The organism is Lactiplantibacillus sp. YT640 (assembly GCF_049745435.1).
In the GTDB taxonomy this organism is placed as follows: domain Bacteria; phylum Bacillota; class Bacilli; order Lactobacillales; family Lactobacillaceae; genus Lactiplantibacillus; species Lactiplantibacillus plantarum.
In genome coordinates this window covers 173,015-230,685 of the sequence record NZ_JBMNVY010000002.1, presented here as the reverse complement: position 1 = coordinate 230,685, position 57,671 = coordinate 173,015, and the positions used below count along the sequence as shown (strand labels likewise).

The window sequence follows — 57,671 nt, the reverse complement described above, 5'->3', positions numbered from 1 at the left end:
TAATGTTTTGAACAACAACATTTCACTATTTGTTGCTGAAGAAGAACTTGGCGCAACCTCACAAGCCGCTCTAACGTCAACCGTTTCATTAATTGGGGGGATGCTATGCGGCTTGATTGTTGGCGTTATCGGCAAGCGGTTCAAATACTCATCCATCACAATCTCGTTTATCTTATACGGCCTGTCCTACCTGTTAATCGGTCTTGGACATTCGCTATGGTTAGCCTTTGTAGGTAGCTTCATCGTGGGTGCCGCAATGAGTATCGCCATGGGACAATTTCCATATTTGATCTCAATTTCAGTTGGCAAAAACAGTGTTTCGATGGCCCTAGGTGTGTACGTCGCGATTTACTCAATCGGGGGTGTGGTCAGTCCTTTCATCGTTAATCCATTGACTAAATTAGTTGCTGGTATGGGTATTAACGTCTTCGTAGTCAGCGGCTTTATTGCGCTGATCCTAGGTGTACTATGTATGGGATTTCAATTCCAGAAAAAATTAGTAACGGCGGCACAATAACCGACTTGACCGACAAAGTTAAAAAGCCGTGCTTCACAACGCAATCGTTATGAAGCACGGCTTTCAGTTCATTTTTAGCTTAATTAAAATTAATACTTCTTGCTTAACTTGCTAGCAGCCGCTTCGTCAATGATAACGGTAACGTCTGGATGGTTTTGCAAGATACTTGCTGGTAATTCAGGGGTGTCTGGGCCTTCAATCATACCCTTGACCGCATCAGCCTTGTTTTCGCCGAATGCTTCGAGCAATAAGTGCTTGCTCTTCATGATGGAAGCTAAGCCCATTGAGAAGGCTTGCTTAGGAACATCATTTTCGCTGGCGAAGAACCGCGCGTTAGCTTCAATGGTTGATTCAGTTAAATCAACCACGTGCGTCGTAATATCGCGAGGAGTACCTGGTTCGTTAAAACCAATGTGACCATTACGGCCAATCCCTAAGATTTGTAAGTCAATTGGGTGTTCGTCAATCACTTTGTCGTAACGCTTAACTTCAGCTTCTGGATCTGAAGCTAAACCGTTTGGCAAGAATGATTCCTTAAATGGCTTGTCATTGAATAAATGAGTTTGCATGAAGTATTTATAACTTTGGTCGTTGTCTGGTGCAATCCCAACGTATTCATCCAAGTTAACGGATGTGCAGTCACTGAAATCTAAGTCACTATTAACGATTTCTTTGTAAGTTGTAACGGGTGTCGAACCAGTTGCCAACCCAAATACTTTCGCACCATTGTCTAAAGCATTCTTAAATACTTTGAAACCTTCTTTTCCGCCGGCAGCTTGATCCTTTACTACGATAACTTTCATAATTAACTGACTCCCTCTTTGTTTGGTATAGTCCAATTGTATATTGGTCTAGACTAAAATTCAAGAGGTTTGTCTGAAATATTTCACTTTTATTTTTTGCAATCGTTATCATTGTTAAACTGTCAAGCCAAACTCCTTTAATAAATTAATTGTATTTTTCGATAATTTTGCCTATACTTAACATGTTCGTAACTCCGTGGAACGTGAGAAATTCCACGACTAGCCAAGGCTGCAAAGTCATTGGCTATTTTTTTGCGCTCATACCTCTACGCCAACCATTTATTTGTTCACATTTCAATCAAACTATCCAATATTTACATTGCAATTGGTAACGGCTAAAATTAGCTTTGTATGGAAGATATATATTACATAAAGGGAGGTGTTAACCGCGAATCATGTCAAGCAATACCGGTTAATGGCCGGATTCTCACAAAAAGAACTCGCCAGCAAGACTGGCATCACCCGTCAAACCCTGAGTTTGATTGAAAAGGGCACCTATAACCCATCACTGAAACTCTGCCTCAACCTCTGTCACGCACTCAACCAAACACTCGATACTGTCTTTTGGGTCGAACCCAGTTAGGAGATCCCTGCCATGAAAAAGATTCGTGACGAACGTTTAATTTTACAAAATTTCAAGAACATCCGTACCACGTTGTTAATTGAAAATAGTGCTATCTTACTGATTTTATTTTGGCAAGGCTGGCAAAAAAACAATCTTCAGAAAGCCTTTACGTACGACAATCCGTTGTATATTGTCCTGATGATTGCCGTTTTTACCATGATCATTTTGTCTGTTAATGTCAGCACCCCAATAGAAGACAAACCCAAACGGTTATGGCGCTACCTTGGCCTGTGGGCACTCATTGAACTAATCGGTTTCACCGCCCTATTCTACTTCCTGATTGCGATAAATCAGCCGTTCATTAGTCTGATCGCTGGTATCGCCCTGACCACCGTCACTAGCGGTATCATGCTGTATAGCAACCACCTGCGCGATCGTGATTAACATCAGATATCACCTAGACGGTACCATTCTAATCACATTTGCGGTAAACTATTCCCAGAAATTCAACGGACACGAGGTTTTTGCTATGGAACCAACTTTTAACAAAATGACTGCGACTGGTTACCATGCCATCGAACAGGAAATTGAAGACTTAAAGCAACAACGGCCCGAGCGAATCAGAATTCTGGCTGCGGCTGCGGCACTAGGTGACCGTTCTGAGAATGCCGAATATAGTAGTGCCAAACGGGACTTAGGTCGCTTAGAAAGCCGCCTGCGTTATCTCAACAAGCAGTTGCAATACGCCCAAATCGTTCAACCAGCTGACAACAATCAACTCGATATCGGTAAATTCGTGACCATCGAATTTCTGGATGATCATGACCAAATCACCTATCAATTAGTTGGAAAACAGGAAGCCAATCTCGAACAACAAAAAATCTCATTCACATCTCCCATCGGTCAAGCGCTCGCTAATCATACTGTTGACGATGTGGTCACTGTGAACGCACCGAACGGGGCTTATCAAGTTAAGGTAATCGCGGTTAAGCGCGCGTAATAAAATAGTTATGCCAATCGATTGGAAGCTTATCTTTATTTTTTTGAATCAAAAATACACTTTCTGAAGCGTATACGTGCTAAAATAAAGACAGTAAAAAAGCCGGTACGTTAATACCGACTTGAATCAAGGCCCGCTCTAAGAGCAGTTGGCTTTAAATTTAGATAATCAAAGAACAGTCACCCAATACCGGCCAAAGTTTTGGGGTGGCTATTTTTTGTTTCTGGAGTTCCATACCTGATACATCGCTAGTGCGATGCTCAAAATGATTTGCAAGAAAGCAAACCAAACAAGTAGAGTGACCACGGCTGAAAACCTTTCCTAGTGTGGGAAACGTATTTGTCATACTACCACGACCTTTCAAGATGAAAACAGCCAACCGCCCTTAAAACATACCTATAAACATATTTTACCAGATAGTGGCTCACAGCTACACAGTTAGCATTTTGTATGATTAAAAAAGCCAATCGCTACTGCACCATGCATTGCGATTACGCTGATATCACAAACCAATCATCAACAAGCAGTTGCCCATAAAAAGATAGCGACGAGTTATCATCACAACGTCGCTATCTTTTTATATCATTCAAATTAAAATTCTTGGTACACTGCTGGATCTTGATTATTCAAGCGACCATCCACTTGGCTCAAACCATTAATTGTTGCCATATCAGCTGCACTGATTTCAAAATCAAACACGTCCATATTACCTGCTTGACGGCTCGGCGTTGACGACTTTGGAATCAGCAAGGTCCCTAACTGTAGTTCCCACCGTAAAATCAACTGACCAACATTTTTATGGTAGTGCACTGCAATCTCTTTGAGCGTCTCATTTTGAAGCATCTCACTGGCCCGGCCAAGGGGACTCCAATCTTGCGTCAAAATACCGTGTGCTTGATCATAATCCCGTTGTGCCTGCTGGTTAAAGTACGGATGTAATTCGACCTGATTAATGACGGGTAAAACACCCGTTTCTTTGTTTAATCGTTCTAAATGTTCTGGTAAGAAATTCGAGACCCCAATCGAACGAATCAAGCCTAACTTCTGGGCATCAATCAGTGCCTGCCAAGCTTCAACATAATGATCTTCCTTAGGGTTAGGCCAATGAATTAGATATAAATCATAATAATCCAGGCCAGCTCGATATAATGATTCTTGAATCGTATTGATAGCTTCCGTGTAGGTGTGGTGGCGACCAGGAAGTTTTGATGAAATCAAGAGTTCCGAACGCGGTACTGACGAACGCCGAACCGCTTCACCAACAGCACCTTCATTTTCATAGTTAAAGGCCGTATCTAATAATCGGTAGCCGCGATCAATCGCTGAGTCGATCACTTGCACACCATGAGCACCATTCAGTTTATATGTTCCAAAGCCAATTTTAGGTACTGTTAAACCATCACGTAACGTATAAGTTTCCAACTTAAGCCACTTCTTTCTTTTAAATTAAACGATCAGCCAAGGCATCACGAATCGCTGCTTCAAATGTTGCCGGCCGTGTCGTTGGGGCATAGCGTTCGAGCACACGGCCATCACGACCAATCAGGAATTTTGTGAAATTCCACTTGATTCGGCCATGTCCCGCCGCCTGTTTGAGGTAAGTAAATAACGGATCAGCGTCATCACCATTAACCATCACCCGTTTGGTCATGGGAAACGTTACCCCGTAGTGCCGTTGACAATAGTCATGGGTCTCATCGTCATCCGCCTTTTCTTGATGAAATTGATTGGATGGCAATCCCAAGACCACTAGGCCCTCCTGCTGATACTTCTGATAAAGTTCTTCTAATCCTTTAAACTGTGGCGCCAGGCCACAGTTGCTAGCCGTATTCACGATTAGCAAGACCTGACCGCGATATTGTGACAAGTCAAGTGGCGCACCACTCATCTCAGTTTCTGTAAAATCATACACTGATTCTGCCATCGAGATCCCTCCTAAGAATATTAACCAAATACATTGCTTTATCCATAGTAAACCACAAAATTGTGACTTTTCATCATACTTTGCTTTAGTTTCCGGAAAATTGATTGCACTGAATGTCATTATCCGTTACACTAAACGTATCATTCATAGCAACTGGGGTGCCATCACGGCTGAGATAATACCCATTGAACCTGAATCTGGACAATGCCAGCGCAGGGAGCAATGCTTTTATTTGGGGAACCATCAATTCAGACTTAGCCGCCTGCCACCGATAATCGTGGTAGGCGTTTTTTGTCGCTTGGATGCGTGAATGACAAACTACTTTTGGGAGGATTTAACAATGAAATGGGTTAAATCATGGTACTTGAACGATATTATTTTACTGGCACTAATTGGTATTTTCTTTGGTGCCATCTTTATGGGGACTAATTTTGTTTATAACATTTTAAGTGCGGCCCTGACACCATTTGGTCTAAGCGGTCTGGCTAATGAACTACTACTTGGCTTATGGTGCATGCCCGGCATGTTAGCTGGCTACCTCATTCGACTAAAGGGTTCGGCAACGCTAGGTGAGCTCCTCGCAGCAACCGTCGAAATGTTTTTCGGTGGTCAATGGGGAATCACCACATTGATTTCTGGTGTCGTGCAAGGATTTGGGGCCGAACTAGGTTATATCGTCACTGGCTACAAACACTATGACTGGTTAGGCTTAACGGCTGCGGCCGCAACAACTACTGTGGTCACCTTTGGCTGGGACCTTGCCCGTAATGGTTACTATAAATTACAGCTATGGCTCTTGATTTTATACGTGGTCGTTCGCTTTATTTCGATGTTTGTTTTCGGGGGTCTGTTAACTAAAACCATCACGGACCTACTTGATCGCAGTCATGTTTTAAAATCAACGCATTAATACACTTTATAAAATGGAGGCTTTCTCGAATGGCTAGTATCGCGCTGAATAATTTAACTTACACCTATCCACAGGCGTCGACACCCATTCTGGATCGCGTTAACCTAACACTACCACGGCAAAGCTTCATCCTATTGACAGGGCCATCGGGAACAGGTAAGTCGACGCTCCTAAAGCTGATTGCAGGCTTACTACCCCTGACTCCAGATTACGGCACCATTACCTTTGATGGTCAGTCATTAACTGCTAGCACCGCTAATCGGCGCGCTCAGCACGTTGCCATGATGTTTCAGAATCCTAATCAGCAGTTTGCCATGGATACCGTTGAAAATGAACTAATTTTCGCACTTGAGAACTTACAAGTGCCCCGTGACCAAATACCGGCCCGCTTACTTAGTGCGCTTGACTTTGTTGGTATCCGAAATTTACAGTCACGACTATTAAATCATTTATCCGGTGGCGAGAAACAGAAAGTGGCCCTTGCAATCATTGTCGCTATGGATAGCGATGTCATCCTACTAGATGAGCCCTTTGCCAGTGTCGATCCGACCGCACGAGCCGTCTTGTTAGACCGACTCGTGGAACTACGCAATCAACATGGGAAGACAATCATCTTGGCGGATCATGACCTAACAGGTTACGAACAGCTCGTCGATCAAGTCGTCCAAATCAAGGACCAGCACTTACAGCTCATTGACCGTACCACCTGGTCTGAGTTATTTTCAGCCTTTACTGAGCAGCCACAACGGTCATGGTCAGCACCGCAACGCGTTGAACGCCCTTGTTTTCAACTTGATCACGTCACTTTACAGGCAGGTGATCGTCAACTATTAGTACCGACAACGCGTCAATTGTTAGCACAACACAATACGCTGATCACGGGTCCTAACGGTAGCGGTAAATCCACGTTATTTGAAGCCCTCGTCCGTCTGCACCCCTATACTGGCGAAATTCGTTACGAAGGGACACCTATCGACAAGCTAAAACGCAAACGCTATGCTCGCCACGTCGCCTTGCTTTTTCAGGACGCTGAGACCCAGTTTTTAAACATCACGGTCGCTGAAGAACTGGCTCAAAGTAAACGCTATGCGTATGGCGACTACTTTACCGCAGACCGTATTCAAACGGCCTTAGTGCAACTCAACTTATCCGGTCGTGATGAACAAGTCATCTATACTTTGAGTGAGGGACAGAAAAAGAAACTACAAATTCTGCTCATGTTAATCATGCAGTCACCAGTTCTACTCATGGATGAACCCTTAAAAGGGCTAGATTTGCATTCGATCAATGCCCTGGTCGCGTTATTACAGACCACCCAAGCGGCAACTAAGCAGACACTGATTATTATTAGTCACCAGTTAACCGGCCTGATGCCATTGATTGACTATCAGCTACACTTTGAAAATCACCATTTAGATTGGGTGGTGCGATCATGAATCCTAGCATGAAATTATTATTACTACTCATCATTGCGCTAGAAATTTCATTCACGACAATTGTAAGTTTGAACGTGGCACTGATTATTCTGGCACTGATTTACCTGCTCGGTCACCGAACTCGGCTTCGAACATTAGGGTGGTTGCTACTCATTCCGTTGCTACCAGCAATTGGACTTTGGAGTACCCAGTACATTAACGGTAGCGGTGACAAGACTTTGATGGCCTGGGTCCTGTTCACACGAATCTATGCGTTTGTTTTTACGGGCGCTACTTTTACGCTCACGACTGACGTCTTACAATTAACCGATTCGCTTGAGCAAAACTGGCATTTACCCGCCAAATTTGCATATGGCGTCCTCGCCGCGTATAACTTGGTACCACGGATTCGGCACGAAGTTCAAGTGATTCGGGCTGCTGGTCTGATGCGTGGGCAGGTCCTGTCCTTCTGGTCGCCACAGCTCTACTTTAAAGCAATTTTGGTCTCTATCAATTGGTCGCAGAACCTTGCCCAGGCCATGCGCTCCCATGGTTTTGTCGAAGATGCACCCCGCACTCACTATCGTCAGATTCCACTGACTAAGTTGGATTGGACCATTGTGATTAGTGGCGGCTTGCTTTTACAAGTCGGCGCCTTCGTCATTCCGTGGCGCTAGTGGTCTCATTCACTGAATAAACACTAAATTAAAACAGGTTTTCTCAATTATGAGAAAACCTGTTTTTGGGTAATATTCCCCACTTAGGTCGGGTCACAACAATAACAAGTTGACCTTAATTCATGCTTTCAGCCGATCAATTTGTTGCCGTAACGCCTGAATAGCAGCTGTAGAAGACGTCGGGTCTGCCATTAATTGATCATACTTGAACTGAAGTACTGCTAAGTCAGCTTCTACCGGTTGCGGCGCTTTAACAACTTTGTCAGGATCAACTAATTGGTGCGTCTCGAATTGCAATACCCGAGTAGCAACGGCCTGGCAAAACGGTTCATCATGTGAAACAAAAATTACGGTTCCAGGATAATTTTGTAAGTAATCGGCCAACGCATCCAGCGCGTCCACATCCAAATAATTGGTTGGTTCATCTAACATTAAAACGTTATATTGACCGACTAAAATACGAATTAGCTGTAATTTAACTAGTTCACCACCACTTAACGCCGATACCAGTTGCGGATAAAAGCGTGCTGGCAGGCCCAACGCGCCCATGACGTTACGGATCGTTTGATTCGGTAGCTGACTGACTTGCCGCACCGTTTGCCACACTGACTGTTTACCGTCGAGCACTGTCATATCTTGGTTGAATACTCCGACTCGTGCCGCCGGAGCCAATCGTAATCCTGACACCCGGCCACCTAAAATTGCACGCAGTAATGTGGTCTTACCGCTACCGTTGGGCCCCACGATAGCGACCCGATCATGTGGCCTGATTTGAAAGTCAGCGTGTGCTAACAACGTTTTTCCATATTCAGCCAATGTGACATTAAGACCAGTTACCACGGTCTTACCTGTAAACGTCGGAAAATCTGTCGCGACTAACTTAAAGCCTGAAGTCGTAAAGGGCTTAGCAACTTGCGGTTCCCGTTGTCCTCGGGCGACCATGCGTTTAGCCGTTCGTTCCATCTTGGCCGCGGTAGCTTCCCTAGTCGCTTTCGTCTTGGCACGCTCTACTTGCGACATTCGCCGATTGCCTTTTCGAATCCGCTGCGCTTTTTCATTACGTTGACGCTGCGCTGCTAGTAACTCACGCTGATGAGTGTTTTGGCGCTGATACGCGGCTTCCTGAGTTGCGATTTGCTGCGCTTTTACCGTCTGATAATATGCGTAATTGCCTGCATATGCGGTGAATTTTTGGTGTTCAACCGCCCAAGTCTGTGTCGTCACAGCATTTAATAATTGCCGATCATGTGAAATCAACAACAGCAACCCACGAAAACGTTGTAACTGATTAATAAGCCATTGCTGATGTGTTTCATCCAAATTAGATGACGGTTCATCTAGAATTAAAATTGTTGGCCGGGCGCTCAAAGCCTGCCGAATTCTGGTTAGCATAGCTTGACCACCACTTTGGTCAAAAGTCGGTGCGATTTGGGCAACATAGCTGACTGGCTCGTCCACCATAATTTGTCCCGTATAATCACGATCAGTACCCGTCAGTAAATGGGCCAGTGTTGATTTACCAGCACCGTTCCGCCCAACCACGCCGATTTTATCCCCGGCATTGGCGACTAATCGGTCAATTGTAAATAGTGGCCGTCCCGCCATATCTTTTTGAATATTTTTTAAATTAATCATTGTCATTAATAAGCATCCCCTTAGTTGCAGGGACTAATTTATGGCACAAAAAAACGTCCTCAAAATGAGAACGCTGGCAATTGATTCCACCAGCACCCTAATTAATCCCAAAACGGACAGTCCACCCCTATCGCTAGGCATGGCTCTGTTCAGTTACTAGAATTAATTAGTTGCGCATTGGCTGAATACCTCGTGTTTTATAAGTTACTTTGTAGATTAGCATGTTTAATTTCAATTTGCAAGAACCATTGTTTTTTAAAAGTTTTTTCAGTAAACTAAAATTACTTTCAGAAAGCAGGTGTCAGCTTGAAAAAGATCATTGCAATTACCGGCTTCGCAATGCTAGGTGGTGGTCTCCGGGAGGGGCTTAGTTTGCTCGTCACTTGGCCACAGCATTTCTGGATAACGTGTCTGATTAATATTGTGGGAGCATTTGTTCTTAGCCTGATTACTAACTTGTTACCAGCGCGGTTACCCGTCTCTGAAGATATTGTTATCGGTATGAGTGTCGGGTTCGTTGGTAGCTTTACTACTTTTTCCACCTTCACTTTTGAAACGCTACAATCGTTTCAAAGTGGTCATAGCGTTTTAGCTTTAAGTTATGTCGCTGCTAGCTTAGGGTTGGGTTTGCTAGCGGGGCTAGCTGGAAACTTCCTTAGCACCTATTGGCTACCAAAGGAGGAATTTTAATGTTAGTCCTAGTCGGATTGGCCGGTGCCGGCGCAGCTGTAGGGGCCTTAAGTCGTTACGGCATCATGCGCTTAGCACTACCTCTCAATCGATGGCCGTTACCAATTGCCACGTTATTTATCAATCTAACCGGCGCTTTATTGCTCGGTTGGATTTTAACCAGCTCATTACCGCCCAACTGGCAGATTTTTCTAGGAACTGGGATTATGGGTGGCTATACGACTTTTTCAACAATGATCAACGAACTCGTGTTGCTCGGCCGTAACCACCATCAACGGGTCGCCTGGGAATACTTTGGCTTGAGTCTCGTCGGTGGCCTAGTCATGGTTTATCTCGGAACTTTAATCTAACTCAAAAAACAGGAAGTCTCACAAAACTAACTGAGATTTCCTGTTTTTGTTCAATGACTATTTAGTTCCAACAAGCCGCCTTTACGGCTAGCGTGCCGATGACACTAGTTTTAACAACGCTCATCTTTATCTTTCAAATTACGTGGTGGCATTTCCGAATAATGCAACGCCGGCAATCGCCACGACGATCAGGCCTAACCATAATGCGATTTTAAATAAAAACAACCCAATCACAATCATGAACACCCAACCGATAATTTTAAAACCAATTTTAAAGATAACTTTGAGCAACCATAAACCAATTACTAAAGCAATCAATAAACCGATCATCTATGCGCTCTGCGAAGAGAGCTTCCCTCCTTACAAGTCCCATCATGGGTACCTTGCCAGTTAGTATAGCACGCGCTATACAGCGGCAGACTGATTGCAGTCGTAAATTAAGAGAAGCTTAATTTTGCAACGCCGCAACTTGTCGCACCATCGCTAATTCTTCGTTAGTTGGGATCAACATCACTTTAATCTTGGAATCTGCGCCACTGATGAGTCCTTCTTGACCCGCTTCATTTAATTTCGGATCCAGGGTCACACCAAAGATGCTCAGTTCATCAATAATTTGCTGGCGCAAGGTCGCATTATGCTCGCCAATGCCGCCCGCAAAAATCAGCGCATCCGCCCGTTTTAATTCTGTCAAATAGCTACCGGCATACTTAACAATCCGATTGACAAAAATTTCAACAGCTAGTTGGGCTTGGGGATTCGTGGCTTCTTGCGCACGGATTTCACGCATATCTGGTGAAATTCCTGAGATTCCTAACAACCCAGACTGATTGTTAAGCATCATCATGATTTCATTCGGATCATCGATCTTTAAAGCTTTCATGAGGAATGGCAATACGGCCGGATCAACGTCACCCGCGCGCGTTCCCATTGTGACACCCGTTAATGGCGTAAAGCCCATCGATGTGTCGAAGGCCCGGCCATTTTTTACGGCAGCTAATGACGCGCCACTACCTAAGTGTAACGTCACCAGGTTGAGGTCATCTTTCGGCTTAGCCAGCAGTTCTGCAGCCCGACCGGTTAAGTAACCATGCGAGATACCATGTTCACCGTAACGGCGAATATGGTATTTTTGGGTCAATTCATATGGCAAACTGTAAATTGCATTCATTTCTGGTAAATCGGTAAAGAATTGACTATCAAATACCGCGTACTGTTTAACGGTCGGTAAAGCCTGAGCCATCGTCTCAATACCACGTGCCTCCATCGGATTATGCAATGGTGCAAAGTCACTAAGCCCCTTAATGGCCTCTAGTACCGCTGGCGTCACTTCAACTGCTTGCTTGAACGTTTCGCCACCCGCAACGACTCGGTGAGCAACTGCCGTAATTTCCGTTAATGAGTCAATAATTGCTAATCGCTGTAATTCAGCCAATAACATCTGCGCCGCATGATTTTGATCTAAATTATCGACTGTCGTTTCAAACTTTTGATGGTCACCATACTTGATGGTGAAAATTGAACCGGGCATACTAATCCGTTCAACGAGACCACTAGCAACCACCGTTTCAGCAGGCATAGCAAATAATTGCCATTTCAATGATGAACTACCTGCGTTAATAATTAATGTTTTTTGCATTTCTCAATCAACTCCCATGTAATAGAATACCGAACTTTTCTGAAAATTGCTCAACTTTTTTCAATCGTGTCATTTGACATCTTAATTCATTCGCTAGTCCCAATCTTCCACTGTTAACTAACCAGAACATGTTATTATTAAGACGTTAACTTTTACAGATTAGAGGAACCCATTAATGACGACCACAACCGATGTCGACCTAGTCCAAACTGGATTAGCGCACTTAATTCACCACACGCGTAAACAAATCGAATCATTAACTAAAGCATTAGACCACCTGCCTGATGTCAGTGATTTGCAACTCAAGGGCACGTTATTGAAGACGTATGCTAGCCAGATCGAAGGGCACCATCATTTCGTCGAATTGCCCGACTATCAAGGCCACCAACTCAGTATTAAACTCGATATTAAAAAATCAATTATTGAAAATGCCGAGGATTATTTTCATCATTATCACAAAAGCAAACGCGGTCAAGCGACCGTTCAACAAAATTTGGCGACGGCCAAGACCGAACTATACCAGCAATTAGCAACTCAAGCAGCTTTCGACCCTAATGATCCACAAGCGGTCGCCGCGCTTAAGCAAACACTGATTGCTGCGGGCGCGATTCATACCCACGTTTTACACTCGTCTAAGGCCCCAACACCCGCCCATCCCCGCCGCTTTTACACGCACGACCACGTGCTGGTTGAAGTTGGTAAAAATAGTCGTCAAAACGACCACCTAACATTGACGGCCCGTAAAGATTACTACTGGATGCACGCGGGTGGTGAAATTCCCGGTTCACACGTGGTTATTCACAGTAATCATCCGAGTGAACAAACCTTGCAGGAAGCGGCCGTACTGACGGCCTATTACAGTAAGGGTCGTCAGATGAACCGCGTACCTGTTGATGTGCTCACCGTTGGCCAGATGCGTAAACCCAAGGGTGCTAAGGCTGGGCTTGTCACCTTTAGTGGTCCTGCACGCACGATCACCGTTGTCCCTGATGCTACTTTAGCCGCTGAATTACGTGACCAAGAGGATATTCACCATGACGCCGATTGAGGCCTATATTGCTAACACACCACAAGCCTATCAATCGCAATTAATAGCCTTACAGCAAACCATTGCAACGGTCTTACCAGAGGCGCAAGAGCAGTTAAAGTACCAGATGCCGACCTTATATTGGCACGAAAACGTCATCCATTTTGCTTTATTCAAACATCACTTTGGCTTGTACCCAACGCCAAGTGCAATTGAGACTTTTCATGATCAATTAATCACCTATAAAACAAGCAAAGGGGCCATCCAGTTTCCGCTGGATCAGCCCCTACCACTTGAATTGATTACTGCTATTACCGAATTCCGTCGTCACGAAATCATAGCGAAATACGACCTTTAGGATTACCGCTGCCACCAAGACTGTTTAAGAAAATCAATGGCGGTTACGTCACTCAACGCAATCGGCTTAACGACTCCCGCTTGTTGATTCAAAAAAAGCTGCTGGTCGTCCACAGCCGCAATTAAGCCACTCGGCTGATGACCATCACTTAAAGTTAACCGAACCACGCAGTTTAACTCATAAGCTTGCAATAACGACGCTTCAATTGGTTTCAGCTGTTCCATTAGATCACCTCATCGAAATAGTAGCTCCATCATAGCACATTTTTAGAACGTACGTTCGATAAAAACTATTACATTTTGATGACGTTGATAAACCGGTCACTTGTACCAATCAGTAATTTCACCAGCTAACTAATTATGCCGTTAACTACCGAGGTTACCGAACATTCGCCCAAATTATTTTAAAATTGCCCGGATTCGGTCAGTTGAAGTTAGCGCACGGCTATGGCTCAGTTCAAAACATGACCGTCATTAAATTCAAAAGCCGCCAGCTTAGAATAAGTCTCGTATTTGAGACTGGGCGGGTTCGGGCTCAAATCGATGTCGGTTTACGTTCCAGCAATTGTCGCTCCGCCCCGGAGGTCGGAAATAGGGCGATTATTGCTGAAGAACAGGAGTCTACCTAACGAGCCTAAGAGTGAGCTATTTTTGACCTTAATAAACAGGACGCGCTAATAAAAAGGCCACTCCCCGGCATATTGGGGGAGTGGCCTTTAATGCAATTTACTTTAGAATCGCGGTAATAGCTTTTACTTCATCATCACTAAAGGTTAAATTGTGCGTTGCTTCAAGATTAGCGTGCAAGTGGTCGACATTGGTCGTACCAATGATGACGCTCGTGACGACCTGTGACCGTAGTAGCCAAGCCAAAGCCATTTGGGCCAAGGTTTGTCCCCGTTGCTCAGCGATTCTGTTCAGGGCATTCAACTGATTGACAACGGCTGCAGTCCCCTGATCAAATAAATATTTATTCGTTCGATGAATCGGAAAATCGGCTGGAATTCCTTGTAAGTAGCGCTGCGTCAATAATCCTTCAGCTAATGGACCATATGCCACCAAGCCCGCATTATGCTGGCCGAGATAGTCAATCAGGCCCGTTGTTTGAGCCTGTTGATTCAACATGTTATATGAGTACTGATTAACCGTAAACGGCGTGTGCATCTCATTAAAATACTTAACCATCGTTGCCGTTTGGTCGCGGTCATAATTTGAAATTCCGACATACAACGCCTTCCCCTGACGAACCAACTGGTCAAGGGCCGCGGCAGTTTCATACAAATCGATGTTAGGGTCTGGACGATGTGAGTAGAAAATGTCGACGTAATCTAAATGCATTTGCTTAAGACTACGATCCAATGAACTGATCAATGTTTTGCGTGAGCCGAAAGCCCCATACGGCCCTGACCAGGCCGGATATCCGGCTTTAGTCGTGATGACGAGCTCATCACGATACGGCTTTAAATCTCGTTGCATAATTTGTCCGAACGTCCGCTCTGCCGATCCCTTCGATGGTCCATAATTATTTGCTAAATCAAAGCTAAAAACGCCATGATCAAAGGCATCTAGAACCACTTTTCGTGAATTGGCAAACGGCGCTTCATCCCCAAAATTTCGCCATAGCCCTAACGAGACAACGGGTAACTGTAGCCCCGTCTTACCCACGCGTCGAATCGGTAATTCGTCATAGCGCGTTGATGCTGCTGAATATGTCATCATTACTCACCTCATCTAATTTTTGAATACTATTTATATTATACCGCGCCTGTAATATTGGTACTGATCAAACGCTTAAGCGGATACAAAAGGGCGATCCTCGCCAAATGCTAGGACCACCTCACTTAGGAGTTTATATGTGATGTCTGCTGTTGCTGCCTAATTAGACTTTGATTTGAAATAAGGTTCAACAGTGCGTGGCTATTTCAAACCACCATCTATTGTAGCCCGGAATCGCCCGTTCGTTAAGTCATTGCGCGTCAGAATTGAGGTAGGCGGTTATAATATGCTAAATATTGGCGACCATGGACAGCATCCACCATTACTTTAGTGACGCTCGTATTAGCTGGCTCCGGTAAGCTCATCGGATCGGTCGGCTTTAGTATCGCTAAGGCCATGGCTTTGACGGTAAAACCATGGGTCACGACAATGATCTGCTCGTCTGGATGGGCTTGTGCTGTTGTCTTCAAAAATGCTGCTACCCGTTGTTGCACGTGCACAAAAGTCTCGCCATCCGTCGCAACCTCCACGTAGCTTGGCAAAACGTCCTGTAAAAGTGGATCAAAGTACTGCGGATAGGCCGCTAGCAACTGATCATTATCCTGTCCATCCCACTGGCCGTATGAAATTTCCAATAACCGCTCGTCCTGGCTAACAGGTAGTTGCCGGCCTTGATTCAAAATCGCCGCCGTGGCCTGGGTCCGGTCAAGCGGGCTACAAATCAACCGATCCGCGAAGCTAATGTCAAACGTATCGTGCAACGTTTGCGCTTGCTGCTTGCCAACCGAATTCAAATGCGTGACGGCTGTATTAATCGTGCCTTGTTTTAAATTTTGGGCGTTGGCCACTGTTTGTCCATGTCGTACCACGTAAAAGGTTGTCATCGTGCGCCTCCAAGATTAAATTATTATTAATAATACTAATTGTGCCACAGTCTTTTCTCATTATCTAGCTTGACAAATAGTTACGTGCTTGCTAAATTAATACCAACGCAATTAACTGACTGGTGCCAACACCAGTTTAACGAAGGAGTGTCCAACTGATGGTTCTAACTAATCCTATCAATCATCATATCAGTTCCTCCTGGTCTACACACCCATCTGTGTCGGCCTAATTTTGCGTACGCAAATCAGCCTGAGCACGGATGCTAAGACATTCGCTACCAGGTGGAATTGCTTAATCTCGTTATTATCCGTCCTGGTAGTCGAAACCGACTGCGAGGACTTTTTTATTACCTTGATTAAACTACTGAAAGCGAGGGTTTTTCATGCCAATTTATAATTTTTCTGCTGGGCCAGCCGTTCTACCACAACCAGTCATCACTCAAATTCAAGCGGAGCTACCATCATTTCGAGACTCCGGCATGAGCATTTTAGAGATCTCGCATCGCTCCGATTTATTTGCGCAAGTCCTTCAAGATGCCGAACAAGATCTTCGCGATTTAATGGCCATTCCTGACAACTATCACGTGCTCTTCTTTCAAGGCGGGGGCACGCTACAGTTCACTGCTGCGCCACTAAATCTGGCGCCTCATCATCGTATCGGGTTGCTTGACAGCGGTCACTGGGCACAACGCGCCGCCGATGAAGCTAAACGGGTCGGTACTAAAGTCACGATACTGGGGAGTAGCGCTGCCAACCATTTTAACCAACTGCCAACGGTCGTCCAGCCCATCGATCAATCCCTCGATTATATTCATCTTACAACTAATAATACTATTGAAGGAACCATGATGACGCGCCTGCCAGTTACGGGTCAAGTACCACTGGTAGCCGACATGTCATCAAACTTTTTAGGTGAACCTTACCAAGTCAGCGATTTTGGGCTCATCTTTGCTGGTGCTCAGAAGAATCTGGGTCCCGCTGGTTTGACAATCGTCATTGTCCGTGATGATTTAATTGGTCAAGTCGCCAACCTGCCAAGCATGCTGGATTACCAGCTATTCGCGGCTAAAGATTCGATGTTCAACACGCCGCCTGTTTTTGCTATTTACGCCGCGGGTCTCGTACTCAAGTGGCTAAAGGCCCAAGGCGGGCTCAGCACAATGACTGCTCGCAATCACGCTAAAGCCGCCTTACTCTATGATTTCTTAGACCAGTCACAACTATTTACTAATCCAGTCAAGACCAGCGACCGTTCGACCATGAACGTTCCATTCGTCACAGGTCAGGCCGACCTCGATGCCGCAGTCATTCAAGGCGCCCGTGAGCACGGGTTATTAAACCTAAAGGGTCACCGCTTAGTTGGCGGTATGCGTGCCAGCCTCTATAACGCCATGCCGTTAGCCGGTGTTCAGGCATTAGTTGACTATCTAGCCGCTTTTGAAGCACACCATCGTTAATCAAGGAGGATATTTATGTATCAAGTTAAAACCTATAACGCCATCGCCCCAGCCGGCCTCAACACGTTTACTGCTGATTACACGCTCAATCAATCTGAGCATCCGGATGCTTACTTAATTCGCTCGGTCAACCTACATACCGAGACATTACCGTCATCGTTGAAAGTCATTGTGCGCGCTGGTGCCGGCGTTAACAACATTCCTATCGATCAGGCAACCGCCAACGGGACTGCAGTTTTCAACACCCCGGGAAGTAACGCTAATGCCGTTAAGGAACTCATCATCGGCCTGCTCATTATGGCATCCCGTAATCTAATAGCTGCAACGACCTATTCGGCCCAGCATACCGAAGCTGATATTTCTCAACGCACAGAACACGACAAGACGCAATTTAATGGTATTGAATTAACGGGTAAGACCTTGGCCGTCATCGGACTCGGCCATGTTGGCGCTCTCGTTGCCAATGCAGCATTGAGTCTAGGCATGAATGTAATTGGTTACGACCCCTATCTATCTGCAGATGCCGCTTGGAACATTGCCAAACAAGTCCAGCGAGCGGCCACGCTGCCAGATGCAGTCAAACAAGCTGATTTTGTCACCGTCCACGTTCCTAAAAATGCCGACACACTTCATCTGATTAATAAAGATGCGTTAGCCGCCATGCCAACAGGCGTTCAATTATTTAATTATTCACGGCTGGGCATCGTTGACAATACTGCCGTCATGAATGCGTTAGCCATGGGACAAGTTGCCCACTACTACACCGATTTTGGCGAACCCCAGCTTGCCAACCAATCCGCGGTTACCGTGACACCCCATATCGGCGGCTCGACTATCGAGGCTGAAATCAACGGTGCCACACAAGCTGCGCGCACTATCATGACTTATTTGGAAACCGGTAACGTTCATGCGGCCATCAATCTGCCAGACTTAAACGTCCCGTTCAACGCGGCTTACCGCTTTACAGTCATTCACGAAAATGTGCCTAATATGGTGAGTCAAATCACGGCCAAACTAGCAGCGGCCAACCTCAACATCACTACCATGGCTAACGCCGCTAAGCACCAGATTGCTTACACCATCATTGACGTCGACGACCTACAGCAGCCACAACAAGCCGACCTAATAGCTGAACTGTCTAAAATTCCGGCAGTGAGTCGCGTTCGACTATTAAAACGGGGTAGCGTCGAATGAAGATTGAACACTTACAACACCCGACAACTCACCAACTCGATCAGTTAATGACAATCTGGTTAAGTGGTAATTTAACGGCCCATGACTTTGTCAGTGCCGACTACTGGCGTCAACAAGCCCCCTTAGTACGTGAAGCATTACAATCAGCCGAACTCATCATCGGACTGACCGACGGACCTGAAGCTTATATTCTGGGCTTTATAGGCTTACAAAACGATTACATTGCCGGAATTTTCATTTGCAATGATGCTCAACATCAAGGTCTGGGGACGGCGCTATTGGCGACTGCCCAAGCTGACCATCATCAATTACAATTAAACGTCTATGTTGCTAATCGCCCAGCCATTGCCTTTTATCACTATCACGGTTTCCGTGTCATTGATCAGGCTAGTGACCAAGCAACCCAGCAACCAGAATATACGATGCAATGGCAACGTTAGTTTTCTTAATTAAGCCAGTACGATTCTTAACGAGTCGTACTGGCTTTATTTGCTTAATAATATTAATGATTAAAAAAATAATATTGTATTTAATCTAATTTTAATGTATTCTCATCTACATATCATAATCATTTGAAGCAGGGGGTACATATATGCAATGGAAATTATTTGCCACAGTTGCCACGTTAACGGCAACGACCGGCGTTTTACTCGTCGGCTGTGGTCAGTCCTCATCCAGTTCAAGCAATGCCGGCAACACAACGGCCAAAATGGCCAAGACTCAAGTCCTCAATTGGTCGGAAAACGGCCAGGATTTGACCACCCTTGACCCGTCCTTAGCCACTGATGTTATCAGTGGGACGATGATCAGTAATTAGCAAGAAGGTTTGTATCGATTAGGTAAAAACAGTAAGGTCACACCAGGTATTGCCACTAAAACGACCGTGTCCAAAGATAAAAAGACTTATACTTTTACCCTGCGTAAGAATGCCAAATGGAGTAATGGCGATCAAGTGACCGCACAAGACTTTGTGTATGGCTGGCGTCGTACAGTTAATCCGAAGACGGCTTCCCAATACGCCTACTTATATTCCGGTATCAAAAATGCTGACAAAATCGTCAGCGGCAAGGCCAAGACTAGTACCTTGGGCATCAAGGCCGATGGTAAGTATAAGCTGACCGTCAAACTTGAAAAGCCCATGCAGTATTTCAAATTATTGATGGGTTTCGTGGTCTTCTTCCCGCAAAACCAGCACGCGGTGGAAAAATACGGAAAGGACTACGGGACCAGTTCCAGCAAGATGGTTTACAACGGGCCATTCAAGATGACTGGTTGGAAAGGGACCAACTCGACCTGGACACTTAAGCGCAATCCTAATTACTGGGATAAAAAACACGTTTACTTAACTAAGATCAAAGACCAAGTCGTGAAGTTGACGACGACAGCCTTTAACCTCTTCCAGAGTAATAAGCTCGACATGGCAACGTTATCTGGACAACAAGTCAAGAACGAAAAGAATAATAACAAACTGGTCATCCGTAAGTCTTCACGTCTAAATTACTTGGAATTCAATCAAAAGAAGGTGAAGTTACTCGCCAATAAGAAGATTCGTCAAGCAATGTCACTGACTTTGAATCGTAAGCAGTTGGTCAACGATGTCCTCGGCGATGGTTCCGTCACTCCAAAGGGCTTTGTTACGACCGGACTTGCTACTGATCCAACGACTGGTAAGGACTTCGCCACCGAAAATACGGTTAAATCAGCTGTTACTCAGGACACCACCAAAGCTAAAAAGCTCTGGAAACAAGGACTAAAAGAAACCGGCAAGAAGTCGGTTACCTTAACGTTAACTCATGACGATACAGATCAGATGAAGGCCCTCGCTGAATACGTTCAGGGACAATTAGAAAAGGAATTACCGGGACTTAAAGTGCAAAGTGTCACCGTTCCTTATAAGACAAGAATTTCCCGAGAAATTGCGGGTAATTTCCAGCTGGTTATCTCCGCATGGCAAGCTGACTTTGCTGATCCAGTTTCAGACCTCGGTATCATGACATCAACTAACGATTACAACTTTGGTAAGTGGACCAACAAGACTTTCGATAGTGCTATCAACACAGCAAATAGTACAACCAGTACAACGAAGCGTTGGCAAGCTCTCGCAACCGCTGAAAAGACGATGGCGACGGATCAAGGGGTCGCACCGCTCTCACAAAACGTCATCGCACAAATGGTCAACCCTAAGCTGAAAGGCCTAGTCTACAACACGGCGGGCATTAACTATAACTTCAAGAGTGCCTATATGGCCAAATAAGGTGACCTAACTAGCATCGCCTCACGTCAAACTACCCTTAAATCGCACAATAAAAGGTATCGTAGCAACAAACTACGGTACTTTTTTTGTGTTTCTTGACACATTTTGCGGCTGTTAATTACTTTAATTATTAGAATCAAAGCATTGATTTTAATCTTTCTTTAATGTATTCTCGTGACCATTCAAGTTGGGGGGAAGTTTTACTATGAAATGGAAAGTAATGTTGACAACTGCTACTGCGGCCGCATCGACCGGCCTTTTGTTAGCTGCCTGTAGTCAAGGTCAGTCCAAGTCAGATAATGCGGGGAACTTACGCGCGGGAATGGCACAAAAGCAAGTCTTGAACTGGTCAGAAAATGGCTCCGAACTAACGACTTTGGATACTTCGCTAGTCACCGATTCGATCAGTGCCAATATGATCAATAACACGATGGAGGGCCTCTACCGTATTGGCAATAATAATAAAATCACACCGGGCATTGCGACCCATACTGTCATTTCCAAAGATAAAAAAACTTATACGTTCACATTGCGCAAAGACGCCAAGTGGAGCAACGGCGATCCCGTAACCGCTCAAGATTTCGTTTATAGTTGGCGGCGAACCATCGATCCCAAGACCGCTTCGCAATATGCTTATCTTTATTCTGGTATCAAGAATGCCGACCAAATCACCAATGGTAAAGCTAAAGCCAATAGTTTAGGAATTAAAGCTGACGGTAAATACAAGCTAACCGTGACACTTGATAAACCCATGGCTTATTTTAAACTCCTAATGGGCTTTGCCATCTTCTTCCCGCAGAACCAACACGCCGTACAGAAATACGGCAAGGACTATGGGACAACGGCCACCAAGATGGTCTACGATGGGCCGTTTACCATGAAGGGCTGGAAAGGCACTAATACGACATGGTCCCTGAACCGCAATCCTAAATATTGGGATAAAAAACACGTTTACTTAGAAAAGATCAATGACCAAGTCGTTAAGTCAACCACGACCGGATTCAACTTATTCCAGAGCAACAAACTCGACATGGCCACCCTGAGCGGCGAACAAGTCAAAAACGAAAAGAATAATCCCAAGTTAGTGCTCCGTAAGACATCCCGTCTGAACTACCTCGAGTTTAATCAGAAAAAGGTGCCCGCGCTAGCTAATGCCAAGCTCCGGCAAGCGATGTCCTTAACTATTGACCGGCACCAACTTGTCACGGACGTACTAGCGGATGGCTCAGCAGTTCCAAAGGGCTTTGTCACCACCGGGCTCGCAACCGATCCAACGACTGGTGAAGATTTCGCTACTGAAAATGCAGTTAGTGCGGCGACAACTCAAGACACCGCTAAGGCCAAGAAACTGTGGGCAGAAGGATTAAAAGAAACCGGCAAAAAGTCATTAACCTTAACGCTTACGCACGATAATATTGACCAAACCAAAGAGACGGCCGAATATGTTCAGGGACAGCTAGAAAAGGAACTACCCGGTTTGAAGATTACCGATATTACCTTGCCATTCAAAAACCGACTTGCACGTGAAATATCGGGTGATTTCCAACTCGCTATTTCTGGCTGGCAAGCTGACTTCGCCGACCCCATCTCTGACCTAGGCATTCTCACTTCCACGAATGATTACAACTTTGGTAAGTGGAAAAATGCTGATTATGACGCTGCTGTCAAGCAGGCCGAGCAAGCAACTGATCCGACAGTACGCTGGACTGCTCTAGGCAAAGCTGAAAAAATTATTGGGACGGATGAAGGCGTTGCACCATTAACTCAAACAACGCTGGCACAGATGGTCAACCCTAAGTTAAAGGGCCTGATTTATAACACTTCTGGTACCAACTATAACTTCAAAGACGCCTATATGGCAAAATAAACCATCAGATAACTCACAGACGCTCACTAGCAAAGACTAGCGAGCGTTTTTTATATAGTCAAGATATATTTTTAGAATATGCAAGATTATGTTTAAATATTGACAAAATTATATAAAAAGTTTTTAATTAGGGTAAATGAAAGCTGTTTCAATTATGACTTAAATATGTAAAGGAAGCGTTGATGGTATGAACATTGAGCTTTTCATCGCCCGCCGCAAAGCCCTAGGACTTTCACAAAAAGCCCTAGCAGATGGTATTTGTACTCAGGCGACACTAAGTAAGTTCGAGAACAATGGCAAAGCACCTGCCATACGAATCGTTGCCCAACTTTGTCAGCGACTCAACCTACAATTGGAAGATGTCTTTCCAACCGAACGCGTCGCTGATGCCGCTGTTTTGAAGATTTTGGAACAGGTCGAGTTCGACCTCATTACAACTGAATATCAAGATGCCGAAGTACAACTTGAAAAGGCTGCGGATATGCCGCGACATGACCGCGAAACCAAATTACAATATTGTTATCTAAAAGGCTATGTTGCTGCCCTTAACCACCACCCGATCAGTGATGTCATCTTTAATTTTGACCAAATCATCACCGATTTGGACGAGGCTCACATCACAATCTATACACAGCTGGCCTACTGTGGTATCGGGATTGCTTATCAGCAGAACCAGGATAACGATAAAGCCCAGTACTATTTTGAAAAAGTACGCCACGCCCTACCGAACCTACCGCTAGAAACGACCGCTAGTGTTTGGCGCGTGATTAACTTAGCTTATTACACGGGGGCTTTTTACGCTAACATTAATGATACACCGCGGAGTTTGCAGTTATTAAACTACGGGATTGAGATTTGTGCGCGATTCCACGTTACCTATTACGCAGCGCGGATCAAATTCTTACAGGCTCAATTATCCGATGAACCGGATCAAATTCATGAATATTTAAATGATGCGGCCGCCCTTGCCAGAATGAACAATAACCGGCAATTACTTAAGAATATTTCAAGTTATTCAGATTCTCACTAATTTACGGTTAAATAATTGATTTTTGTTAATAAGTCGCCTAAACTGCAAGTATTAAAAGACGAGTTTTTACAACTATTGAGGAGGTCTTGCCCATGTTATTAGCAGGTTTATTGGCCGCAGCCGGACTAGCTGCCGTTGCCGGCGTCGTGGCTGGCGCCCGTGTTCCCGCTGCCCAACCAGTCAGAATTAAGCATGACCAACGCACATCTCAAAATCGTCGATAATGTGGCGACACTTATCTATGATATAAATAAAGGCTACTGGAAGCGAAATTCCAGTAGCCTTTTTGTTTAATTAAATCGCCGTTGACGACTAACAACTGTTAGCCCTAGCAAGAACCAGCCCAAAATCATTAGCCAATCCATTGATTGTTCACTAGTCTGTGGCAATTGTTGCGCCGACTTGCGATTAGTTGCTTTTGTAACTTTAACAACTGGTTTAGAAGTTGCTACTAATTTTATTGGCTGTCCTAACAATTTCGTTGGCCGAGTCGTGGTTACTAAATTAGTTTGCTTGACTAACTTAGCTGTCTCAGTCTTCGTTGTGACAACCTGATCTGAATCACTATCCTCGTCAGCGTGTCCTGGTAGCACCGGTTCACTCGGTTCACTCGGCTCACTTGGTTCACTCGGTTCACTTGGTTCGCCCGGTTCGCTTGGTTCACTCGGTTCGCTTGGTTCACTCGGTTTGCTTGGTTCACTCGGCTCACTTGGTTCACTCGGTTCACTCGGTTCACTCGGTTCACTCGGTTCACTCGGTTCACTCGGTTCACTCGGTTCACTCGGTTCACTCGGTTCGCTTGGTTCGCTCGGTTCACTTGGTTCGACCTCATCGGCAAAAACTAATTGGCCTTGATAAGCGCTTTGCTCATTCAACACAAGCACTTGCGCCTGTGTATTGATCAAGTAACCGTCCGGTGCTTGAATTTCGCTAACCGTATAAGCACCTTGCGTTAGACCTGTAAGCTGTGCTTGACCAGTCGCATCCGTTGTCAACTGAGCAACCAGCGTTCCGGCAGCATTTTTCACGGCAAAAACCGCCCCGGCCAAGCGATTGGCGCCACTCGAATCCGTCTTAACCACCGTCAATTTCCCGGTTTGATACGTATTCGTTAATGTCACCGTCTCACCACTAGTTGTTTGACTACTGATATAGCCAGCAATGGCCGTTTCAATCACCGTATAAGTGTACGCATTGCCATAAACATCCGTCACATCCAAATCACTGAAAGTGCCCGTATAGCCATTTGCTGACGTTAATTGCAAGGTCTGATAAGCTTGACCATTGCGTTGCAACGTCACTTCAACGGTCGGCGTTTGCACTCCAGCTGGCACGTCAGCCCAAACTTTGTTAACAGTCAGCGCCGTCTTAGCCATTCGTTTGTCAACCACACTACCTGTGACCACGTTAGCCGTTGCTTGCACTGCGGATACCGTGAAGACGTGCTTGGCCGTGTCGATCTGGTAGCCACTCGGAGCCGCCGTCTCAACTAGCATGTACGTCCCAGCCGACAAGTTACCGATGCGTAACTGTCCAACTGAATCAGTCACCAAATCGGTCCGAAGTACCGTACCCGTACTATCCTCTAACTGATAAGTGGCACCAGCAACTGACTGGCCGTCACCATCAGTTTTATTAATGACCAAACTGTAACTCTGAATGTCATCACTAGCAGTTCCGGAACCACCAAATCTAACGGCCACGTTCGATTGTTCACTTTTTGGTTCGCCTGTCGAACTGCCCTCATTTGGATCAGTCGCATCTCCAATGACAGGTGCATACGTTACACCCGCATTATTGGTGTACGTATGTCCTACTGTCAGACCAACTTCATAAAATATATTGACCGCTACATCTAATTGGTCAATATTAATTGTCATCTGCTGACCCACAACCGTCACGGTTACTTGTGGTGTTGATACCCCATCAGCGTAGGTAAACTGCTGCGTTGCAAAATCATAAGTGCCCAGTGCCGCGTCTTTAACAAAGGCACCGTCAGTATAATGACCAGTTTCCATCGTCATGGTACCTTCGTGCGTTTGATAAAGGCCTAGCTGATCAACAATCGCAACTTGCTGCCACTTTTCACTATTAATGTTTGCGACAACTTGCCAGATCATTTTGGTGGGATTACCATCAGCATCTAAACTATTACTATCGGCCCAGCCAACCTTATTAATCCCAGTCGTACTACTGCCAGTGGTTGCGCTAGTCCCAGTAACATAAAACGTTAAGTCTCCTTGACGATTATAACGATCACTAGTCGCATAATAATCATTAAAAGTTAGTGTTCCGGTTTGACTACCGGTCTCGGCCGTAAAAGTCCCGACGACCGTTCCATCTGATTTTTGGACATCAATATGCTGCGTACCATTGGTAAAGACAACATTCTCTGGTAAGGTCACCGTTGCTGTACTGCCAGCAGTTACGCTAACATCATCGGCTATTGACCAATGATACTTCGCGATATAGTTCGCATACAGACTCAATACATCCGTAGCGCTATACGTAACACCATCATCGTCAGTCACCGTTGCGTCAGTAGCATCGAGCCCCTGAACCGCAACCGTTGCCCGTTGTGCTAAACTGCGAAGACTGGCCCGGCTCATTCTGGACAGTGTCGCGACAGACGCAGTTGCTTGATCCGTCGTAGTTGCCGTTCTCGCCGAGTCTTTTTGACTGGTAACGACACCACTGTACATATTAGTCGTTTGTTGCTGATTCTGGGTCGTTGCTTGCTCGTTGTTCGCCTTCGCACTAGCCGCTCGTTGATCCGCTTTGGCATTAGCCGTCGCCCGGGACGTCGCTGTCGTATCAGTACTGTCCGTTGTTGCTTGAGCGGCTGTCACACCTGAAGTCGTTTGGCTAGTAGCCGTTGTGCTAGATGATTGGGTTGATGACTCAGACGCGGTGACCGCTTTGCTAGTCGCCGTTTCGGTCGCAGCACCAGTTGCCGATGCTTTCGTGCTACTGCTACTGCTACTGCTACTGCTACTGCTACTGCTACTGCTACTGCTACTGCTACTGCTACTGCTCGTAGTTTGTCGCAACACCACTTGATTAGCAAGTGTACTCGAGCCAGAAGTCTGCGTCGTTTCAGTGGCAGTGGTAGCCGTGTCCGCCGCACTCACTGTTTGATTTGTCACAATCAATGTCAACATGGCGGCCGTTCCCATTATCCAAGTTTTGAAATCGATTAATCGCATGATATCCCCCCCTTTCTTATATAAGTTAAAGCTTTTAAACCGATTACACGCCTTAATTATAAACCACATTCCGCAAATTTGAAGACACTTTTTGTCAAAATTCGTCGCTCACAGATAGCAGTTACATACCAGCAATATTTGTTCAAAAGGCTCATTACGTCTATATAATTTTTATTTATGTACACTTAATTAATTTACCGATATATCAACATTTTAAAGACATTAATCATAATTAGTATTATAATATTTTATACAAAAGTTGTATGCCATCAATTTTGACGAGTTCGTGACAGTTGTTAGCTAATTAAAATAATTTATGCTGATTAATATAGATTTAACTAATTGCAATCAGTAAAAATGATGTCATTCGTTTCATTTATAATTTAAACCCATTAACTGCTTTAGTTGCTTGTCAACTAATTACGTCGAAAAACGGGGCAGACTGGCGCTACCGATGGCACGTAGACCAATTATTGATTTATCGAGCGATATATAACAGCACCTTAACTGATAAGTATTTTTTATAGCTTTATTACTAATAGTTTGCCATTAACTTGTATGCTTCTTAATCTGCATAATGTTTACTTATCGCTTTAACACTTTAACCTTTATTTCTAACGACTCCCACTTAAGCAATGCAACTTTTTTTCCGGTGATTAATCAGACTAACCGACACGTCATGATAATCAAAACGATGCGGCAGCCCTTTAACTGATAAAATTATATAATGACTCAAAACTTAATTTACCAGCAACACTACATCTGTACCAATCAGCACTAACATTCTTATTAATAATCATTATAGTTTAAGTGCGTTAACTATTTTGTAAATTAATTTTCACTAATTATCCTGACACTATTCGTTATAACAATGGTATGATTAACATGACGTATAATAACCAGCTTTAATCAATCAGTCGGAGCCTGCTTACCTGCGACTATTAATTGCGCAACCAACATTAATATTTTATGGAGGCTACATTTTTCATGAACATTAAAGACTTGTATTACTTCCAACGCTTAATCAGCACTCAGAGTTATACGCAAACGGCTGCTGATTTTCACGTTAGCCAACCCACAATCTCCCAAGCAATTAAACGACTAGAACGTCATTTCCAAGTGACACTGTTCTTTCGCCAAGCAAAGACCAAGGCGCTGGTGTTAACACCTAGTGGCCAGCAACTATTGCTCGCAGCCAACGACATTATCAACAACTGGCAGCATGTCAATGAATCAATCAGTCATTTGCGTCAACATACACTGCGGTTTGGTATCGAACCATCCGTCAGTGAACATTATTTACCGGCATTAACAAAACCAATCATCGAGCAAGATTTGCTTAGTAGCGTCCACACTGTTGAAATGGGGGCTAATCAACTTGTCAAACAGGTTTTAGCCGGCCAACTCGACTTAGCCATCAGTGGTAACTTGGATCAAACATTGGATGAACGGCTTGCAGTAACGCCATTACGGCCCTTTAAATTTCGCATTCTCGCTAATGCTGCACACCCCTTAGCAAAGGCTGAGCATCCGACTTTTGCAGAAGCGCTAAAATCGCCTTTTGTACTGCTTAATGCAACTTACTTAAATAAACTAGTCTTCCGGCAACTTGCTGAACAACTTTCGATTGAACCCCAAGTTCTCTTCGAATCTGATAGCAGCACCTTGATCAAGGGATTAGTTAAAGAGAACCTGGCACTAGGCTTCATTTCCGACATCACGACCCCCAACGATGGTCTCGTTGAGATTCCGTTCGACGACGTTCAGGTTCCTAGCGTGCATATCAACTTGATTCGTCGGGCCCACCAATTTCCAATTGGCTTAGTCAAACAGGTTATCGACATTATTGAAAAAACATTTGCGGCTGACAATGCCGAACAAAAATCTTAACCACAAACTTGATCATAATCACACATGCGCTCCAATAAAAATACCCAACTTATCTAGAATGATAGGTTGGGCGTTCTTATTGGGGCGCATTTTTGGTTAAGTCATCACGATTAAATTTACACGACCAACTCGTGCTCGTAATCACACAACCGCCGTTAAAAATCACATTCACGACTCCAGCAGCGAAGCTAATTGTGACCTAAAACTGGTAAACTTTTGCTTCGTACGCTCGTAATACGTCTTGATGATCTTCATCGTAGTTACTGATCAACAGATGCGCATCAGCGGGTAATTCTGCAAAGTGTCGCGTCTGGGTTGCCGCAGTAAAGTTACAAATTACTAGCAGGTGCTGCGACCCCATATGCCGCATATAGGCATAAACGGCCGCATCATCAGGTGATAATAGGTGATAAGTTCCCGTCGTTATGACTGGTAAATGGTGCCGGAGCTTAATCAACCGCTGATAATAGCTCAGAACTGAACCGGGCGTTCGTTGCGCGAGTTGCGCGTTGATCCGCGGATAATTGGTATTAACCGCTAGCCACGGTGTTGCCGTTGAAAACCCAGCATTCTGACTATCATCCCACTGCATCGGTGTACGCGCATTATCCCGCGACATATGGGCGAGATAACCTAACATCTGTTCAGGTTGAACGACCTGTTCGTCATCAACAAAGTGATGATACGCATTCAGTGATTCCAAGTCTTGATAGTCGGTTAACTTGGTAAAATGGGCATTCGTCATGCCTAGCTCCTCACCTTCGTAGATGTAGGGTGTCCCTTGAAGAAAGTGCAATAGGGTCGCTAGCATTTTGGCTGAACGTTCCCGATAAGCTGGCCGTTCATCCCCGAATCGTGACACAATTCGCGGTTGGTCATGATTATTCCAATAGAGACTATTCCAGGCTGTCCCTTGTAAGCCCATTTGCCACTTAGACAAGCTCTGCTTTAGGTCAACCAGTCGGACGGGCTGGTCATTCCACTTACCTAGCGCCGGATCTGGATTACCATCCAGGCCCATGTGTTCAAATTCAAACACCATGTTTAATTCCTGACCTTGGCTGCTTGCCAGTTGCTTAGCATCAGCAACCGTAGCCCCAGGCGTTTCGCCGACCGTCATCAGTTGATGGCCTGCAAACACTTGCTGATTCATTTCTTGTAAGTATTCATGGAGATGCGGACCATTGGCAATAATTCCGCCGATTGCCGCGTATGGTTCCCCAGCTTCTGGCTGCCCATCTGCAAAGCTATCAGGCTTGGAAATCAAGTTAATGACATCCAAGCGGAAACCGTCCACGCCCTTATTGACCCAGAAATTCATCATGTCATAGACTGCTTGCCGTAGTTGCGGATTATCCCAGTTCAAATCTGGCTGTTCAACCGCAAATGAATGTAAGTAATACTGATCACGGCTGGCAACATATTTCCAAGCAGAGCCACCGAAAAAGCCACCCCAGTTGTTTGGTTCATGCCCATCAACAGGATCACGCCAAATATAATAGTCCGCGTACGGATTATCCTTACTTTGCGCACTCGTCGTAAACCACTTATTTTGATCAGATGAATGGTTGACAACAATGTCCATCATGATTTTTAACCCTTTCGCATGGGCCGTTGTTAATAATTGATCAAAATCAGCCATCGTCCCGAATTCTGGATTAATATCGTAATAATCACTAATATCATAGCCATTATCGACACCGGGTGAACGGTAAATTGGGTTGAGCCAAATCACATCCGCGCCGAGCTGTTTAATATAATCTAACCGTTGTGTAATTCCTGGCAAATCACCGATTCCATCACCATTTGAATCCTGAAACGACCGTGGATAAACCTGATAAACAACCGCTGATTGCCACCATTGATTAGCCATATATGATTATCCCCCTAAAAAAGTTTGCTTTAAAAAACTTGTCACGGTCAACCATAAAAGGCACCGCTTACAACACTAACCATTCTACCATTGTCGGTCATTTGAGCGTACCCACTTATCGCTATTTATTTGTTAGCCTAACACGTTTCTAGCCATATCTTAGTTGACGAATCAAAAACGCCATGCTATTATCGCTTATATTCAAATAACGAACGATAATCTTACTTTCAAGTAGCGAATTAACTGTGCGTCAGGAAGTCGGTGGGTGCTGCGAACCGATCAGGTTAATCTCGATGAAATACGGTAGGAGAGGTCCGGGTACGCCCGGCGGATAACAACTAGAGCCGTTAACTGCTAGTGAGTGGAGTCATATTGTGGCTCAAGCTGGGTGGTACCACGGTCTAATCAATCGTCCCTGTTGCATTATTATGCAACAGGGACGATTTTTTATATTCACCCACTATTATCGGCGTACAACCGCTGTTGAAGCAGTCCGTGTCGGGCTATTCACTGCTGGTTTAACGACCTCAAAGGAGTTAATTATTATGCCTAATTCAAAGAAATGGCGTTCAGTTCAGTTACCAGAAGCCCTACTCGTTTTACTCATTATGCTTGCAATTATGGGACTTGGCGTTATTAAGTTCGGCCTGTCACCACAGACCCCCGTTATTCTCGTTATCGCCCTCATCATTTTATGGGCCCGAATTCGCGGTGCCCACTGGGATGACATTCACGGTGGCATCATCGATGGTATTAAAACTGGGATTATCCCAATTTTTATTTTTCTACTCATCGGGGCACTCATCAGCGTTTGGATTGCAGCTGGCATCATTCCTTCAATGATGGTCTTTGGGTTTCATCTGATCTCTGCGCAGTGGTTCGTTCCATCCGTTTTTCTCGTTTGTGCAATTATTGGAACTTCCATCGGGAGTGCCTTCACGATTATCTCAACGATTGGGATTGCCCTCTTTGGAATCGGGACAACGATGGGCATCAACCCAGCTTTGATTGCCGGAGCTATCATCTCAGGAGCCATTTTTGGAGATAAGACTTCACCGTTGTCAGATTCGACCAACCTGGCCGCAGCCATTGCCGAAGCAGATTTATTCGACCACATTCGTAATCTGATGTGGTCTACGATTCCTGCTTTTGTCGTATCACTAGTACTCTACGCCGTTTTAGGTGCCGGAGCCGCAACACAAAGCCATTTGGGCAAGATTCAAACGACGTTGACCGTCCTCAATAATAACTTTACCATCAGCTGGTGGGCGGCCTTGCCACTCGTCGTCATGTTTGCCTGTGCCCTACTTAAAATTCCAGCCATTGCAACCTTGTTGATGAATATCGGTCTTGCCATCGTCATGATTTTTATCGAGCAACCTCATATTGCCTTAACTAAGATCGCCACGATGATCGAAACCGGCTTTGTAGCCAAAACTGGCAACGCCGGGGTGGACGCCTTACTCTCACGTGGCGGTATCAGTGCCATGATGAGCACGGTCTCCTTAATCCTATTAACCCTGTCGTTAGGCGGTTTACTAATGAAATTCAACCTCATTCAGACAGCAATGGTGCCGCTAACTAAGCGATTGAAAGGTGCCGGGGCAACTGTTACGGCTGCGATTTTAGCGGGAATCGGTGTCAACATCTTTGTCGGTGAACAGTACCTTTCCGTTATCTTGCCTGGTAAAGCGTTCAAAACGACCTTCAATCAGCGAGGATTGGCTAACTTAGCCCTCAGTCGAGTCCTTGAAGACGGTGGAACTGTCATCAATTACCTGATTCCGTGGGGCGTTGCCGGGGCCTTTGCCGCTAACACGCTCGGGGTATCAACCTTAGCTTACCTGCCATTTTGTTTCTTCAGCTTACTATCACCGGTATTCTCAATTATCAGTGGTTTCACTGGCTGGGGCCTGAAGCATCAGCCAGCCAACGAAGCCGGTTAATTTAAAACTAGGTTGTTTAATTTAATCGGTGACCGAACCAATCCCGGAATATAATTGTTACTGCTTGTGATTCGCCCCCACTGCTGGCTACAATTAGACAAGAGCATGTTTTGGATCAATCTAACAATTCGTCAATTGATACTGCATGATTTATTTACTAATAAGTCACATCCCGGCACCACGTCAACTAACGAACTTAGATATGAGGAGGGGGATTACAATGCTTGCATACGGGTATCAAAAATTTGGGGGACCTACCGTATTTGAAGAACTACCACAATCACAGCTGATTCCAACAGATAATCAATTATTAATCAAAACTTTAGCCGTTAACCTAACCGAGGGAGACCGCTTAGAACGGCTAGGTACTATCCAAAGCGTCGCACTACCGCATATTCCTGGGCATGATGTCATTGGGAAAATCATTCAAGTTGGCGCCGCTGTCACTGACTTGGACGTTGGGACAGTGGTGGCTGCCCGCACGAACCATACTTACGCGGACCAGGTTTGTTTAGATAGTGATCTAGCGGTGACCATGCCAACTAATCTTGATCCGGTCACCGCCGTCAGCTTAGTCACTCCAGGGATTGTCGCTTACAAAACGGTGCGCTACTTTGCGGACATCCAGGCCGACCAAACGGTGATTGTCAAAGGCGCTGGCAGCCCAGTCGGCTTGTTAATTATTCAGTTAGCCAAACGATTAGGTGCCCACGTTATCGCGATTGCTAGTGACCGTTATGCTAAATTGATTGCGACACTGGGAGTCGACCAATTCGTCGACTATCAGCATCAAAATCCAGTTCACGTGTTAGCCGACCGCGGTGACGTCGTAATCAATGTCGCTATCGATGGCGTTGGTGGCAAAGATGACTTAGCAATGGCCAAATTTGATGCGACCATCGCTTCATTTGCCCGTCACTTGCCAGCCACCAGTAAATCAATTCGTTTCCAAGCAATCCAACCGACCGAAGTGATTTCTGATCAGGCCGCCTTACAATTGCTATTCAAGTTGCTAGATACTGGTCAATTGACCACGACGATCAATGAACAACTACCGTTTAACCTCACGGGCTTCATTCAAGGTCACCAACGACTAGATGAGCCTCACGTGGGTCAAGTGGTCGTCGCGCGCTAAAAAAACTGCTTTCAAAAGGATAACTTTTGAAAGCAGTTTTTTAGTCAGGTGGTCGCTTATTAAGACCATCGCAGAATTTTGAGCAACCCAATTCACACTAATCGTAACGATTGGGTATATTTCAAAGACCGCCTCAATTAGCCAAGTCCCGGATACCTATGCGAGTCGGTAGACCCAAGCCTCATAAGGCCGTAATTTATTTGGCTGCTGCTCGCCATAATTACTAATCAAGCATTTGGCCGTGGGCGTCAGATATTGATCCAGTGGTCGGGACAGTGTCTCGGCTGTGAAATTGCAACAAACTAGCCAGGTCCGCCCTTCCCATTGCCGTTCATATAAGAATACCTGCGGATCATCGGCCCACAAGAGCTCAAACGAACCTAACGTCACTAAGGGGTATTGATGTCGTAATTGAATCAAGTGCTGGTAATAGTACCACACTGAATCCAGATCAGCCAAAGCTGCGGCAGCATTGATTTGACGATAGTTGGGATTGACCGTGAGCCATGGCGCCGCGTCACTAAAACCCGCGTTAACCTCCGTGTCCCATTGCATCGGCGTTCGCGAGTTGTCCCGAGAACGCGCCGCTAATCGGGCCATCATATCTGCCGGTGATAGTAGTTGGCGCTCAGTCACTAAATCACGATAGGCATTGAGCGATTCAATATCTCGGTAACTGGTTAATTCAGTAAAATGAGCGTCAGTCATCCCCAGTTCTTCACCTTGATAAATATACGGGGTTCCCTGCAAGAGGTGTAAACACGTTGCGAGCATTTCAGCCGAACGTACCCGATATGCTGGTCGGTCATCACCAAAACGTGAGACCGCTCGTGGCGTATCATGATTGTTCCAAAACAGGCTGTTCCAAGCCCGCCCTTCAAGTCCGACTTGCCAGTCACTAATGACTTTCTTTAGCGCCACTAACGGTGTCTTACGCGTACTCCACTTACCAAGACCATGCTGACTATTATCAAGTCGCAGATGTTGAAATTCAAAGACCATATCTAATTCGTGCCGATCAGCGCCCGCATACTTCAGCGCATCCGCTGGTGTCACCCCGTGGGTCTCACCAACCGTCATGATATCAAACTGTGACAACACTTCTTGGTTCATTTCTTGCAAGAATTCATGAACTCGCGGTCCGTTCGTTACTCGAGCATCGCCAAACTGACTGTGCGGTTTCAGTGGACCATTTGGTAACCCGGGTAACTTAGAGATTTGGTTAATGACGTCCATTCGAAAACCGTCAACACCCTTGTTCAGCCACCAGGTCATCATCGTATAAACTGACTCTCGTAAGGTCGGATTCTCCCAGTTTAAATCAGGTTGTTTTGTTGAAAACGTGTGTAAATAATACTGCTGGGTCTGCTCATCATATTGCCATGCTGAACCACCAAAAGCCGCATCCCAATTATTGGGCGCCTTTTTGCCGTTACCTGAGCGCCAAAAGTAGAAATCACGATATTGATTGGTGCGGTCCTGGCGACTGCGTTTGAACCATGGATGCTCATCAGAGGTATGGTTAACAACCAAGTCCATGATGATCTTTAAGCCCCGGTCATGGGCGGCTTGCAATAATTCATCAAAATCAGCCATAGTGCCAAAGTCGGCCGCAATTTGTTGATAATCACTAATATCATAACCATTATCATCGTTGGGTGAACGATAAATGGGATTGAGCCAAATGACGTCGATTCCTAATTGCTTTAAGTAGTCTAGGTGGGCCGTGATCCCCTTTAAGTCACCAATACCATCATGATTGGTATCTTGAAAACTCCGTGGATAGACCTGATAGACAACGGCTTGTTGCCACCACTTGATTGTTGCTGCCATAATTACGATTAACTCCTTAGTTACGCGGTAAGGCCCTTGATGAGCTTAACTGGTAACGTATATTTTGATTCCAGTGTACAATTCGCATCCTCAATCCGCTGCAATAGTAGAGAAACCAGTAACGTGCTAATATCCGCTAACGGTTGTTCTACTGTTGTTAATTCAGAATGATAATCACGTATGAGCGCCGTGCCATCATAACCAACAACGCGTAATTGCTCAGGAACCGTTAATGACAGTTGTCGCGCGACGTTGAGCACTAGTAAAGCGGTCAAATCATCACTACAAAAAATACCATCATACTGATGTTGTGTCATAATCGTCTTAATTTCCATCATCTTCAGCGCGGGGGTCAATTCAAACGGTAATTCGTGGACATGGGGTGTTAGCTGTTGGGCAGTCAAGTAGGCTTCATATCCTTCACGGCGACCATTCGTTGGCGAACCAGCGTGTGACTTACCAGTAAAAATAGCCACGTTAGTCGCCCCCGCCTGATGCAATGTCTGAGTTGCTAGCCAGCCCCCCTGGTAATTATCCGAACTAACGATGGGAATATTGTCGGATAAGTACCGGTCAAATGAAATAATCGGAAGGCCGTATTGTTGATATTCTTCAATACCTAAATTGTGGGCACCAGCAATAATCCCATCGACCTGATTAGCCATCAACATTTGTAAGTAGTCGCGTTCTTTTTGCGGATCATCCGCACTATTACATAAAATCACCTTATAATTTTTAGCAAATAAGATTTTTTCAATCCGGGACACCAGTTCACCAAAGAACGGATTACTAATATCTGAAAAGATGACGCCAATTAAGCGCGTATTCTTTCCTTGCAGTGAGCGTGCCATATTATTCGGCTGATAATGCAGTTCTCGCATCGCCGCGAAAACTTTTTCTTTAGTCTGACTACTCAGGTAGCCATGGTTATTAATAACCCGAGAAACGGTTGTCGCTGAGACCCCCGCTAGCTTCGCAACATCATTTAATTTTGGTTTCATTGTTATCGACTCCAGTATGCTCTGATTGGCGCCATTCCCAGACTTTACCGGTGACTGCCGTAGTGTCACCTTGAACGTTAAGGCGACTCGGGGTAGCGTTTAAGAAGAAACGGCCGGTCATTACGGAATAGCCATTATCAATATAGCATTCAAAGACTGACACATCTATGATTAGCCGGATTTTTATCGTCTTATGGGCCGTTAACTCAACTTGACGAGTCTGACCATAATCTTCAGCAAACGAATTCCCCGTATGCCGCCGATCAATCATAACCTGACCATGGTTGGCATCAACAGTCACCTGCAGCTGGCCACTTTCCTGCTGATCAGCAATGTTAACCGTGACCGTTTTATCAGCGGGAACCGTCAGTAAGAGTTCAAAGCTGCCATTCAAAGCGGCCACCGTCGCCCGTTGTTGCTCAAAGACTAGGTCATGCGCCGTCATCCGCAAATCATCCACCGCTGCCACTGGATTTTGATAGAGGTGCCCATCTTTAAGCGTTAGTTCCTTAACTAAGCTCAAACAATGGGCCCAATTTTCACGATCAGTTGGATAGGCAATTTCAGGTAACCCAATCCAGCTGACGGCTAACGCGCGGCCATCCGGCGCATTGATTGCCTGCGTGGCATACACGTCAAAGCCATCATCTAATTGCGTCAGGGCGTGGGGTTCAGTGAATTGTGCCTGAGCCAGATCCAATTGATCGGCAACTAGGTACATGTTCGGATAAATATTCTGATACGGGGTCGTTGTTTGTGATAACCCTTGGGGACAGAACAATAAGACGGGCTGTTGATCGATCCAGACCAGATTTGGACACTCAATCATATAACCCCGCGCATTTGCGGGAACGTTCAACTCGCCTTGACACGTCCAGGTGGTCAGATCCTTTGAGAAATAAACCAAGATAGCACCGATCTCAGTAGTCGTCTGCGCACCGATCAGCGCGTAGTAGCCGTGGTCAGTCCGGATCAAGTCCGGATCACGAAACGAACTCGTGTACCCAGCCGGAGCATGCGCAATTAGTGGCCGGGACAGCTTTTTAATGTGATTATCCGTGTCCATCCAGGCACCTAATTGATACGATTCACGTTGCCAGTCGGCAGTACGGACATTACCCGTATACATAATAAATAACTGATCATCAATTGGTAGTGCTGTACCCGTGTACGCGCCGTGTGAGTCGTACGGCGTATCTGGTCGAATCGCTAAGCCCTCATCATGCCAATCCACCAAGTTCTTAGAGGTCACGTGTTGCCATGACTTCAGTCCGTGTACCGGACCGAACGGAAAGACTTGGTAGAACAGGTGCCACTGACCATCAAAGTATGAAAAGCCATTGGGGTCATTTAACAAACCTGATGTAGGCTGAATATGATGTTGCATCCGCCACTTAGACTGGCGTGCCTGGGCAACGAGCTGTGGTAGCTTAGTTGCTGGCCACTGTTCATAAGGGGTATAACGGGTTTTACGATTCCATATCATGACGATGAGCTCCTTTTTAACGTTCGACTTAATTGTCACTATTATAAAACCGCTTACACCGATATGTCAATCGTTTGACATTTTTATATTATATTTTCATGTCAGCGTTTCAAATTCGGCTTTTTAACAAGATTATCAAGCAATTCAATTTTGTATCAAACGCTTGACATATTTTCCAAACTTGTTATTATTGGGTCTGTAAAGCGCTTGCATTATTAAATTAAAAATAATTTTAGACTCAGGGAGTGAATTATTATGAATCATCAAGAAGTTGCCGACCGCGTACTTAATGCAATTGGTAAAAACAACATTCAAGCCGCCGCCCACTGTGCGACACGCCTTCGTTTGGTCATCAAGGATGAATCCAAGATTGATCAACAAGCCTTAGATGACGACGCGGACGTTAAGGGGACCTTCGAAACTAACGGCCAATATCAAATCATTATTGGCCCTGGCGATGTCGATAAAGTCTATGACGCCTTAATCGCCAAAACAGGTCTTAAAGAAGCGACCCCCGATGACATCAAGGCAGTTGCCGCTGCGGGTCAAAAGAAAAATCCATTAATGGACTTCCTCAAAGTCTTATCTGATATTTTTATTCCAATCGTCCCTGCACTAGTTGCTGGGGGTCTATTAATGGCACTAAACAACGTTTTGACTGCCGAGCATCTTTTTATGGCGAAGTCAGTTGTTGAAGTTTACCCCGGTCTCAAAGGTATCGCCGAAATGATTAACGCGATGGCTAGTGCCCCGTTCACTTTCTTGCCAATTCTCTTAGGATTTTCAGCAACGAAGCGCTTCGGCGGCAACCCCTATCTGGGTGCTACGATGGGCATGATCATGGTCTTACCATCACTTGTTAACGGCTATAGCGTTGCAACGACCATGGCCGCCGGCAAGATGGTTTACTGGAACGTCTTTGGTTTACACGTTGCACAAGCAGGCTATCAAGGCCAAGTGCTCCCTGTTTTGGCCGTTGCTTATATTTTGGCTACTCTGGAGAAGTTCTTCCACAAACATATCAAGGGTGCATTTGACTTTACGTTCACGCCAATGTTTGCAATTGTCATCACTGGCTTCCTAACTTTCACAATCGTCGGTCCTGTCTTACGAACGGTGAGCGACGCATTAACTAACGGTTTAGTAGGCTTATATAACACGACTGGTTGGATTGGCATGGGCATCTTTGGCCTTCTCTACTCGGCCATTGTCATTACTGGGCTCCACCAAACCTTCCCGGCTATTGAAACCCAGTTATTGGCTAACGTCGCCAAAACGGGAGGTTCTTTTATCTTCCCAGTCGCCTCGATGGCCAACATTGGGCAAGGTGCCGCCACTTTAGCTATTTTCTTTGCCACTAAGAGCCAAAAGCAAAAAGCCCTGACTTCTTCAGCCGGGGTCTCAGCGTTACTCGGAATTACGGAACCTGCTATTTTTGGGGTCAACCTCAAGATGAAATTTCCATTTGTCTTTGCAGCGATTGCCTCAGGAATTGCTTCAGCTTTCTTAGGACTATTCCACGTTCTGTCTGTGGCGATGGGTCCCGCATCAGTCATCGGGTTCATTTCGATTGCTTCAAAGTCGATTCCAGCATTCATGCTCAGTGCTGTCATCTCGTTCGTCGTCGCATTTATTCCAACTTTTATCTATGCCAAACGAACACTCGGTGACGATCGTGATCAAGTAAAATCACCAGCACCAACGAGTACCGTCATCAATGTTAATGATGAGATTATCAGTGCACCAGTAACGGGGACTAGCGAAAGTCTCAAACAAGTTAACGACCAAGTTTTCTCAGCCGAAATCATGGGTAAAGGCGCCGCAATCGTGCCAAGCGCTGATCAGGTCGTCGCACCAGCTGACGGGGTCATCACTGTCACTTATGATAGCCATCATGCTTATGGCATCAAAACAACTGCTGGTGCCGAAATTCTGATTCACTTAGGATTAGATACGGTCAATTTAAATGGTGAACACTTCACTACTAACGTTCAGAAGGGCGATACCGTTCATCAAGGTGATCTACTCGGAACGTTTGACGTCGCTGCCTTAAAAGCCGCTAACTATGATCCAACCGTCATGCTAGTCGTCACAAATACGGCCAATTACGCTAATGTTGAACGACTCAAAGTCACGAATGTCCAAGCTAGTGAACAGCTCGTTGCGCTGACTGAACCGGCAGCTAGCTCAGTTGCTGCTACAACTGTCTAAACTTTATTAGGAGGACGTCATGCCTGTTGAATATGACCCCAAAACCGGCTTAATCAATCTTCATAATGACCAAATTAGCTATGTTATTCAAATTTTAGCCCATCGTTACCCAGTGCATCGATATTTTGGACGTTACTTTTCAAAACAACCGTACTTTGAGCCGATGCCATCCGGTAGCCATGCTTTTGCTAATGACCCAACAGAACGCTTTCCATATTCCGTGACTTCACTGCCACTCGAATATTCCACTATTGGCAGTGGTGACTATCGCCAGCCAGCTTACGTTATTAAGGATGCTAACAATCAATTACTGCCAATTTTAGAATATACCGGTTTTTCTGTGAATGATCAGCCAATCAACTCGCGCCAATTGCCACCCACCGTTAGCAAACACACGCCTGTAACAACCCTAGTCATTCATTTGGCCGATTCAGTGACCAAGTTACAGATGGATCTTAACTACACTATTTTTGAAAATCAGCCGCTTATCTTGCGAAGCACAACTCTGCGCCATCACGGCACTACTAATTTGCAAGTAACAGCCCTATCCAGCGCTCAACTAGATCTACCAACTGACCAATATACTGCGCTGACATTAAGCGGTACCCATGCACATGAAGCTAATCCATCGTTTAACCGTTTACACCCAGGGTTACAAACGGTTCGCAGTCTGCGCGGCACTAGTGGACCACAACACCAACCGTTCATGGCTCTAGCAGAACCTAACACGACAGAATTAGCTGGGACTGTTATTGGTTGTGCACTAGCATGGAGTGGTAACTTCGACAGTACTGTCGAAGTTGACCAATATCAACATAGCCGCCTAACAATCGGTCTTGAACCAGATACATTCGAATGGCAGCTCAAACCAAATAGCAGTTTTCAGACTCCTGAAGCCGTGCTAACTTGGACAAATACTGGTTTTAACGGCATGTCACAAGTATTTCACGACTTTAGCCATCAGCTGATGCCCTCCCAGACTAACATTCCAAGTGTGCTTAACACTTGGGAAACACTGACATTTGCCGTTTCAGAGTCTAAAGTTCAACACTTAATCGAACACGCCCACCAGTTAGGCTTACAAATGCTTGTCTTAGACGACGGCTGGTTTGTCAACCGTAACGGTGAAAATGGGCAATTAGGTGACTGGTATGTTGACCCCATTAAGTTTCCTAATGGTCTGAAACCCCTTGCCCAACAAGCCCATCATCATCGAATGAAATTCGGTCTCTGGGTGGAACCAGAAATGATCACCACTAACAGCCAGCTTTACCAACAACATCCTGACTGGGTATTACAATATGTTGATCGGACACCCATCACAGCTCGCCACCAGCTAGTCTTAGATCTTTCGCAGGCTGCTGTCCGTGACCACTTAGTCACTACTCTGACGAACTTGGTTCAAAATAACCAACTCGATTATTTTAAATGGGATATGAATCGCCATCTTACACAGGTTGGCAGCACACGCTTACCGGCTGCACAACAGGGGGAACTGTATTATCGCTACGTCTGTGGAATCTATGATATTCTCACACGCTTGAAGCGCGCCTGCCCCAAGCTGATTATCGAAAATTGTTCAGCTGGTGGTGGCCGGTTTGATTTTGGTATGCTACCATACACCAATCAGACGTGGATAAGCGATTTGACTGATCCAGTCGACCGAGCAACCATCGAGAACGGATTTAGTTATCTATTTCCACCACGGATATTCAGCAACCATATAACCGCATCACCCAATGCGCAAAATGGCCGAATAACACCATTTGAAACTCGATTACAATTAGCCTGCATCGGGCAACTAGGATTGGAACTTAATCCTAAACAACTTGCTCCTAGTGAACAGCAACTTCTTCGAGGAGCCTTGATTAAATATCAGCAACTGAAATCTACTTTTATCAAGGCCCACTTTTATCGTCTACCGACAACAAGACACGTTGTTGCGTGGTTGTTAGTAACGGCAGATAAAAAGCAGGCAATTTGCTGTTACTTAAATGGGCTTAATTCTGCTGTCAAAACTCAGCACCCATTACCATTACACTATCTCGATGCTGAATTAACTTATAGCGATTCATCAGGTAATAGCTATACGGGGCATCAGTTAAACACGATGGGAATTCCACTTAAACCCACCAACGCTGATTTCACTAGTCAGCTAATTTATTTACGTCAAAGTTAATGTAATCGTTAACAAAATTTCTGATTAAGAGTATACTATTAATAAATAGGACTACATTTTTAACTACAGGAGGCACACTATGCTTTTAGGTGCAATTGAAGCTGGTGGTACAAAATTTGTTTGTGCCACGGGCGCTGAAAACGGGCAAATTAGCGACCGAATTTCGATCCCCACGACAACCCCCGCTGAAACCATGACTGCGGTAGACGACTATTTTACGACTCATCCCGTTGACGCGATTGGTATCGGTTCATTTGGCCCCATCGGCGTTAATCCCGATGATCCGAAATATGGTTACATTACCACGACTCCCAAACCCGGCTGGGGTGACTTCGATTTTTTAGGCCATCTTAAAAGTCGCTTCAACATCCCACTCTACTGGACCACTGATGTTAACGAAGCCGCTTATGGCGAATCAATGATTGGAATCGCTAAGGACGTCCCTAACAGCATCTACATGACGATTGGTACCGGTGTTGGCGCTGGCGTCATTAGTCAGAACCACATTTTTAATGGTCGCACTCATACTGAGCTTGGTCACATGCGACTCAACCGGTTACCTGGGGACGATTTCAAGTCCAACTGCCCCTACCATGACATCTGTTTAGAAGGTTTAGCTGCTGGGCCAGCAGTTGGAAAACGAACGGGGAAAGCTGGGAAAGATATTCCCGTCGACGATCCAGTCTGGCCAATCATCGCTGACTACATCGCACAGGCATGTGTCAACCTCACCGTCGCCTTCGCACCTGATAAAATTATTCTTAACGGTGGTGTTATGAATCAACGGCAGCTCTTTCCCATGATTCGTGAAAAGTTTGCCGCCTATCTAAATGGCTACGAAGAAGTCCCACCACTGGATGACTATATCGTTCCCGCTGGACTGGGTAACAATTCTGGCATTGCCGGTGGCCTATTGTTAGCTCAGGCTGCTTTAAAGAACGCTTAACACCTTGCAAAAAAGTCCGCCGATACGCGTTTAAACGTATCAGCGGACTTTTAGTTTACAGTCAATTTGTCATTCGGTTAATGAATATATACGGTTAAAACAGTGATAAATCCAAAAACCACCCCGGGACATTTGAAATAATAACGGGCCAATCCTTATAAGTCTTGAACCAGCCGTAACCAGTCCATAGTATCCCATTAATCATTGCCACGAGTGGTTGTAGCGGCGATACTGGGTCACCTGAGAAATTCGAAATGATTTGTGGAATATACGACACGTACATCGCAATACACGTAAATGTCGCTAACTTACTAATCAATTTCAGATATTTAACTCGCTTGGGATCCACAGCGTCCTTACCACTGGGATATTCACCATTATCAACTTTATACTTAATAAATAATCACCTTCCTAGCTAGTTATTATACTACATACCACTCATCACGCAAAAATTCGCGTTCGTTAAATTGTATCGGCACCGCAACAATCCTCAACTATTCGCACGTTGCGCGCAAGTTGAAACCCAGCATTCCCCTTACATCAAAATTGATTGACCCTATCAATTAGTTTAATTTGTGGAAGAATTCCCTTAATTTAGCTATACTCATCTGTCACTGAAACCGATATCATACATACCAGCAATATATAGATTTTTGTATTTTACGCGTTGTGCTAGCTAATTTGTCATGAGTCATGATTAAAGTAGGCAAAATAATTAACGTCAAAAGCAGTCAGCTTAGGCTCGCTGGAAAGAGTTCGGGTTAGCGTAAACATGCTTAGTTCACCCTACACCGACCTCCAGGCATTTCTGCCAATTGCCAGAGCGCGGTAGTCAAAAATCTAAGTCGAGGCCACGTTTTAATTACGATTCATGCAATCATCGCTCACATAACGCGGATATGTCAATTTTGCTTAGTTCACAGGAGGATATCGCTATGAGACATGGACAATATCGCTACATTGTTGGCACACTAGCTTTGATAACGACTGCTGTAGGTTTAGTAGCTTGTTCGAAACAGTCAGCTAATCAGCAGATCAGTTACCGTCAAACGGCTGAGGCCACCCTTGATAAGGGGATGGATAATCAACCCGAAGCACCGTACTGGTTTCCAAAACAACTGCTGAAATGGCAGTTGAGCAAGGATAAAGCAGCCAAGTACAACACCGCCTCGGTTCCACTAGCCAAACGGATCGATAAATGGCAACTGCCGACGGTTAACAAGACCCAGGACCCAAAGATGAAGGTCGTCGCGTTATCCATTATGAATAGTTCAACTAGTGGCAACGCGCCTCGCGGGATTAATACGTTCGATGCGAATGTCTTCTCCAACTGGCAGTATATTGACCAACTCGTCTACTGGGGCGGTTCGGCAGGCGAAGGTTTGATTGTGCCACCGACCGCAGATGTCATCGATTCTGCTCATAAAAACGGCGTGCCCGTTCTTGGAACCGTTTTCTTTCCACAAGTGGTTAGTGGTGGGAAGTTAAAGTGGCTCAATGACTTCTTAAAACAAGATGCTGACGGACATTTTCCGATGGCTGATAAACTAGTCGCGGTTGCGAAAGCTTACGGGTTTGACGGCTGGTTCATCAACCAAGAGACCGACCCCGAAGTTAAAAGTTTTGATTCGGCTTCCACCGGAAAGACCGCAACCAGCTCAACTAGTAATGGGCTGAGCAAAAAGCACGCCCAACTAATGCAACAGTTAATCAAAGAATACAAACAAAAGGCCGGCTCCAAGCTAGACCTGATGTGGTATGACTCGATGACGAAGGATGGTAAAATGGATTGGCAAAACGCATTGACCAAAGAAAACCAATCTTATCTAGTCGATGCCAATATGAAACCAGTTGCTGACTCGATGTTTCTTAACTTCTGGTGGACGAAGAAGCGTCTCGCCAGTCAAGAATTACTCAAAAAGTCACACGAACGCGCCGAAAAGCTTGGGATTAGTCCTTACAACCTCTTTGCAGGAATCGATGTTCAAGCTGACGGAACCGCTACCCCCGTTCGTTGGAATCTATTCGCTAATAAACAACATGTGCCATACACGTCGCTAGGATTGTACGCACCGGACTGGACACACGCTTCTTCCGATACGGTTGACGAATTTCAAGCCAAAGAAGGTGCTCTGTGGGTCAATGATCAAAATGATCCGTCCCGTAGCATTCCGTCAACTACTTCAACACATTGGCCGGGTGTTTCAACATACGCGGTTGAACAAAGTGCCATTACGAAACAGCCCTTTGTCACTAATTTCAGCTTAGGCAATGGCTATAACTACTTCATTAAGGGGAAAAATGTTTCGCTACGTGATTGGAACAATCGCTCACTGCAAGCAGTCAATCCGACTTACCGCTGGTTAATCAATAATGGCAATGGTAATGCGTTAAAGGCCAGCTTTGACTACACTGACGCCTACGAAGGTGGCAATGATATCAAGTTAGCCGGCAAAATGCGTAAGGACACCGCTAGCACAATCAAACTCTACACCACGGACCTAGACGTCACTGCCGATACCCAGGTTAGTTTAACCGCTAAGGCATCTGGTAAATCTACAGCTAAACTAGTGGTGACCTTAAAGGACGGCCGCACTAAGACCATCGCGGGTGACCGGACACTCAGCAAGCACTGGACGACCGTTAGCTATGACGTTAGTCAGTTAACAAAAAAAACAATCAAAGGCCTTAGCCTCAAAATCAGTGCCGCCGAGACTGATGCTAGCTACAGCGTTCAATTAGGTCGCCTCGCAATTACCGGCAAGCAGCAGGCCGCGCCGAAAAAGGTCAACCAGGTCACCATTGATAATCGGACCTTCGACGAAGAAGGCAAGTACGCCGGTGTCAACCTGAGTTGGCAAGCCACCACTAAAAATAAGCTGGATCATTACGAAATTTATCAGGTTAACAATGACGGTTCTCGCTCATTTCTGGGGGCCACTAACACGACTAATTTCTATTTAAACGCGTTGAAACGGAATGGGCAGCACAACGAGACCAATCTGATGGTCGTTCCAGTTGATATTTGGAACCAACGTGGCGATGCTTCTGACCAAGTTACCTTAAAATGGCCGGATAATCGTAAACCTAAAGCGGCATTTACGGTTAACCGCACCCTGGCAGCTCCCGGTAACACGATCAAGTTTACAAATGCCTCATCCAAAAACGCAACCAGCTATAAATGGGAATTTGACGGTGCCACAAAGACGACCAGCACCGCCAAAAACCCCACGGTCACTTACCGTAAGGCTGGCACTTATAACGTCACATTAACCGCTAAAAATAAGGATGGCCAACGGCACGTTACAATGAAAAAGCTCATTACGATTACACCGAAAGCTCAAGGCGCTTTAACCTTACTATCCAAGAACGCCAAGACCAGTGCCTCCGGATACACGAATAGTAGTGAAGCACCTAAAATGGCGGTGGATGGGAAACTCGATACTAAATGGTGTGCAACCGGTAAGGCACCGCATACCTTGACGCTGGATTTAGGCCGTCAAACGACTGTGAGTGCGGTTAAATTAGCGCATGCCAAAGCTGGTGGCGAAGGTGCTGATATGAACACCCGCGCTTGGACCATTCAGGTCAGCACTGATGGCAAACGCTACACGGACGTTGCCCGGACCTACAATAACACGCAAGCCACTAGTCTCAATACTTTCGCGGCTACTTCGGCGCGCTACGTCCGGTTAGTCGTCGATAAACCAACCCAAGTTGCTGACACCGCCGTTCGGATTTACGAAATGGACGTGCTAGGATTGACGCAAACACTCAAATAACCCTACCGATGCTATTTGAATAGAACAGCCGAGCCCCTCACTTGGAAATCGATATTTCCAAGTGAGGGACTCTTTTATGTCCAGACACTAAAAAGGCCCGTATCAGCTGATACGGACCGATTTAGAAGTTAGGTTGGAATGAATTGAGCTCATTCTTAGGTTGGAAACTTGATTGTGGCCAGGTACGGTCAGACCACAATCAAGCGTTCATATTTACTTAGTTGTTACGGTGCTAGCGACCTCGATAGCTTGCCCATTAAGTTCGATAGTCAGTGGTTCCCCACTAACCAGTTCAACGGTCGTACCCTGTTGATCGACATCCACTTTAATCAAGCGACCGCGGAAGTTAACGTGGAATTGATAATGGGTCCACGCTTTAGGCACAAACGGTGCAAAGGCTAAGGTATCATCCTTAACTCGCATACCAGCAAAGCCTTGAACGATTGCGAGCCATGAACCGGTCATCGACGTAATATGCAAGCCGTCGACCGTATCATTATTATAATTATCAAGATCAAGACGGGCTGTCCGTTCATACATTTCCACGGCCTTATCCTCATAATGCAAGTCCGCTGCTAGAATGGCATGGACGGCTGGTGAAAGACTGGATTCATGGACGGTCAACGGTTCATAGAAATCAAAGTTACGTTTCTTCTGTTCCGCCGTGAATTTATCCATGAAGTAATAGATTCCTTGCAAGACATCCGCCTGCTTGATATACGGTGACCGTAGAATATGATCCCATGACCAGTGTTGATTGATTGGCCGTTGATCAGCAGGAATACTTGAAACTGGCTTGACGTCCTTATCAAGGAAGCCATCTTGTTGAACGAAGATTCCCAATTTTTCATCATACGGGAAGTACATCCGGTCAACAATATCTTGCCACTTTGCAAGCTCAGCATCCGTGATTTGAAGTGCTGCACGCTTAGCGGCATCCACTTTCTTCAAACTCGCTAACGTGTATTCTAACGTCCAGCGCGCCATAAAGTTCGTATACCAATTGTTATTCACGTTGTTCTCATACTCATTAGGACCAGTGACACCGTGAATCATATACTGTTGTTTCCGTTCTGAGAAGTGGACCCGATCAGCCCAAAAACGTGAAATCCCCGTCAAAACGTCGATTCCTTTAGTCTTCAAGTAGATCTCATCACCGGTATAACGTGTGTAATTGAAGATGGCATACGCAATAGACCCATTTCGATGAATCTCTTCGAACGTAATCTCCCATTCGTTATGGCACTCAATTCCGTTGAAGGTCACCATCGGGTACAAGGCACCAGCCAAGCCCTGCATTTTAGCATTATGGAAAGCTCCAGCAAGCTGATTATACCGGTATTCCAGTAAGTTCTCCGTTACTTCTGGTTTCGCCAATGAAAGGTAGAACGGTACTCCGAACGCTTCGGTATCCCAATACGTCGCACCACCATACTTTTCACCAGTAAAGCCTTTTGGCCCCAGGTTCAGGCGCTTATCTTCGCCATAGTAGGTAGAGAATAACTGGAATAAGTTGAAGCGAATGCCTTGTTGTGCCGCATCGTCACCGTCAATCAACACGTCAGATAACTGCCAGCGTTTAGCCCAACCATCAACATGGGCCTGCCGTAAGTCCTCATATGACTGTGTGCTGACCGTTTCACTTAATTCGGCTAAGCCAGTCCGCATCGCCGCCATATCCGCGTAATCCCGTGAAGTCACCACGAGGACTCGTTTTTCAAAATTCTTGGTTTCATCCGGTGCTAACGTTCCCCGGAAGATATTTGTAACTGCCTTTTCGGTTTCTGGGGCGTTAATACCTCGAAAAGCCGTTTCATGAAGCATCTGCATGCCGAGCGTAAAGCGCGGTGTTCCGAAGTTATTCGGCTTCGTTTCTGCAAACATGCTGCCACCAGTAATCGCATGACTCTTGTCTAGCACTTGCCAGAACTGCTCATCATAGTTCGCATCTTCATTGAAGACGTCCGCATCAATTTGCGAAATAAATCCAATTTGGACCGGTTCCGCACCCAAATTGCGAACACTATAGTGCACATCAAATAACTCTTTTTGTGCAACGCTGACGAACCGATCAATCATGAATTGGACGCGCTTTTCACCCTTGGTAATAATAAATGAACGCCGTAAAATTCCCGTATGCATATCAAGATCCAACGTAAAGTCACTGACTGTGTCCTTCGCCAAATCAACTTGATCACCATCAATCGTGATATTGACTTTGATGAAATTGACCGAATTGATCACCTTACCGAAATAATCGGGATAACCGTTCTTCCACCAGCCGACCCGGGTTTTATCGGGATACCAGACCCCACCGATATAAATCCCTTTGAGGGTATCGTTAGAATAGTGCTCTTCAAACATTCCCCGCATACCCATGTAGCCGTTACCAATACTGGTCATGCTTTCCTGCAATCGCTTATCCGTCGGTACGAGTTCATGACTAATGACGTGCCACGGATCTACTTCAAAAATACGTTTCATTGTTGTTGCTCCTCCGTCGTTCGAAATTACCGAATAACATCTTTAGTTTCAGAATCAAAGAAGTGGGCCTTCGACATTTCAAAAGCAACTTCCACATTCTCACCCGGGTTATGATAATCACGTGCATCCACTTGGGCAGTAAATTTAGATTTGCCAGCTGTACAATATAACATGCTTTCGGCACCTAAGAATTCAGAAACGACGACCTTCGTCTTAACAATTGAATCTGACATCGCTTCAAGCGCAATTTGCTCAGCATGAATGTCCTCTGGTCGGATACCCACAATCATCTTTTTCTGGTCATAGCCTTGAGCCTTTAAAACTTTCAATTGACCTTCCGGGACAGCTACGTCGAGTCCCTCACCATCAGTTACCCGACCATCATGTAAGGTGGCATTGAAGAAGTTCATTGAAGGTGATCCCATGAAGCCAGCCACAAATTGATTAACCGGTTCGTTATACAATTCGTGCGGTGTCCCAACTTGCATGATCTTACCGTCATTCATAATGACGATCCGATCAGCCATCGTCATCGCTTCAATTTGATCATGGGTGACATAGATCATGTTGGTCTTCAAGCGTTGATGCATTTGAGCAATCGTAGTCCGCATATCGACCCGTAGCTTAGCATCCAAGTTAGATAACGGTTCGTCCAATAGGAACGTCCCCGCGTCCCGGACGATGGCCCGTCCTAAAGCAACCCGTTGCCGTTGACCACCAGATAAATTGGCTGGTTTCCGTTGTAGATAATCGGTTAAGCCCAATTGCTCAGCAGCGTTATCCACTCGCTTTTTGATTTCAGTATTACTGTAAGTTTTCCGAATCTTCAATCCAAAGGCCATATTGTCAAAGACTGACATGTTCGGGTATAGTGCATAAGTTTGGAAAACCATCGCGATATCACGATTTTTTGGTTCTACGTCATTCATGACTTGACCGTTCATCTTGAAGTCACCCTTAGTGATGTCTTCCAAGCCAGCAATCATCCGTAATGTCGTTGACTTACCACAGCCAGATGGGCCAATGAAGAAGATGAACTCCCCATCTTTAATATCAAGATTCATATCGGTAACTGAATATTTATCGTTACCCTCATATTTTTTGTAAATGTGATCGAGATTCATTTCAACCATCGAAATCCACTCCCTTGTTTTCTCACTTCTAAACTACTATTACACGTGCAATCGCCCGCAAACGGTTGCTTTTTGATCGATTACTCAAAGCTATTAATCAGCTAATTGGACTGGTCAGCAACTTTAGTTACCGCCGTATTAGTGGCATATTTAATTAATACTGGTTGACCATCAACTGTCAGCTTGCCATCCACAACTTCAGTAGGACCATCTGTTAACAGATTTTGATAGCTACCAGCTGCTAGCTTAGTCGCAACTGCTGTGACCTGACCTTTTAACGGAATCCAGGCTGTTAACGCTTCGCCAGCCGCACGGTAAGTAATCTTAACGATACCTTCTTCTACGACTGCCAATTGGTAGTCCGCAGCACGCAGTAATGGTAGTTGCTTAATAGTCACTAGCTTTTGAATCAGTGATGTCACGTCCCCATGACGATCTGCAACCATGGTGTCCCGATCGAACAATGATGGTTGGTGTTCGGCCAAAAATTCTTGCCCGTTATAGATTAACGGAATACCACGTTGCATGAAGATCCAGGTCAAGTTATTAACGGCTTCAGCTTTGCTGTGCATCAAGCTCATCATGCGTGCATTATCATGATTTTCCAAGAAGCGCATCTTGACATAATTACCAGGGAAAGTGGCATCTTGGCGTTGTAACAAGTCAACATACCGTTCGACCGTACTGCGTCCTTGCCAGTAATCTTTAAAATCACCGAAGACGTCGTAATCGTATGTCACATCAAAAGCTTGATAAAGTTCACTGTCAGACAGACCCGTGTAGCCTTGTGACCGCAGTTCCTCAATAAAACCACTGCCGGCTGACTCCGCTAACCATAACGTTTCCGGGTACTTCGCATTAACCTGTTTCCGCGCTTCAAGCCAGAAATCAAGTGGCACTAATGGCGCAACATCACAACGGTAACCGTCCACAAACTGGCTCCAATACAAGAGTGTGTCGATTTGATACTGCCACAACTCATGGTGACCATAGTCTAAGTCTTTAACGTCACTCCAGTCGCCGACCTTATTCGTCAACTGACCATCCGCGTCGTGATAAAACCACTCTGGATGTTCGGTTGCTAAGACTGAATCAGGCGAAGTGTGATTATAGACAATGTCTAACATCACTTTCATTCCTAATTCATGCGCCCTATCCGTGAGTGCTTTAAAGTCAGCTAAAGTCCCGTATTCCGGATTGATCCCACGGTAGTCCTTGATTGCATATGGCGAACCAAGTGTCCCCTTACGGTTGACCTCACCGATCGGATTGATTGGCAGTAGCCACAAAATATCGGTTCCTAAATCCTTAATTCGTTGTAAGTCAGCAGTTACGCCAGCAAAATTACCAGCTTCTGAGTAGTTTCTAACAAAGACTGAGTAAATCATCTCATTGCGTAATTGCGTTTGCGTATCGCGTGCCATTAATCTTCCTCATTTCTATGCTTACTAATTGACCTAAAGCAACATGGTTTGGTCAACTTCCGGATCTTTGAATTTTGTTTTCAGATATACCCACAACACAACGAAGGCCAAGCTGAGGGACTGCACGGTCAATTCGATGGTGACATCAAAATGAATTAAGCCAATCCCCATCGCTAACAGACTCCCAATCCCCATCATCATCAACGTTAAGTTAACGCCTTCGCGGAAATTCCGAATATGCGTGATCTTATTATGTCGTGACAAGAATAAGAAGAACGCCGCCCCATTTACGAGGATCAGGTTGACCCCCACAATAATTAATCCAAGTGCCATGAGCATAAATAGACCAATCATCACTTTATTGCTTTGATACCAAGAATTAACCAGAAACGCATGAGCGTTTGTCTTTAAGTTATGGCCTGGCACATACTTGGCTTTAAATTCACTACCGACCGATTTCACTTGAAACGTACTAGCATGTAAATTAATGACATTCTTGCGTCCTGCCATATCATCGTTCGTGAGATCGAAGCCAGCAACATTATCCTTAGTTTTAATAATGATTTGATGTTTGACATCCTTGAACCGCTGATCACGGTAGTTCGCAGTTTTCATTGCCGTTTGCATCTGATCACTGGCCATCATTTTATCAATGTGTGGTAAAAATGGTGACAGATTAAAATTCGTTTGGTGATTATAGTAAAACGGAATCGGCATGACCATTACCGCGGTCAAAAAGATAAATAAAACAATAATCTGTAACCAATTAAACTGATCACGGTTGGCAAACATTCTTCGAGGTGAGAAGAGGCTGCCAAAAAACCGGACCGGAAAGGCGGTTGTTTTGTTTTTCGTACTCTGCATCTAATTTCACCCCTACTAATATTTGAGTTAACCCTTGCTGCCACCAGCGAGCAATCCTGAAACGAAGAACCGTTGTAAGTAGAAGAACAAGGCAGCAATTGGTAACGCGACTAAGATTGCCCCCGCTGAGAAGAGCACAACTTGTTGATTTTGAGCGTTATTAATGAATGTCTGGAGCCCTACGGCAACCGTATAATGTGATTCAGACGTCAATAAGAACTTCGCCATCAGGTAATCTTGAACTGGTGACATGAAGGCCCATAACGCTTGAACCGCAATCATTGGTTTAACTAATGGTAAGACAATTGACCAGAAAATCTTGAAATTACCAGCACCATCCAACTTAGCTGATTCATCCAAATCATACGGAACATTGTCAAAGTAACCTTTCATCAGCCAAGTGTTCTGTGGGATCCCACCACCAATGTAAATTGCGGTCAAGAACCAGTAATGGTCCAAAGCGTTCAACATGTTAGCTAAGACGTAGTAAGCAGTCAAAGCGGCCATGGTTGGTACCATTTGAATTACGATGAAAAACGTTAGACTGAACTTTTTACCAGCAAAACGGTAACGACTATAAACATAGCCGGCTAACGTCACAACGATGACTTGAATGACCATACATGAGACTGAAATAATCATGGTATTCAAATACCAGCTACCATACAGGGTTTGCGTAAATAAGTTCTTAAAGTTAACCAACGTCCACTTACCACCAAAATCAAGGACGAAGGCTTGCACGTTAGCATCCTTAAACGCCGTGATGAATGTGATCAAAACGGGATAAATAATAATAATTCCGAGAATGACCATATACAGATACGTAAAGAATTCTTTCCAGAAACGGTGCCGACGCGCGCTATTTTGCTTTGAATTGGCATTCTTAGGTGCCACTGCTTGTGCATTATCCATAACACTAGTCCCCCATTTCAAACGCGTGGGTCTTCTTGAAGACAATCAATGAGATCCCGATAACTAAGACGGAAATAATCAACGTAACGGCCGCGGCCAATGAATACTGTGGTGACGTCCCCGTTGTTAACTTGTAGATCCATGAGATCAGGATATCCGTCCCACCGGCGTTAGCACCGACATCACCAGGGCCACCTTGGTTAAACAGATAGATCATCGAGAAGTTATTGAAGTTAAACGTATACTGCGTCACAAAGATTGGCGCTGCAATAGCAAAAATCGTTGGCAACGTAATCTTGTTGAACTTTTGCATTACTGTCGCACCATCTAGCGTTGCGGCTTCGTAGAGATCTTCTGGAATCGCTTGCAGGATACCAGTAATCATAACGTAAATGTACGGGAATCCTAACCAACCTTGAATCATAATAATAGCAACTTTAGTCCAGAACGTATCCGTCATCCAGTGGATCGGCGCAATGTGAGCAAATGGAACTAACGTATTCCATAAGCCGATGACCTGCACATTGATCGCACCAGCTGAATCATTAAAAATGTTTGAAAAACTCATAATTGATACAAACGCTGGAATCGCCCAAGGAAGCAAGAAGATCACTCCGAAGAAGCGCTTACCTTTGATGAAGTTTTGGTTAGCAATTACTGCGGTGGCAATCCCAATAATAATTTGTAACGTGGTTGCACATACGGTCCAAATAACGGTCCAACCAAAAACAGCGTTGAAGGTTGCCCGGTAACTACTCAAGAAGAACATTGATGTGAAGTTTTTGAACCCAATCCAATCCAATAACATAGCTGGTGGAATATGCGCAAAATCATAGTTCGTAAAAGCCATCAGTAGTGTAACCAATACTGGGAACACAATCGTAAAAACCATTAAAATATAGGCCGGTGTGGTTAATAAATAAGCAAAGCCACCATCTACTAAACTCGCACCTAACTCTTTAAACGTATGGGAGACCTTTTTACCATTATTAATTAACTGTGCAACGTGTTTCGCATCGTAAAGGTTTGCAATATAAAATACGATAAACACAATTGTCAATAGAATCTGCAACGTCCCATAGATCATCATGAACAAAGAGTTGTCTTCCATTGAGACTGAACCCAATGTGACTAAATTGGCAAATGCGCTAAAGCCCCCGAAGATGAACTCAGCAATAAATGCCAATAGAATAATAATGAAGCCAACACCTTTTATGGTCTGACCGTTATACAGCTGACCGAGCCCGGGAATAATTGACAGGCGTTGCGCTTTCTTTACATCCTTGACTTGCATGTCGCCCGCACCCCTTTCCTAAATAAATTCTAAATATCGTGCATTTTTCCTTTTAAAAAGGCTGAGACAAAACGAATTTTGTTTCAGCCCCCTTAAATTACAATTTTAATTACTTATCATACTTTTGTGAGATATTAGTTAAGATCGTCTTTTGCGCTTTATTAGCAGCTTGCTTTGGTGTCATCTTGCCGCTAGCAGCATTGGTAACCATCGTTTGTGCTGGTGTCCAAACTTCTGACATTTGTGGTAAGTTGATCAAAGGAACATCCTTGTCGTATTGCTTTGAAACGGCCGTAGCCATGTCATCGCCAGTACTTACAGCTTCCTTACGAGCAGCTGTGTTTGCTGGAATTTCACTAGCAGACTTGTAAAGCTTGTTTTGGTTAGTCTTGTTAGAGATGAAGTCTAACCAAGCTTGTGCAGCAGTCTTATGCTTAGAGTAGTTTGAGATTGCCCAAGCTTTACCACCGGCAAACGCTTGATAATCTTTGCCGTTATTCAACTTAGGTAAAACAGCAACACCATAATCGATATTAGACTTCTTGTAAGTTGCAGCCATCCAAGGGCCATCAATAACAGCAGCAGTCTTATTAGACGTAAATTGTGAGGTCACAAAGTTTTCGTTAGAAGTGACATTTTGCATCCCACTTGGCCAGTACTTCGTAAACCACTTCGTCATGTAAGTTAAACCTTCAACGGCGCCAGAATTGTTCAAGCCCATCTTCTTGGCGTTCGTATTGCCATCAGCAAAGACGTAACCACCATAACCTTTGATGACACCAAAGGCATTGTAGAAGTTTGTCCATTGAGTCAAGAAGGCAACTGACTTAGTCTTATCATTAGCGTAAGCATACTTCTTGTCAGAAGCTAACTTTTCAAGTTCCTTGAAGTTCTTAGGTGCAGTCTTGATTAGCTTCTTGTTGTAGTACAGAACGTCAGATTCGATCGTTACAGGCGCTGCATAAACCTTATTCTTATAAGTAACAGATTTCTTCCCCGTTGCGTTGTAACGACCACTGGTCAACTTGACTGTTGATAGTTGACCTTGTGACGCCATTTGACCAACCCGGTCGTATGGTGCCATTAAAACATCAGGACCCTTGCCGGAAGGACCATCCAGCTTCAAAGCATCGTCTTCATCAAGCATGGCCTTGTATGAAACCTTAACCTTAACGTTGTACTTCTTTTCAAACTTTGGAATCACCGATTTCATGTATGACTTATATGAAGGATCCGCTGAAACCTTTAACGTCTTGTCCATCTTTGAACTACTAGATGAAGATTTACTATTACCACAACCTACGAGCGTGAGTGCTAAACCAGTGGCTAGGACACCCATCCCCAACTTTTTCCAAGTACTCATAGTGCTTCCTCCTTGCGAAGTATCTTAATTCATTTACCATAATTTATTATGCAACTGTGCAAACGCTTTCGCAAGCGTTTTCGTAATGTTAACGTTAACAGAATCATACCAAAAATAAATCCTAACGCTTAAAAACGTTAGGATTTATTGGTCCATCAACCTTTATACCAATTTATATAAAGATTGATAAGTTAATTAAAATACATCACATGATTTATATATACCAATTTTAGGATAATCATGCACTCACATTGCTTATGCCGATTTAACGACTAAGCTACTCCAAGCTGGTAACGTCACTTGGCGTCCCCTATATGTTGCACCACCCTGTACAAGCAACACTTTACCACCAACAAACGGCAACAGATACGTTTGCGCTTGCGCACTTAAATTACAAACTATCGCTGCTTGTTTTTGACCATCATCAATGAGGTAGGTAAAGAGTTGTTCAGCACTTCCGAGCATAATGAACTGACCATTAGTAAAGGGTGCGCACTGCTTTAGCTGCAGCAACTGTTGATAATAGTGATAAATACTGTCGGGGTCAGCGATTTCTGCTTGCGCATTCATGTCATCAGTATCACCATGTTTCCATGGTAAGTGGTCAGAGAAACCATGATAAACCGTATTGTCCCATTGCATGGGGCCGCGCCCCGCCATTTTATGAGTTTGATTCAACATCCGCATGATTTCCACCTTAGACTTACCAGCGGCTTGAGCGCTCGCAACAAAGGTGGGTACCGTCTGGTCTTCAAAGTCCGCAATATCATGATAACGGATATTTGTTAATCCTAATTCTTC

46 protein-coding genes, 2 pseudogenes and 1 riboswitch (2 of these 49 running past the window's edge) are annotated in these 57,671 nt (G+C 44.9%); of the genes and pseudogenes, 25 read left to right on the top strand and 23 right to left on the bottom strand.

The window, feature by feature from the left end:
- On the top strand, positions 1–517 hold the 3' end of the coding sequence (locus tag ACOV1R_RS02665) for an MFS transporter (protein WP_015379687.1). Its footprint begins 692 nt before the window's first position; 517 of the gene's 1,209 nt are visible here — the last part of the coding sequence; the start codon falls outside the window, past its left edge; the stop codon is at positions 515–517.
- Between the two features lie 89 nt (positions 518–606).
- Here ACOV1R_RS02665 and ACOV1R_RS02660 read toward each other — a convergent pair whose 3' ends face one another.
- Positions 607–1,320, bottom strand: a complete 714-nt coding sequence (locus ACOV1R_RS02660) for a glucosamine-6-phosphate deaminase (RefSeq protein ID WP_003641817.1) — start codon at positions 1,318–1,320, stop codon at positions 607–609.
- Between the two features lie 379 nt (positions 1,321–1,699).
- On the opposite strand from ACOV1R_RS02660, the gene ACOV1R_RS02655 reads away from it, so the two are divergent.
- The 3 genes from ACOV1R_RS02655 to greA all read left to right on the top strand — a co-directional run bounded on the left by ACOV1R_RS02655 (position 1,700) and on the right by greA (position 2,885).
- Positions 1,700–1,903: a helix-turn-helix transcriptional regulator gene (locus ACOV1R_RS02655; protein ID WP_003641816.1), complete on the top strand. Its 204-nt coding sequence runs from the start codon at positions 1,700–1,702 to the stop codon at positions 1,901–1,903.
- A gap of 12 nt (positions 1,904–1,915) precedes the next feature.
- A complete protein-coding gene (locus ACOV1R_RS02650) occupies positions 1,916–2,329 on the top strand; it encodes a hypothetical protein (protein ID WP_027821555.1) in 414 nt (137 codons plus the stop codon).
- A gap of 85 nt (positions 2,330–2,414) precedes the next feature.
- A complete protein-coding gene (gene greA / locus ACOV1R_RS02645) occupies positions 2,415–2,885 on the top strand; it encodes a transcription elongation factor GreA (protein ID WP_013355131.1) in 471 nt (156 codons plus the stop codon).
- A 591-nt stretch (positions 2,886–3,476) separates the two neighbouring features.
- Here greA and ACOV1R_RS02640 read toward each other — a convergent pair.
- Both ACOV1R_RS02640 and ACOV1R_RS02635 read right to left on the bottom strand, forming a co-directional pair.
- Entirely contained in the window at positions 3,477–4,307 is an 831-nt protein-coding gene (locus ACOV1R_RS02640; RefSeq protein WP_097557973.1) for an aldo/keto reductase, read from the bottom strand.
- 19 nt (positions 4,308–4,326) lie between these two features.
- On the bottom strand, positions 4,327–4,809 hold the full coding sequence (locus ACOV1R_RS02635; protein WP_021356729.1) for a glutathione peroxidase: 483 nt from the start codon (positions 4,807–4,809) through the stop codon (positions 4,327–4,329).
- A gap of 144 nt (positions 4,810–4,953) precedes the next feature.
- A riboswitch (TPP riboswitch) is annotated at positions 4,954–5,047 on the top strand.
- 102 nt (positions 5,048–5,149) lie between these two features.
- On the opposite strand from ACOV1R_RS02635, the gene ACOV1R_RS02630 reads away from it, so the two are divergent.
- Genes ACOV1R_RS02630 through ACOV1R_RS02620 form a run of 3 tightly spaced genes read left to right on the top strand, consistent with a single transcriptional unit; the run spans position 5,150 to position 7,811 of the window.
- Entirely contained in the window at positions 5,150–5,719 is a 570-nt protein-coding gene (locus ACOV1R_RS02630) for an ECF transporter S component (protein WP_003643692.1), read from the top strand.
- Between the two features lie 29 nt (positions 5,720–5,748).
- The gene (locus ACOV1R_RS02625; protein WP_016511215.1) at positions 5,749–7,155 is read left to right on the top strand and encodes an ABC transporter ATP-binding protein; all 1,407 of its coding nucleotides are present in this window, start codon (positions 5,749–5,751) and stop codon (positions 7,153–7,155) included.
- Positions 7,152–7,811, top strand: coding sequence for an energy-coupling factor transporter transmembrane component T family protein (locus tag ACOV1R_RS02620; protein ID WP_016511214.1), 660 nt, complete (start codon positions 7,152–7,154; stop codon positions 7,809–7,811). Before ACOV1R_RS02625 ends, ACOV1R_RS02620 begins: the two co-directional genes overlap by 4 nt.
- Positions 7,812–7,931: 120 nt before the next feature.
- Here ACOV1R_RS02620 and ACOV1R_RS02615 read toward each other — a convergent pair whose 3' ends face one another.
- Positions 7,932–9,452 (bottom strand): ABC-F family ATP-binding cassette domain-containing protein, encoded by a 1,521-nt coding sequence (locus ACOV1R_RS02615; RefSeq protein WP_015379683.1) that lies wholly within the window; start codon positions 9,450–9,452, stop codon positions 7,932–7,934.
- Positions 9,453–9,752: 300 nt separating this feature from the next.
- On the opposite strand from ACOV1R_RS02615, the gene ACOV1R_RS02610 reads away from it, so the two are divergent.
- Both ACOV1R_RS02610 and ACOV1R_RS02605 read left to right on the top strand, forming a co-directional pair.
- Positions 9,753–10,136 (top strand): CrcB family protein, encoded by a 384-nt coding sequence (locus ACOV1R_RS02610; RefSeq protein WP_003641806.1) that lies wholly within the window; start codon positions 9,753–9,755, stop codon positions 10,134–10,136.
- Positions 10,136–10,486 carry a fluoride efflux transporter FluC gene (locus ACOV1R_RS02605; RefSeq protein ID WP_003641805.1) on the top strand — a complete coding sequence of 117 codons (351 nt, stop codon included), beginning with the start codon at positions 10,136–10,138 and terminating at the stop codon, positions 10,484–10,486. Before ACOV1R_RS02610 ends, ACOV1R_RS02605 begins: the two co-directional genes overlap by 1 nt.
- A 138-nt stretch (positions 10,487–10,624) precedes the next feature.
- Here ACOV1R_RS02605 and ACOV1R_RS02600 read toward each other — a convergent pair whose 3' ends face one another.
- Both ACOV1R_RS02600 and ACOV1R_RS02595 read right to left on the bottom strand, forming a co-directional pair.
- On the bottom strand, positions 10,625–10,816 hold the full coding sequence (locus ACOV1R_RS02600) for a hypothetical protein (RefSeq protein WP_003641804.1): 192 nt from the start codon (positions 10,814–10,816) through the stop codon (positions 10,625–10,627).
- Positions 10,817–10,934: 118 nt separating this feature from the next.
- A complete protein-coding gene (locus ACOV1R_RS02595) occupies positions 10,935–12,122 on the bottom strand; it encodes an acetate/propionate family kinase (protein ID WP_003641803.1) in 1,188 nt (395 codons plus the stop codon).
- 175 nt (positions 12,123–12,297) lie between these two features.
- Between ACOV1R_RS02595 and ACOV1R_RS02590 the strand changes: the two genes are divergently transcribed.
- Together ACOV1R_RS02590 and ACOV1R_RS02585 are read left to right on the top strand one after the other, a co-directional pair.
- Positions 12,298–13,170 carry an NFACT RNA binding domain-containing protein gene (locus ACOV1R_RS02590; protein ID WP_015379681.1) on the top strand — a complete coding sequence of 291 codons (873 nt, stop codon included), beginning with the start codon at positions 12,298–12,300 and terminating at the stop codon, positions 13,168–13,170.
- On the top strand, positions 13,157–13,507 hold the full coding sequence (locus ACOV1R_RS02585) for an iron chaperone (RefSeq protein ID WP_015379680.1): 351 nt from the start codon (positions 13,157–13,159) through the stop codon (positions 13,505–13,507). Before ACOV1R_RS02590 ends, ACOV1R_RS02585 begins: the two co-directional genes overlap by 14 nt.
- Positions 13,508–13,509: 2 nt before the next feature.
- On the opposite strand, the gene ACOV1R_RS02580 is transcribed toward ACOV1R_RS02585, so the two are convergent.
- From ACOV1R_RS02580 to ACOV1R_RS02570, 3 genes are all read right to left on the bottom strand, one after another.
- The gene (locus tag ACOV1R_RS02580; protein WP_003641799.1) at positions 13,510–13,731 is read right to left on the bottom strand and encodes a hypothetical protein; all 222 of its coding nucleotides are present in this window, start codon (positions 13,729–13,731) and stop codon (positions 13,510–13,512) included.
- Between the two features lie 501 nt (positions 13,732–14,232).
- Positions 14,233–15,222 (bottom strand): aldo/keto reductase, encoded by a 990-nt coding sequence (locus ACOV1R_RS02575; protein ID WP_003643690.1) that lies wholly within the window; start codon positions 15,220–15,222, stop codon positions 14,233–14,235.
- A gap of 260 nt (positions 15,223–15,482) precedes the next feature.
- Positions 15,483–16,106 (bottom strand): histidine phosphatase family protein, encoded by a 624-nt coding sequence (locus ACOV1R_RS02570; RefSeq protein WP_015379678.1) that lies wholly within the window; start codon positions 16,104–16,106, stop codon positions 15,483–15,485.
- Positions 16,107–16,489: 383 nt separating this feature from the next.
- Between ACOV1R_RS02570 and serC the strand changes: the two genes are divergently transcribed.
- The 7 genes and pseudogenes from serC to ACOV1R_RS02535 all read left to right on the top strand — a co-directional run bounded on the left by serC (position 16,490) and on the right by ACOV1R_RS02535 (position 24,132).
- On the top strand, positions 16,490–17,563 hold the full coding sequence (serC, locus tag ACOV1R_RS02565) for a 3-phosphoserine/phosphohydroxythreonine transaminase (protein ID WP_003641796.1): 1,074 nt from the start codon (positions 16,490–16,492) through the stop codon (positions 17,561–17,563).
- A gap of 15 nt (positions 17,564–17,578) precedes the next feature.
- Positions 17,579–18,757, top strand: coding sequence for a phosphoglycerate dehydrogenase (locus tag ACOV1R_RS02560; RefSeq protein ID WP_015379677.1), 1,179 nt, complete (start codon positions 17,579–17,581; stop codon positions 18,755–18,757).
- The gene (locus ACOV1R_RS02555) at positions 18,754–19,197 is read left to right on the top strand and encodes a GNAT family N-acetyltransferase (RefSeq protein WP_021356927.1); all 444 of its coding nucleotides are present in this window, start codon (positions 18,754–18,756) and stop codon (positions 19,195–19,197) included. The genes ACOV1R_RS02560 and ACOV1R_RS02555 overlap by 4 nt, the downstream gene beginning before the upstream one ends.
- A 152-nt stretch (positions 19,198–19,349) precedes the next feature.
- Positions 19,350–21,011, top strand: a pseudogene (locus ACOV1R_RS02550) (peptide ABC transporter substrate-binding protein).
- 205 nt (positions 21,012–21,216) lie between these two features.
- Positions 21,217–22,878: a peptide ABC transporter substrate-binding protein gene (locus ACOV1R_RS02545; protein ID WP_015379674.1), complete on the top strand. Its 1,662-nt coding sequence runs from the start codon at positions 21,217–21,219 to the stop codon at positions 22,876–22,878.
- 187 nt (positions 22,879–23,065) lie between these two features.
- Positions 23,066–23,908 carry a helix-turn-helix transcriptional regulator gene (locus tag ACOV1R_RS02540; RefSeq protein ID WP_003641791.1) on the top strand — a complete coding sequence of 281 codons (843 nt, stop codon included), beginning with the start codon at positions 23,066–23,068 and terminating at the stop codon, positions 23,906–23,908.
- Positions 23,909–24,000: 92 nt separating this feature from the next.
- On the top strand, positions 24,001–24,132 hold the full coding sequence (locus ACOV1R_RS02535; RefSeq protein ID WP_003641790.1) for a hypothetical protein: 132 nt from the start codon (positions 24,001–24,003) through the stop codon (positions 24,130–24,132).
- 66 nt (positions 24,133–24,198) lie between these two features.
- Here the strand turns inward: ACOV1R_RS02535 and ACOV1R_RS02530 are convergent, their stop codons facing one another.
- Positions 24,199–27,114: a SpaA isopeptide-forming pilin-related protein gene (locus tag ACOV1R_RS02530; RefSeq protein WP_219033496.1), complete on the bottom strand. Its 2,916-nt coding sequence runs from the start codon at positions 27,112–27,114 to the stop codon at positions 24,199–24,201.
- 987 nt (positions 27,115–28,101) lie between these two features.
- On the opposite strand from ACOV1R_RS02530, the gene ACOV1R_RS02525 reads away from it, so the two are divergent.
- Positions 28,102–29,004, top strand: a complete 903-nt coding sequence (locus ACOV1R_RS02525; protein ID WP_021356925.1) for a LysR family transcriptional regulator — start codon at positions 28,102–28,104, stop codon at positions 29,002–29,004.
- Between the two features lie 199 nt (positions 29,005–29,203).
- On the opposite strand, the gene ACOV1R_RS02520 is transcribed toward ACOV1R_RS02525, so the two are convergent.
- The gene (locus tag ACOV1R_RS02520; RefSeq protein ID WP_015379670.1) at positions 29,204–30,877 is read right to left on the bottom strand and encodes a glycoside hydrolase family 13 protein; all 1,674 of its coding nucleotides are present in this window, start codon (positions 30,875–30,877) and stop codon (positions 29,204–29,206) included.
- 545 nt (positions 30,878–31,422) lie between these two features.
- Here ACOV1R_RS02520 and nhaC point away from each other — a divergent pair.
- On the top strand, positions 31,423–32,823 hold the full coding sequence (nhaC, locus tag ACOV1R_RS02515; protein WP_003643687.1) for a Na+/H+ antiporter NhaC: 1,401 nt from the start codon (positions 31,423–31,425) through the stop codon (positions 32,821–32,823).
- Positions 32,824–33,043: 220 nt separating this feature from the next.
- On the top strand, positions 33,044–33,958 hold the full coding sequence (locus ACOV1R_RS02510; RefSeq protein WP_021356924.1) for an NADP-dependent oxidoreductase: 915 nt from the start codon (positions 33,044–33,046) through the stop codon (positions 33,956–33,958).
- Between the two features lie 156 nt (positions 33,959–34,114).
- Here ACOV1R_RS02510 and ACOV1R_RS02505 read toward each other — a convergent pair whose 3' ends face one another.
- The 3 genes from ACOV1R_RS02505 to ACOV1R_RS02495 are packed head-to-tail and all read right to left on the bottom strand — an operon-like array spanning position 34,115 to position 38,278.
- Positions 34,115–35,791, bottom strand: a complete 1,677-nt coding sequence (locus ACOV1R_RS02505) for a glycoside hydrolase family 13 protein (protein ID WP_003646357.1) — start codon at positions 35,789–35,791, stop codon at positions 34,115–34,117.
- Between the two features lie 20 nt (positions 35,792–35,811).
- Positions 35,812–36,792 carry a LacI family DNA-binding transcriptional regulator gene (locus ACOV1R_RS02500; protein ID WP_003641783.1) on the bottom strand — a complete coding sequence of 327 codons (981 nt, stop codon included), beginning with the start codon at positions 36,790–36,792 and terminating at the stop codon, positions 35,812–35,814.
- A complete protein-coding gene (locus ACOV1R_RS02495) occupies positions 36,773–38,278 on the bottom strand; it encodes a sucrose-6-phosphate hydrolase (protein WP_003646356.1) in 1,506 nt (501 codons plus the stop codon). The genes ACOV1R_RS02500 and ACOV1R_RS02495 overlap by 20 nt, the downstream gene beginning before the upstream one ends.
- 255 nt (positions 38,279–38,533) lie before the next feature.
- Between ACOV1R_RS02495 and ACOV1R_RS02490 the strand changes: the two genes are divergently transcribed.
- From ACOV1R_RS02490 to ACOV1R_RS02480, 3 genes are all read left to right on the top strand, one after another.
- A complete protein-coding gene (locus ACOV1R_RS02490) occupies positions 38,534–40,489 on the top strand; it encodes a sucrose-specific PTS transporter subunit IIBC (RefSeq protein ID WP_003646355.1) in 1,956 nt (651 codons plus the stop codon).
- Between the two features lie 19 nt (positions 40,490–40,508).
- Positions 40,509–42,668, top strand: a complete 2,160-nt coding sequence (locus ACOV1R_RS02485; RefSeq protein ID WP_015379666.1) for an alpha-galactosidase — start codon at positions 40,509–40,511, stop codon at positions 42,666–42,668.
- Positions 42,669–42,747: 79 nt separating this feature from the next.
- Positions 42,748–43,614: a fructokinase gene (locus ACOV1R_RS02480; protein WP_217203149.1), complete on the top strand. Its 867-nt coding sequence runs from the start codon at positions 42,748–42,750 to the stop codon at positions 43,612–43,614.
- A gap of 77 nt (positions 43,615–43,691) precedes the next feature.
- Here ACOV1R_RS02480 and ACOV1R_RS02475 read toward each other — a convergent pair.
- Positions 43,692–43,963: pseudogene (locus tag ACOV1R_RS02475) on the bottom strand (SemiSWEET family transporter).
- 586 nt (positions 43,964–44,549) lie between these two features.
- On the opposite strand from ACOV1R_RS02475, the gene ACOV1R_RS02470 reads away from it, so the two are divergent.
- Positions 44,550–47,396, top strand: a complete 2,847-nt coding sequence (locus ACOV1R_RS02470) for an endo-beta-N-acetylglucosaminidase (RefSeq protein WP_011100911.1) — start codon at positions 44,550–44,552, stop codon at positions 47,394–47,396.
- 213 nt (positions 47,397–47,609) lie between these two features.
- Here ACOV1R_RS02470 and ACOV1R_RS02465 read toward each other — a convergent pair whose 3' ends face one another.
- From ACOV1R_RS02465 to ACOV1R_RS02430, 8 genes are all read right to left on the bottom strand, one after another.
- Positions 47,610–49,880, bottom strand: coding sequence for a glycoside hydrolase family 65 protein (locus tag ACOV1R_RS02465; RefSeq protein ID WP_128485143.1), 2,271 nt, complete (start codon positions 49,878–49,880; stop codon positions 47,610–47,612).
- Positions 49,881–49,906: 26 nt separating this feature from the next.
- Complete coding sequence (locus ACOV1R_RS02460) at positions 49,907–51,013, bottom strand: ABC transporter ATP-binding protein (protein ID WP_003641775.1); 1,107 nt, start codon at positions 51,011–51,013, stop codon at positions 49,907–49,909.
- A gap of 101 nt (positions 51,014–51,114) precedes the next feature.
- Complete coding sequence (locus ACOV1R_RS02455) at positions 51,115–52,437, bottom strand: alpha-amylase family glycosyl hydrolase (protein WP_003646350.1); 1,323 nt, start codon at positions 52,435–52,437, stop codon at positions 51,115–51,117.
- A 33-nt stretch (positions 52,438–52,470) separates the two neighbouring features.
- A complete protein-coding gene (locus ACOV1R_RS02450) occupies positions 52,471–53,301 on the bottom strand; it encodes a DUF1189 domain-containing protein (RefSeq protein ID WP_003646349.1) in 831 nt (276 codons plus the stop codon).
- 27 nt (positions 53,302–53,328) lie between these two features.
- On the bottom strand, positions 53,329–54,213 hold the full coding sequence (locus ACOV1R_RS02445; protein WP_003641772.1) for a sugar ABC transporter permease: 885 nt from the start codon (positions 54,211–54,213) through the stop codon (positions 53,329–53,331).
- 4 nt (positions 54,214–54,217) lie between these two features.
- Positions 54,218–55,507: a carbohydrate ABC transporter permease gene (locus ACOV1R_RS02440; protein ID WP_003641771.1), complete on the bottom strand. Its 1,290-nt coding sequence runs from the start codon at positions 55,505–55,507 to the stop codon at positions 54,218–54,220.
- A gap of 109 nt (positions 55,508–55,616) precedes the next feature.
- Positions 55,617–56,870 carry an extracellular solute-binding protein gene (locus ACOV1R_RS02435; RefSeq protein WP_003646348.1) on the bottom strand — a complete coding sequence of 418 codons (1,254 nt, stop codon included), beginning with the start codon at positions 56,868–56,870 and terminating at the stop codon, positions 55,617–55,619.
- 255 nt (positions 56,871–57,125) lie between these two features.
- Positions 57,126–57,671, bottom strand: partial view of an alpha-glucosidase gene (locus ACOV1R_RS02430; protein WP_003646347.1) — the final stretch only. Its footprint extends 1,128 nt past the window's final position; 546 of the gene's 1,674 nt are visible here — the last part of the coding sequence; its start codon lies off the right edge, out of view; its stop codon occupies positions 57,126–57,128.

Bases quoted from the DNA above. Each gene is read 5' to 3' on its own strand.
- ACOV1R_RS02470 (WP_011100911.1), top strand. From the start codon at position 44,550: ATGAGACATGGACAATATCGCTACATTGTTGGCACACTAGCTTTGATA.
- ACOV1R_RS02590 (WP_015379681.1), top strand. From the start codon at position 12,298: ATGACGACCACAACCGATGTCGACCTAGTCCAAACTGGATTAGCGCAC.
- ACOV1R_RS02615 (WP_015379683.1), bottom strand. From the start codon at position 9,452: ATGACAATGATTAATTTAAAAAATATTCAAAAAGATATGGCGGGACGG.
- ACOV1R_RS02485 (WP_015379666.1), top strand. From the start codon at position 40,509: ATGCCTGTTGAATATGACCCCAAAACCGGCTTAATCAATCTTCATAAT.
- ACOV1R_RS02490 (WP_003646355.1), top strand. From the start codon at position 38,534: ATGAATCATCAAGAAGTTGCCGACCGCGTACTTAATGCAATTGGTAAA.
- ACOV1R_RS02505 (WP_003646357.1), bottom strand. From the start codon at position 35,791: ATGGCAGCAACAATCAAGTGGTGGCAACAAGCCGTTGTCTATCAGGTC.
- ACOV1R_RS02630 (WP_003643692.1), top strand. From the start codon at position 5,150: ATGAAATGGGTTAAATCATGGTACTTGAACGATATTATTTTACTGGCA.
- ACOV1R_RS02555 (WP_021356927.1), top strand. From the start codon at position 18,754: ATGAAGATTGAACACTTACAACACCCGACAACTCACCAACTCGATCAG.
- ACOV1R_RS02440 (WP_003641771.1), bottom strand. From the start codon at position 55,507: ATGCAAGTCAAGGATGTAAAGAAAGCGCAACGCCTGTCAATTATTCCC.
- ACOV1R_RS02635 (WP_021356729.1), bottom strand. From the start codon at position 4,809: ATGGCAGAATCAGTGTATGATTTTACAGAAACTGAGATGAGTGGTGCG.
- ACOV1R_RS02510 (WP_021356924.1), top strand. From the start codon at position 33,044: ATGCTTGCATACGGGTATCAAAAATTTGGGGGACCTACCGTATTTGAA.
- ACOV1R_RS02605 (WP_003641805.1), top strand. From the start codon at position 10,136: ATGTTAGTCCTAGTCGGATTGGCCGGTGCCGGCGCAGCTGTAGGGGCC.
- ACOV1R_RS02480 (WP_217203149.1), top strand. From the start codon at position 42,748: ATGCTTTTAGGTGCAATTGAAGCTGGTGGTACAAAATTTGTTTGTGCC.
- ACOV1R_RS02545 (WP_015379674.1), top strand. From the start codon at position 21,217: ATGAAATGGAAAGTAATGTTGACAACTGCTACTGCGGCCGCATCGACC.
- ACOV1R_RS02460 (WP_003641775.1), bottom strand. From the start codon at position 51,013: ATGGTTGAAATGAATCTCGATCACATTTACAAAAAATATGAGGGTAAC.
- ACOV1R_RS02570 (WP_015379678.1), bottom strand. From the start codon at position 16,106: ATGACAACCTTTTACGTGGTACGACATGGACAAACAGTGGCCAACGCC.
- ACOV1R_RS02465 (WP_128485143.1), bottom strand. From the start codon at position 49,880: ATGAAACGTATTTTTGAAGTAGATCCGTGGCACGTCATTAGTCATGAA.
- ACOV1R_RS02625 (WP_016511215.1), top strand. From the start codon at position 5,749: ATGGCTAGTATCGCGCTGAATAATTTAACTTACACCTATCCACAGGCG.
- ACOV1R_RS02525 (WP_021356925.1), top strand. From the start codon at position 28,102: ATGAACATTAAAGACTTGTATTACTTCCAACGCTTAATCAGCACTCAG.
- ACOV1R_RS02535 (WP_003641790.1), top strand. From the start codon at position 24,001: ATGTTATTAGCAGGTTTATTGGCCGCAGCCGGACTAGCTGCCGTTGCC.
- ACOV1R_RS02450 (WP_003646349.1), bottom strand. From the start codon at position 53,301: ATGCAGAGTACGAAAAACAAAACAACCGCCTTTCCGGTCCGGTTTTTT.
- ACOV1R_RS02445 (WP_003641772.1), bottom strand. From the start codon at position 54,213: ATGGATAATGCACAAGCAGTGGCACCTAAGAATGCCAATTCAAAGCAA.
- ACOV1R_RS02495 (WP_003646356.1), bottom strand. From the start codon at position 38,278: ATGATATGGAATCGTAAAACCCGTTATACCCCTTATGAACAGTGGCCA.
- ACOV1R_RS02540 (WP_003641791.1), top strand. From the start codon at position 23,066: ATGAACATTGAGCTTTTCATCGCCCGCCGCAAAGCCCTAGGACTTTCA.
- ACOV1R_RS02620 (WP_016511214.1), top strand. From the start codon at position 7,152: ATGAATCCTAGCATGAAATTATTATTACTACTCATCATTGCGCTAGAA.
- ACOV1R_RS02660 (WP_003641817.1), bottom strand. From the start codon at position 1,320: ATGAAAGTTATCGTAGTAAAGGATCAAGCTGCCGGCGGAAAAGAAGGT.
- ACOV1R_RS02500 (WP_003641783.1), bottom strand. From the start codon at position 36,792: ATGAAACCAAAATTAAATGATGTTGCGAAGCTAGCGGGGGTCTCAGCG.
- ACOV1R_RS02585 (WP_015379680.1), top strand. From the start codon at position 13,157: ATGACGCCGATTGAGGCCTATATTGCTAACACACCACAAGCCTATCAA.
- ACOV1R_RS02600 (WP_003641804.1), bottom strand. From the start codon at position 10,816: ATGATCGGTTTATTGATTGCTTTAGTAATTGGTTTATGGTTGCTCAAA.
- ACOV1R_RS02435 (WP_003646348.1), bottom strand. From the start codon at position 56,870: ATGAGTACTTGGAAAAAGTTGGGGATGGGTGTCCTAGCCACTGGTTTA.
- nhaC (WP_003643687.1), top strand. From the start codon at position 31,423: ATGCCTAATTCAAAGAAATGGCGTTCAGTTCAGTTACCAGAAGCCCTA.
- greA (WP_013355131.1), top strand. From the start codon at position 2,415: ATGGAACCAACTTTTAACAAAATGACTGCGACTGGTTACCATGCCATC.
- ACOV1R_RS02595 (WP_003641803.1), bottom strand. From the start codon at position 12,122: ATGCAAAAAACATTAATTATTAACGCAGGTAGTTCATCATTGAAATGG.
- ACOV1R_RS02455 (WP_003646350.1), bottom strand. From the start codon at position 52,437: ATGGCACGCGATACGCAAACGCAATTACGCAATGAGATGATTTACTCA.
- serC (WP_003641796.1), top strand. From the start codon at position 16,490: ATGCCAATTTATAATTTTTCTGCTGGGCCAGCCGTTCTACCACAACCA.
- ACOV1R_RS02580 (WP_003641799.1), bottom strand. From the start codon at position 13,731: ATGGAACAGCTGAAACCAATTGAAGCGTCGTTATTGCAAGCTTATGAG.
- ACOV1R_RS02650 (WP_027821555.1), top strand. From the start codon at position 1,916: ATGAAAAAGATTCGTGACGAACGTTTAATTTTACAAAATTTCAAGAAC.
- ACOV1R_RS02520 (WP_015379670.1), bottom strand. From the start codon at position 30,877: ATGGCTAATCAATGGTGGCAATCAGCGGTTGTTTATCAGGTTTATCCA.
- ACOV1R_RS02575 (WP_003643690.1), bottom strand. From the start codon at position 15,222: ATGACATATTCAGCAGCATCAACGCGCTATGACGAATTACCGATTCGA.
- ACOV1R_RS02530 (WP_219033496.1), bottom strand. From the start codon at position 27,114: ATGCGATTAATCGATTTCAAAACTTGGATAATGGGAACGGCCGCCATG.
- ACOV1R_RS02560 (WP_015379677.1), top strand. From the start codon at position 17,579: ATGTATCAAGTTAAAACCTATAACGCCATCGCCCCAGCCGGCCTCAAC.